Origin of the sequence: Methanobrevibacter sp., assembly GCA_022775905.1 — an archaeon.
Lineage (GTDB): Archaea > Methanobacteriota > Methanobacteria > Methanobacteriales > Methanobacteriaceae > Methanocatella.
Map to the genome: position 1 here is coordinate 1 of JALFJX010000004.1, position 57,671 is coordinate 57,671.

Here is a 57,671-nt window from a genome sequence, read left to right on the forward strand (position 1 = left end):
GTGTAATCAAAAGAATATTCAATGGAACCAATAGAAGCAGAAGTCTACAACTATCCAATAAAGAAACAAAACTCAAAAACACAATTTACAACATTTACAGAACAACACAAATTCAAGAAAAATAAGGATTTCTACAAAGCCTTTAATTTTAAAAAAAGAAATTAAAGATGAGTTAAAAACCCATCTACATTTTTTCAGGTGCAACAACACCTAAAATATCTAAAGCATTTTTAATAGTAGTTTTAGCCCTATCGACTAAAATTAATCTAGTATCTTCTACATCAGAACCAATAACTTGTTGTGATTTGTAGAATTTATTAAATGAACCAGCTAAATCTTGACAGTATTGAGTAATATTGTGAACTCTTTGTTTGTTCGCACAATCTTCAACAACTTGTGGGAATTTAGCTATTTGTCTTACTAATTCTTGTTCATCTTCATTAGGAACCCAGTTATCACTAACTTCTAATGCGCTGATATCTTTACCTGATTTTGCAAGTAATTTGCATGCTCTTGCATGAGCATATTGGATAGATGCACAACCTCTTTCAAAGCTTAAAGCTTCATCCCATTTGAAAGTTAAGTGTTTTTCAGGGGATAATTTAGCAATGAAGAATCTGATAGCTCCAACACCAATATCTTCAGCCATTGGTGCAATTTCTTCTTCAGACAAATCAGGGTTTCTGGATTTGATTTCATCATGAGCACGAGATACTGCTTCATCAATCAATTCATCAACAGATACAAATTTACCTCTTCTGGTAGACATTGAACCTTCTGGAAGAGTAATAAACTCGTAAAAGATTACTTCAGGTGCTTCTAATCTTAAGATTTCTTCAAAAATAACTTTGATTTGTTTAGCTGCTAATTTGTGGTCTGAACCTAAGATATCAAGTACAGTATCACCTAAAGTAGCTTTGTATTTGTGATATGCTAAATCTCTTGTGGAATAAAGAGAAGTTCCGTTTGATCTTCTAAGTACAAACTCTTTTTCAATATTGAAATCAGTCAAATCAATGAACATTACTTCTTCTTGTCTTGCAAATCCTTCTTTTTGGATGTAATTTACAAGGTCATTGACTTCTCCGCTTCTTACGAATTGACCTTCCCATACGAAGTCATCGTGGACAATGTTCATTCTTAAAAGAGATTCTTTCATTCCGGAAATACATTTGGAAACTACATCTTCAAAGACTTTGTTCAATTCTTCGTCAGCACCTTCTTCGTATTTTTGGATTAATTCATCAACTTTAGCATTTAAAGCAGGATCTTCTTCAACAGTTTTGTTTGCATCGAAGTATAATTTTCCAATTTTGTGGTCTATTTTATCTCCTTCATAGTCTTCGATTTTTAAACCACATTCAGTAATACCACATACGATAATAGCAATTTGTCTTCCCATATCATTTACATAATATTGTGTTATGACATCTCTTCCTGCTAATTTTAATAATCTTGATAAAGAATCTCCAAAAATGGAGTTTCTGATGTGACCAATGTGTAATGGTCCATTTGGATTAGCTGAAGTGTGTTCTAAGACAATTTTTTCACCATATGCTGGAAGTTGTCCGTAGTTTTCATCAACTTTTTCCAATAACAATTTTGAGAATTTAGAATAGTCAATGAAGAAATTTACATAAGGTCCAAAGTTTTGTACTTTGGAGAATATTTCAGGTACTTCAATTTTTTCAACTAAACCTTTTGCAACTTCAGGAGGAGAAGTTTTTAATTTTTTAGTAAGTGCAAATGCAATTGTACTTGCTAAATCACCTAAATTTGGGTTAGGTGGAAATTCTAATTTAAAATCTCTATCAACATCTACGTCATATTGATCTAATGCTTTGTTAATAGCATCAATAGCTTGCTTTTCAATTTCGAAATACATTAACTCACCTTAATAATAATTATAACCCTCTTAACCAAAGGGAAAGATAACCAATTTTTGGAATTACGACTAAATTATCGTCTACTGTTACAACTTTTTCTTTAATTTGGCTTGAAGTAACATAATACGGATCAGGAGAATCATTATTGTCCCCTTTAATTACATACATCGTAGTTCCGTTAATATCTGTAATATTAATAATTCTATGGATAACTGGTTGGTCATACCAAGCTGCATCATAAACAACTACATCACCAACTTTAACATCACTTGCATTGAACTCATTAATGCCTAAAAAATCTGCCTTTTCAACAAGAACAATGTCCCCTCTGTAAAATGCAGGTTCCATACTTCCAGATACTACCACATTCAAGTGTTGGGCAGCGATTAGAACTATAATAAGAATAACTACATATGATGCAATTTCTTTAAAATCAATTTCCATTTTAAATTACCTTCTTCTTTTTCTAAATGCCTCTTTTAAAGCAATTTCAATAGCATCGGAGGTTGTTTGTATATCTTCCATACTATGAGCATTTGAAATAAAGTTACATTCAAATTGAGATGGTGGAATAAATACACCTTGTTTTAACAAGGATTTGAAATATCTTAAGAATTGTTTTCTGTCAGATTCTTGAGCATCAGCATAATTGTAAACTGGTGCAGGATTGAAATAAATTTGGAACATTGATGCAAGTCCAACCGGTTGGATGTTGTATTCTTCATCATCGATTATGGATTGTATATTTCCTCTAAGGAACTTACCTTTTCTGTCTAACTCTTTGTAAAATACTTCGTCCAATTGAGTTAAAGTAGAAATACCTGCTTGAACAGATATAGGATTTCCTGCAAAAGTACCTGCCTGATAAACAGGACCATTAGGAGCAATCAATTCCATGATTTCCTTTTTACCACAGAAAGCACCCATAGGAAGTCCACCACCAACAATTTTACCAAGAGTGGTTAAATCAGGAGTAACACCATAATATTCTTGAGCTCCACCTCTTGAAGCTCTAAAACCAGTGATAACTTCATCAAAAATTAAAACTATGTCATTTTCTTCTGTAATTTTTCTAATAAATTCTAAAAATCCTGGTTTTGGTTCAATACAACCAACATTACCCATAACAACTTCCATGATGATACAAGCAATATTTTCTCCTTCTTTTTCAATTAACTCTGTCAAAGCTTCTTCATCATTGAATGGAACAGATAAAGTATTTTTAGTGGTATCGACTGGAATACCTGCACTATCAGGTAAAGTTGCAGCACCAGATCCACCTTTAACTAATACATAATCATGTGCTCCATGATATGCTCCTTCAAATTTAACAATTTTGTCACGACCAGTAAAACCACGTGCTAATCTTATTGCACTCATAGTAGCTTCAGTACCACTATTACAGAATCTTACCATTTCAGCTGATGGAACCCTATCAATAACTTCTTTTGCAAGAGTAATTTCATTTTCAGTTGGAGCACCATATGCACTACCAATAGTTAATTGATTAGATACTTCTCTTACAACTTTAGGGTTAGCGTGTCCTAATATTAATGGACCATATGCTAAACAGTGATCAATGTAAGTTTTTCCATCTTCATCAGTAAGTTTTGAACCTCCAGCACTTTTAACAAAAAATGGATAAGGTTTAAAAGCACGTACAGGAGAATTTACTCCTCCAGGGAAATAATTTTTAGATTCATTGAATAATTCTTCAGAATTCATTTTATCACACTATAAATGTTGTATTAATGAATTTACACAAGCAACTGCAATTGGTGTTCCACCTTTAGGTCCTTCAACAATAACATTAGGAATATTGGAATTATGTAGAGCTTCTTTTGAATCAGCAGCACCGACAAAACCAACAGGAACTCCTACAATAGCTTTAAGATTCATTTCACCTTTTTCGTATAAGTCCATAGCTTCAAAAACAGCAGTTGGAGCATTTCCAGAAACTACAATACCTTCAAAATCATTTGATGCAGCATAACGCATTGCAGCAGCTGCCCTTGTAATCTGATTTTCTTTAGCTATTTTAATTACTTCTTCATTTCTGATATAACACTCAACTTCCCCATCATATCTTGTAATACCATATTTAACCATATTAATATCAGTTAAAATAGTTTCATTATTTTTTAGGGACGTCATAGCCACATCTACAAAATCAGGACTAATTTTTACTAGTTTTGCATATTCGGGATCTGCTGTTGAATGAACAATCCTTTCAACAATATCCCTTTCAGCAGGATTTAAATCTTTGACATCATCTCCAATAAGACCACGGATAATTTCTCTACTTTTATTAGCAATATCCAAACCTTGTTTAGTTGATGCACCCATGAACATTTTGTCTGTCATAGATTAATTTTTGGATTAAATATATGTTAAATATTTTGATTATTTATAAAAAAAGATGAAAAATTAAGTAAAAATTATTTATCACTTGCAGATAAACCTGCTAGATATCCAGTTGAAAAGGCAATTTTTAAATTATATCCTCCTGTTGGACCATGAACATCCAAAACTTCACCTGCAAAGTATAAATTAGGAACAACAGTTGATTCCATAGTTTTTGAATTTATATTAGTTAAATCAATACCTCCAACAGTCACTTTAGCCAAATCCCCATTAAAACCAGTTATTTCAAATGAAAACCTTTTTAAATTTTCGATTAATCTGTTTTTACTTTTTTTATTGACTCTGGACAATTGAGTTTCACCATCAATACCCGTTTCATTTAAAAAGAAGTCTATGAATCTATTTGTTAAGAATTGCTTCAAATAGTTTTTAATCATTGCTTTTCCTTTAAAATCTTGATTAAATTTTTCATTTAACTCCTCACGTGTGAAATCAGGACATAAATCTATAGCAATATTAAAATTAATATCAGGATTTTCCTTTTCTAATAAGTTATAACTTATAACTTCTGAGATTTCATTACTCAAATCAATTATTCCGGGACCTGTCATCCCAACATGTGAAATTAAAACATTACCTCGAACCTTAGTTTTCTTATAACTTATAACAACATCATACAACGTTACACCAGCAATACTTGACAAATCTTTCGCTGTAATTAAAGGAGATAGGCCATATTTGATGTCTGTCAATGGCTGTTCAGTAAGAGAATAATTCCCAATATTGCAACCTGTTTGCGGGTAAGTCATACCCCCTGTTGCAATAATAATCTTGTCTGCTTTTAACTTATCATTAATAACAAAATCTTCACTTATACTTTTAACTTCAAAGTTATAACTTATAACTACATCTTTCAGGTAATCTATTAGAATATTAAGAACATCCTTAGATTTCTCACTTTCAGGAAATATTCTATTATTATCTTCTTCAATGAAATTTAATCCTTTATTTTCAAAAAATGAGAGTAATTTTTCATTAGTAAGTGTATAAAAAGAGTGCTTTAAAAAATTTTTTTGAGGATAGAATTTTAATAGCTTTTTTATCGGTTTTGCATTGGTAATATTACACCTACCACCACCACTCATTAAGAGTTTACGACCTAGTTTAGAGTTTTTTTCAAGCAATATAACGCTTGAGGAATTCTGACTTGCAGCAATTGCCGCCATGATTCCCGCTGGTCCGCCGCCAATAACAGCTATTTCATATTCATCCATAATATCTAAAAAAAGAAAAGAAATTAAGGGGTTAATCTGTGTCTGTCTCTAGGGAAGAGTACACATTCACGGATGTTTTCAGATCCAGTAAGTACCATAGTTAATCTATCAGCACCTACACCCCAACCTGCGTGAGGAGGCATACCGTATTCAAATGCTTTAAGATAGCTTCCAAATCCAGCAGGGTTTAATCCTCTTTCTTCGATTTGTTTTACGAGTAAATCGTATTGGTGTACACGAGTAGCACCGGAAGATAACTCTAAGTTGTTGTACATTAAATCGAAAGCATGGGAGTATTTTTCGTCTCCTTCTTGAGGCATTACATAGAATGGTTTAATTGCAGATGGCCATTCGGTTAAGAAGTAGAATCCACCCATAGTGTCTCCTAATGCTTTTTCAGCTTCACGAGATAAGTCTTCTCCCCATTCCATTTCTACTCCACGAGAGTTAACAATATCAACTGCTTCGTCGTAGGTTACAACTGGGAAGTTTCCTTTAGGTACTTCTAATTCACGTCCTAAAACAGCTAATTCATCAGCACATTTATCATTGATATCAGTTAAGACGTTAATGAGCATATCATTTAATACTTTCATTACATCAACATCGTCCATGAAGGAAGCTTCTGCATCGATGGAAACCGCTTCATTTAAGTGTCTTAAAGTATCATGTTCTTCTGCTCTGAAAATTTGACCAATTTCGAATACTTTGTCCATTCCAGCACCCATCATCATTTGTTTGTATAATTGAGGGGATTGTCCTAAGAATGCTTCTTTTTCAAAGTAAGTAATTGGGAATAATTCTGTTCCTCCTTCAGTAGCGGAAGCTACAAGTTTAGGAGTGTTAATTTCATAAAATCCATTATCATAGAAGTAATCTCTGATGGTATGGAACATTTGACCTTTGATTTTGAAAATTGCTGAAACATTTTCTTTTCTTAAATCAATGAATCTTGAATCTAATCTGGTATCGATTCCAGCTTGAACTTTTTCAGTAGGATCCATTGGTAAAGGTTGATTGGATAAGTTTAATACTTTAATTTCTTTAGGAATAATTTCCACACCATTTGGTGCTTTTGGAGCTTCTTGAACTAATCCTTTAATAGCAACAACGGATTCTTTTCTGAATTTTCTAATATCTTCTAATATTTCTGCTTCTACTTTTTTACTTGGAGCGGTTAATTGAACTCTACCAGTAACATCTCTGATAATTACAAAGATAATTCCACCTAAGTCACGGATTTCATGTACCCACCCCATGATGGTAACGTCACTACCTGCAATTTCTGGGGTAGTTTCTTTAGCGTAATGAGTTCTTCTCCAGTCATTTAATAAACCTTGCAAATTATTCACCTCGGTTATAAAAATAAAAATAATGATAAAACTTTCATTATAAATGTAATTTATGTTTTAATGTTTAATAAATATATGTAAAAAAAGAAAGAATTTAAAAAATAAAATTTATTCTTTAAATTTAGTTTTGTCTAATGTTTTAACAACCTTTGCTGGAACACCAACAGCAACTTCACAGTCCCCAACATCTTTTGTAACAACTGCACTGGCTCCAACAATAGCATTTTCACCAATTGTTACTCCTGGAAGAATAGATGCACCAGCACCAATCCAAGCTCCTTTTTTAATATGAATTGGTTTGCATGTTAAAATATTACGTTCATACTCATCATGATTATTTGATAACAATTGAACATTTGCGGCGATTAACACATCATCTTCAATTGTTATTCCACCACGAGCCATCAAAAGACTATTAGAGTTAATATAAACATTTTTACCAATTTTAACCTTATTTAATGCAGCACCTGCAATAGGTGCCATTACAAATGAATTTTCATCCAAATCCAGTAATTCATTCATAATTTCAATATACTCATCAGATCTTGGTAAAGTATGATTTAATTTAAAAATTAACTCTGTTTCGTGAGCATAGTAAATTAAATCTTCTTCCGTTTGTTCATCCATATTAACTTTTTCATAATCCATTTATTCATCTCTTAATCTAGTTTTAAATGAATTTGCATGTGCAAAGAATCCTTCATATTCCGCAATTGGTACTGAAGTTTTAGATAAGTCTTTAAGACCATCTTTTGTAATCCTTTGAACAGTCGGTTTTTTAATGAATGCTTCAGTAGATAAACCTGAATACATTTTAGCTCCCCCACCTGTTGGAAGAACGTGGTTAGTTCCAGACCCATAGTCTCCCGCTGCTACTGGAGAATAGGAACCTAAAAATATTGAACCTGCATTGTTGACTTGTGACAATGTTTCATCATCATCTTTAGTGGTAATGATTAAATGTTCCGGAGCATACTCATTTGTAACATGAATAGCTTCTTCAAAAGTGTTAGTGATAATAATTTTTCCACTTTTAGATAATGATTCTTCAATGATTTCACGTCTAGGAGCAATTTCAGTTAATTGTTTTACGAATTCATCAGTTTTAAGAGCTAAATCTTCAGAGTCAGTGACTAAGAAACATGATGCATTAGGGTCATGTTCTGCTTGTGCCAAAATATCAGTTGCTAAAAATTCTGGATTTGCAGTATCATCAGCAAGGATTAAAACTTCAGATGGACCTGCAGGGAATTCAATGTCAACTTGACCATAAACTAATTTCTTAGCTGCAGTAACGAATATATTTCCCGGACCTACAATTTTTTCTACACGAGGAATGGATTCAGTTCCATAAGCGAGTCCTGCAATAGCCTGTGCTCCTCCAACTTTATAGATTTCATCAGCACCAGCAATATCCGCTGCAACAAGAATTGCATCTAAAATTTTACCGTCTTTTTGTGGAGGTGTAACACATACAACCTTTTTAACACCTGCAATTTTAGCAGGAATAACAGTCATTAAAATTGATGAAGGATAAGCTGCTCTTCCTCCAGGAATGTAACATCCAGCAGAATTTATTGGTCTTACGATTTGACCTGCAACAATTCCAGGATTTACTTCAATTTCCCATTCACCAGGAATTTGTTTTTTATGGAATTTTTCAATATTTGCAGCTGCTTGTTTTAAAGCGACAAGTAACTCGTCATCTAAAGTATCATAAGCCTCTTTAATTTCATCTTCAGATACTTTCAAATCTTCTATTGTAACTCCATCAAATTTTTCAGTATACTCACGAATAGCTTTATCCTGATTGTTTTTAACATTGTCCAAAATATCTGAAACAATGTCTAAAACCTTATTTACGTCTTCTTCTGATCTTTTGATAGTTTCCACTAAATCAATGTCAGCATATCTTAATATTTCCATTTTAAAACTACCTTAAAATAGCACCTGTATCAGCAGAGTGAACTAATTTTTGATATAATCTTAACCAGCCATCTAAATCTCTTTCAGGATGTTTGACTGATTTTAATCTTTCTTCAATTTCTTCATCTGAAAGTTCTACATTAATAGACCTGTTAGCAATGTCAATTTCTATGATATCTCCATTTTGTACAGCTGCAATTGGACCATCTTCCATTGCTTCAGGAGATACGTGACCTATACAAGGTCCTCTTGTTCCTCCAGAGAATCTACCGTCAGTAATTAAACCTACATCTTTGATGTTCATACCAGCGAGAGCTGAAGTTGGGTTTAACATTTCTCTCATACCTGGACCTCCTTTTGGTCCTTCGTATCTGATTACAACAATGTCCCCTTCTTCGATTTCATGGTTAAATATTGCTTTTGTGACATCTTCTTCACAGTTGTATACTTTTGCAGGTCCTTTAAGATGTAACAAGTGGTCTGCAACAGCGCCTTTTTTGACTACACTTCCATTTGGTGCAAGATTACCTTTTAAGATTGCAATTCCACCATCTTCATGGACAGGATTATCCAAAGTATGGATAACATCAGTATTTTTATTTTCAACAGTCTCCAAGTTTTCTTTAATTGTTTTACCGGTTACTGTTAACTGATTAGTATCAATTTTATCGCCTAATGTTTTTAATACAGCTTGAATACCACCAGCTAAGTGTAAATCCATCATTGAATCTTCACCAGCAGGAGAAATAAGAGCAATATGAGGCACATTTCTTGAAATTTTATCGAATAATTCTAAATCAACAGACAAACCTTTAACTTCACTTGCAAGAGCAGGGATGTGAAGAGCAGTATTGGAAGATCCACCTAATGCCATATCAACTGCAATAGCATTGTTAAATGATTCTTGAGTTAAGATATCAGATGGTTTAATGTCTTCTTCAACGAGTTTAACAATTTGTTTACCTGATTTTAATGCAATTTGATTGTTTTCTTCAGTTCTTGCATGAGTGGTTGCACAAGTTGGAAGGGATAAACCTAATGTTTCAGTAATACAAGCCATTGTATTTGCGGTAAATAAACCTGAACAGCTTCCAGCACCAGGACAAGCACATTTTTCAAGTTCAGTTACTTCCTCTTCAGACATTTTACCAGCAGAACAAGCACCAACTGCTTCAAATACAGTAATTAAATCAGCAGGTTTACCTTTATATTCACCAGAAACCATTGGTCCACCAGTAACAACAATTGATGGAACATCTACTCTGGTTGCACCCATAATCATTCCAGGAACCACTTTATCACAGCTTGGAATCAATACAAGTCCATCAAAAGCATGTCCTTTAGTCATACTTTCAACAGTAGCTGCAATGATTTCTCTAGAAGGCAAGGAATATTTCATACCCTCATGGTTCATACTGATTCCATCACAGATTGCCATTGTGTCAAATTCAAATGGAATACCACCAGCAGAAATAATACCTTCTTTAACGAATTCAACAAGTTCTTTTAAATGGATATGACCAGGTACGATGTCTGTAAAACTATTTGCAATACCAATAAATGGTTTTTTAAAATCATCATCATCGAGACCACAAGCTCTTAAAAGAGATCTGTGTGGAGCTCTTTGAATTCCTTTTTTTACACTATCACTTTTCATTTAATCACACAATTAAATTAATCATTAATATATATTTAATTTATAACTATTATAATATTATGTAAAATAAACATTCCTTTAAATAAAAAGTTTATATTGCAAATAAAATAAAATATATTGATTACTATGAGTACATTAGAAAAGATGAAAATTCTTACAGATTCAGCCCAATATGACTTATGTGACTACGTTAGTCATCATAAGAGTTCTCAGATAAATTTACCAGGAATTTATGAAGCAATAGGCCATAATGGATGTAAAATTCCCCTTTTCAAAACACTCATGAGCAATAAATGTAAAAATGACTGTAAATACTGCATTAACCAAGCAAAAAGAAACTTTACAAGACTAGAATTATCACCTGAAGAACTTGCAAAAGCATTTCTTGGATATTATAATAGAGGATTAGTAAACGGTTTATTTTTAAGTTCAGGTATTTCAGATGATATAGACTCAACTATGGAAAAACAAATAGAAACCGTGAGTCTACTTAGAATAAAATACGGTTATGATGATTATATTCATCTTAAAGTCATACCTGGAGCAAGTAGAGATGCAATTAAAAGAGCAATGGCCCTTGCTAATCGGGTCAGTATCAATATTGAAGCAGCAACACCTTCAGGACTTGCCGAATTGTCATCCACAAAAGATTACAATAAAGATATTTTGAAAAGATTATCCTGGATAAATTCTCTACAAAACAAAAGTACAACATACCCAAATTCTACTCATACAACACAATTGATAGTTGGTGCAAACAACGAAACCGACAAGGAAATATTGAGTAGAATGGAAAAGATATACAAAAAGTCCGATTTAAAAAGAACCTATTTTTCAGCGTTTACTCCAATTGAGGAAACAGAATTTAAAGATAAGGAAGCATGTTCAACTGATAGAACATCAAAGCTATATAATGCAGATAGCTTGATTAATTCATATAATTACAATGTCAAAGAATTAATTTTTGATGAAAATGACAAACTATCTCTTACACAAGATCCAAAGATATTGGCTGCAAAGAATATGAATATATTCCCAGTAGAGATAAATAGTGCACCTTTTAGAGAACTAATTAGAGTTCCAGGAATAGGTACAAAATCCGCTCGTGAGATAGTATCTATTCGAAAGAAAAAACCATTCTCCAATAAAGAACAACTTCACAGATTAGGAGTTATAATTGATAGGGCAGACCCATACATAAAAATTAATGGAGAATATCAAACTACTTTTGATTTTTAAACTTTTTTCAATATAATTTTACTATTTAAAGTAATAAATATGAGAATAAATTAGTCAAAAATTAAGTATAATGATAGAAAAAATTTGTATACAATATAGTTATAATAAAATATATTAAGTATAATTTCAAGTGTAAATAGAATAAAAAAATATAATATAGAATAAAAATAAAAAGAATGAAAATTAGTATTCATCAAATAAAGCCCATATTTCAGGGTATTTTTTAGCAACAGCTTCTTCAATTAACTTAGAAGCCTCTTTAGAAATACTAAACTCCGGTTCAGTTTTTCTTAAGTATCTGAAAACAGCCGAAGATCTTGAAGACCATAAAGTTATTCTTGGATTTTTATCGACAATTTCTTTAACTTCAGCTACATGTTCCTTAACTTTGAGTTCTTGTGGTGTCGGTAAACCCTCTTTGCCACCTTGTATGCCAGATACCACTTCGGATTCTTCAGTATCCACCTGTATCTCTTTTTTGATGACATCTTCATCGGAATCAATAGAATTTTTTTGATCATTTTTTTCTTCCTCTATTTGTTCGAATATATTTTTTTGAGTATCATCATTGTCATTAGACACTTCAACAACAGGAGTCTCTTCTTCTATATCGCTGGAAAGTTCTTCATTAGGAGTATTTTCTTCATTAATATCTTCAGACTCTTCAATTATTGTTTCTTCTTCAGGAACTTTATCTTCAGTTTCATTCAACAAATCTTCAAGGGAAAGTGTTGAATTACTATCAAAATCTTCATTGTAAAAATCAGGAATTAATGAATCTAAACCTTTTCCAAGTCCTTTTCTAACCATTATTTTCCTCCAGCAACTTCAGAATTATTTTGAACTTTATCCATTGATTTGACCATATTCAATTGAATATTTTCATCTCTTTGAATAATTTCCTTTGCTAATTTTAAATAAGCTTTAGTACCAGTACTGTCTGGATCATAAATTAAACAAGGTTTACCATAACTAGGAGCTTCAGCTAACCTAATATTTCTTGGAATAATTGTTTTAAATAGTAAATTTGTTCCACCAAAGTATTTTTTAAGCTCTTTATGAACATCTTTACTAAGTCTAGTTCTTTTATCAAATAGAGTGAGGAGAATTCCTTTGATTGGAGTTGGACTTCTAAGTCTTTTTTCGACTAATTTAATAGTATTAATTAAATCAGCTACTCCCTCAAGTGCATAATATTCAGCTTGGATAGGTATTAAAACACTATCTGAAGCTACTAATGCATTGACTGTTATGACACCTAATGAAGGAGGTAAATCGATGAATATGTAATCAAATAATGGTGCAACATCTTTAAGAGTTTCCTGTAAAACTATATGATAGTTTTCACGTCTGGAAAGCTCCATTCCTGCTCCACTAAGAGATATATTACTTGGGATAATAAATAAATTTTTAATAAACGTAGGAATTGTTGCTTTTTTAACACTAATATCCCCTATAAGAGCATCATATATTGTATTTTCTATCTTAGTTTTATCAATCCCAAAACTAGTTGTAGCATTAGCTTGGGGATCCATATCTACAACTAACACAGATTTACCCATTACAGCTAGAGATGTTGCAGTATTTACAACAGTAGTTGTCTTACCACAACCCCCTTTTTGATTCATCACCGCGATTATTTCACTCATTTAAGAATTCTCCTATATCTGATAAGTTTTAAGTAATCAGGTATAACTTAAAACTTAAAAATTTAAAGGGTTAAAAGAATAACTTCTCAGTTATTCAGTATAAGTTAAAAGGATTAAGTTAAATCTTTTCAGGTAAAACTTAAAAGGAATGACTTATCAGTTTTAACTTCTAAGGGATAGGAATTAAGTTTTAAGTTAAAACGTACAAGTTATAAAAAATAAGTTTTAAGAAATAACTTATCATAACTAACTTTTAACAAATAAGTTATATTTTATAACTTCTTCCTTATAAAGTATTTGTTTTCACAAATAAGTTATTAGTTATTTGTTAATAGTTATAAGTTATAAGTTGAATAAAATGATAACTTATAAGTTATAACAATGAAAAATAATAAAAAAATAAAGAAAATAAAAGGGAAGTTATTTGGAGTTAGGCATTAAGCCATCGAAATAACTTGCATATCCTTTTAAATCTAACATTCCATGACCAGAGAAGTTCATAACAATAGTCTTTTCTTCTCCAGTTTGTTTACATTTCAATGCTTCATCAATAGCAACTTTAATTGCATGAGTAGTTTCAGGAGCAGGTAAGATACCTTCATTACGAGCAAAAGTAATACCAGCTTCAAATACATCTCTTTGATGAGCAGATCTAGGTTCAATGTAACCTTCTTTAGTTAAAAGAGAAACTTGTGGTGACATACCGTGATATCTTAATCCTCCAGCGTGTACAGAAGGTGCAACGAAATCGTGACCTAAAGTAAACATTTTGAGCATTGGAGTAAATCCATTTACATCACCAAAGTCATATTCATAGCTTCCTTTAGTTAAGGTAGGACAAGCACTTGGTTCAACCGCGATAAATTGAGTGTCTGATTTACCAGCAATTTTGTCTTTAATAAATGGGAATAAGGATCCTGCAAAGTTACTTCCACCACCAGCACAAGCAATCATGACATCAGGTTCTTCATCAGCAATTTCTAATTGCTTTTTCAATTCTTGACCGATGATTGTTTGGTGTAACATTACGTGGTTTAATACACTACCTAAAGTGTATTTAACTTCATCATTTTCTAAAGCTTCTTCCATAGCTTCAGAAATAGCTACACCTAATGATCCAGGGTGATCTGGGTTTTGGGCTAGAATTTCACGGCCAATTTTTGTATTTTCACTTGGAGATGCAAAAACATTACCATTGTAAATGTTCATGATATTTTTTCTGTCAGGTTTTTGATTGAAAGAAACTTTAACCATATAAACAGTGCATTCTAAATCAAGTAAGTTACATGCAAGTGATAATGCAGTACCCCATTGACCAGCACCAGTTTCAGTGGTTAATCTTTCAACACCTTCTTTTTTAGCAAAATATGCTTGAGGAATTGCGGAATTCAACTTGTGAGAACCAGTAGGTGAAGTATCTTCACGTTTATAATAGATTTTCGCAGGAGTTCCTAAATATTCTTCAAGTCTAGTAGCTCTAAATAATGGAGATGGTCTTCCCATCTGCATGTAGAGTTCTCTGACTTCTTTTGGAATTTTGATGTAACGTTCGGTTGCAAATTCTTGTTCTAAACCTGCTTTTGTAAATGCCTTTTGAAGTGAAGCAATTTGGTCTTTTCCTTCACTGTTTTGAGGCATTGGAAGCTCAACAGGCAAATCAGCATTAATATTATACCATTCCTTTGGCACTTCATTTGAGTTAAGAGTAATTTTATAATCCATGATAATATTTACTTTAATGTACTATTTAAACCTTTTTTGTACAAATATGTACACTTTAATTATTAATAATATAAAAAACAATTAAAAAATATGAGAATTTTAGCTATTGATGTTGGAACCGGAACCCAAGACATAATGATTTACAATACTGAAAAAGAACTAGAAAATTCAATTAAACTAGTTTTACCATCTCCCCACTTATTTATTTCCCAGCAAATCAGGGAACTTGAAAATGATATCTATTTTGAAGGAGAAATAATGGGAGGAGGAAAAATAAAAAAAAGTATTCTTGAACATATGGAAAAAGGATACAATGTAGTTATGGAACCAGTATGTGCTAAAACAATACGTGATGACTTAGAACAAGTAAAATCTTATGGAATAGAAATAGCTGATGAATCAAAAGACTACAGTGATTATACAAAAATCAAAATGGGTGACATTAACATAACAAAATTATCCGAATTTTTACTCGGATACGATTTAGAGTTTGATTTTGATAAAATTACAATAGCTGTACAAGACCACGGATTTAATGAAAATATGGGTGACAGAGACTTCAGATTTGAAAAAATCAGAGAAAAAATATCTGAACCAATATCTCCATTAGAATTTGGATTTACAGACAATTTACCTGAATATTACACTAGAATGAATGCAGTGAGAAGAATTGTCAAAAATGAAGGAATAGATGAAGTTCCAATGTTGATGGATACAAAATTCGCATCAATAGCAGGAATGTGCTTCGATGAAATTGTCGAAAAATTAGAGAGTTATATTGTAATTGACATAGGAAATGGTCACACCACTGCAGCATCAATTGAAAATGGAAAAATTCAAGGAGTATTTGAACATCACACCTCCAGTTTAACCGGAGAATCTCTTGAAAGATACCTCAAAAGATTAGCTGAAGGAACTATAACAAATGAAGAGGTATACAATGACCATGGACATGGTGCACATGTTTTAAACCCAATATCCAAAATTGAAAAAGTGATTGTAAGTGGACCAAAAAGAGAATTGATTGAAAAAACAAATCTTGACTGGCATCATGCGGCTCCAGGTGGAGATGTAATGATGACCGGTACAGTCGGTTTGATAAAAACAATACTTGGTTGATTCATATGCTTAAGATGGATTCACACATTCACAGTGAATACTCACCTGACTCACATTCCAAAATTGATGATATACTAAAAGTAGCTAAAAATAAGAAAATTGACATAATAGCTATAAGCGATCACAATACAATAGATGGAACCAGCGAAGTTTTAAGAAAAACAAGGAATACAGATATACTTGCAATTCCATCAATTGAAATCTCTTCAACCCAAGGCCATATTCTTGGTTTTGGGTGTGAGGAAAACATACCTAAAGGCTTATCCCCTGCAGAAACAATAGACAAAATTCATGATTTAGCAGGGCTTGCAATAATCCCTCATCCATATTGCTTTTACAGACATGGATTATTGTGTGAAAGTGAAAATGAAAATTTGAAAATTGATGCAATAGAAACAAAAAATGCAAGATTCATTATTGGGTACTGCAATAGAAAAGCAAAAAAGTTATCTATAAAAAAAAGTCTGCCAGCATTAGGTGCAAGTGATTCACATTACTGGAAATTCGTTGGTGATTGTTATAGTTTAATAAATTGTGAAAAAGATATTGACAGTGTCTTAAAAGCCATTGCGAAAGGAAATGTCGAAGCACATGGTAAAGGTACTTCAAATATTTTGCTTTCAAAATACTTATTTGAGAAAAATGTATTAATGAAATTTAAATAAAAAGAGCAATTATTCACTCTTTTCAATTAAAATTTCAATAATAGATACATTTGTTTTTTCGTTGTTATAGTTTTCAATTTCTTCAGTAGAAATTTTAATATCTGTAACATCGGAATCAGGAACAAACCTATTTCTAACTATTTCAGCAGCATCTACAGCACGACTGATAGCTTTTCCCCTAGCCCTGAGAACAACACTATTAGATCCTTCATTGAATTGGGTAACGACTGCTAAAACATAGTTCATTACAGGTTTGCTTCCAACAAAAATTGTATTATTCTCCATTTAAAGTCACCGTAATAATATTTGTTATTGATGTATATAAAATTTTACATAATCATTGATTAATAATAGAAAAATATATTGATAATTTATAAAACAACTTAGTTATAAAATGAACAAAAAAATAAACAATGAACTATTACATACTGAATTAAAAAAAATATAAAAAAATTAGAAAAAAATTAGAAAAAAATTGAAAATTTTTAAATTGACCTTTTGATTAATAATAATTTATTAATTGAATCCAAAACAGCCAAAATACTTGCCATCACAATATCCTGATTAGTGGAACGACCGGTTGATTTGTTTCCATCAGGATCAGAAGTAATAACAAACACTTCCGCCAACGCATCAGTACCACCATTAACAGCTTCCAAGTTATATTCTTCCAATTCAATATCCATTGTATCCTGAATTAACTCACGAATAGCATTCAAAGCAGCATCAACTGGTCCAACACCTGTACTTGCAGTTTCCTTTTCAACACCATCAATTTCCAATTTAACTGTAGCTGTTGGAGAAACATTAGCACCCATTGAAATACTTAAACCTTTAATGACAATTGGAGTTTCACGTGCAGAAGCAAGTTCAGTAATAGCAATAGCTATCAAATCATCATCAGTAACACATTTACCACTATCACCTAATGATTTAATATTCTTAAATACTTTATTAAACTGTTCTTCATCCAAATCAATGTGATGTTCTTTTAATTTTGCACGAACAGCATTAGCCCCAGTATGTTTACCTAAAACAATTCTACGGGAATGACCAACCATTTCAGGAGACATCGGTTCATAAGTAGATGCATTGTTTAAAATTCCATGAACATGAATTCCAGATTCATGAGCAAAAGCATTATCTCCTACAATAGGTTTATTGACAGGCATCTTAACCCCAGTTAGACGTCCAACCAAATTAGATAAACTGTATAATCTGGTAGTATCCAATCCTAAATCTACATTATATGCAGATTTAAGAGCCATTACGAATTCTTCAAGTGAACAGTTACCAGTTCTCTCACCTAACCCATTGATGGTTACATGAGCCTGATTAGCACCGCATTCAATTGCAGTTAATGTATTAGCAGTAGCAAGACCAAAATCGTTGTGGAAATGAACGCTAATAGGTGTCTTGAAATTATTTTTAATATCAGTAATTAACTCATGAGTAACAATAGGAGTCAAAACACCAACTGTATCGGGAACATCCAAAAAGTCTGCACCAGCACTTACAACTTCATTAAATATTTCAAACAGATAATCCCTTTCAGTTCTTGTTGCATCTTCTGCTGAAAATTCAACGGTAAGGCCATGATCCTTAGCATATTCAACACCTTTTACAGCAGATTCAATAATTTCCTCTTTTGATTTTTTAAGCTTATAATCGCGATGCAATGGGGAAGTACCAATGAAAGTATGAACATAATCTAAATCTGCATCAATAACTGCATCAATATCATTTTTCAAAGAACGAGCCAAACCAACAAGAGTAGAATCTAAATCTCTAGCTTTAATAGCTTTTGAAGCTTCCATTTCACCAGCAGATGATGCTGGAAAGCCAACTTCAATTTTATCTACACCCAAATTGTTTAGTTTTTGTGCAATTTGAATCTTTTCGTCAACAGTTAATGCAACTCCAGGAGTCTGCTCACCATCCCTTAAGGTGGTATCGAAAATATAAATTTTTTCAGCAAGATTCATATTTTCCTTCTTTAAAATTTCCATATCTTTAACACTCATAGTATTACTTCCCTAATACTAAATGATTTAAAACTAAATATTATATAAATTTTTCATTAAAAAAAAGAAAAGATAGAAATTATTTTCTACCTTTAACTTTACGAACAATTACAATAGCCAAAACAATGACAACAATCAATACAGCTATTGAAAGATACATTTGTGTTGAAGCTGGTACTTCATGTTTATCAATATTTAAGGAATAAACATTACCAGAATCATCACCAAACATCAAACTATTTCCATTGATTACAGGTGATGAAGTAATAGCTGAATTAAATAAAACTGTTCCTGGATTGTAGGTAAACTCTTCACTTCCAGTGTATTTATTTAAAACATACAAATTACCATTATTGGAACCAAATACAACCAGATCATTCTTGATTGCAGGAGTTGATTGAATCTTATCGCCAACAGAATGACTCCATTTAACAGTTCCATCACGGTTATCAATACAGGTCAAGTTACCTTCATCTGAACCAATGAAAATATTATTGTCATGTTTATCAACAGCAGGAGAGGAAATAACTTTATTGTTTAAATCAACTTTCCAATTTAAAGCTCCATCAGATTCATTCAAACAATAGAAAGAACCATCGTTTGAACCAAATACAATAGTATCATTTATGAAACTAGGTGAAGATAATATTGCATCTCCTGTTGTAAATTCCCAGTTTTTATCCTTGTCAGTACCTATACTGTACAATTTACCATTGGTAGATCCAATGTAAATATTCTTATCAACTACTATTGGAGATGATTTAAGTTCACCATCCAATTTTTTATTTAAGACGACTTTACCATCATCTTCATCAAGACCATATAAATGACCATCATTGCTTCCAAAGTAAACAACATCCTTATAAACCACAGGAGTGGATTCTACATCATCACAGTCATAATCCCAGATGACTTCATGAGTATTGGTATTAATAGCTTTAATACCATCTTCTGTTCCGATGAATAATTTGTTTGAGTTAATTACTGGTGATGAATTAGTTTCACCCTCCAAATCAATATCCCAATCTTCTTCGCCAGTTTCCATATCAATAGCTTTTAAAATACCTTGAGTTGAAGCTACATAAAGAAAGTCCTTGTAAATCGCAGGAGAAGAATGAATTGGAGATTCCATATTAAAAGTCCAAAGATTAGTTACAAAGTCTGAAGTGTCTTCTCTGTATGCATTATGGTCAGTTCCCCCTGCAAATGAATTCCAATTTTCAGCAGCAATTGGAGAAATTACCAAAAGACAAATTAATATTCCTATAAATAATTTTTTATACATTTTAAACCCCCTAAACATCCCTATTAAATCTTTTAACACCTAAAATAAAGAATAATGCAGTAAATCCTAAAAGTACAGCTAAATCTAGCCACACATCACCTAAAGTTTGACCCTTAAGCATTACTCCTCTCATTGCATCATTCAAATAAGTGAGAGGGAAGATGTATGCGATTTTCTGTAAAATCCATGGCATTGTTTCGATTGGATAGAATACTCCAGAAATAAACATCATAGGCATTGAAAATGGCATTACCAGCTGCACATAATCCTCTTGAGTGGATGTCCTTGCAGACAGCATCATTCCAAACCCAACAAAACACAATCCTCCAACAACTAAGACAAGGAATGTTTGAAGTACACCTCCTTTGATGCTAACATGGAACAACAATATAGCCATTAAGATTAATATTATAGCTCTTACGAGTTCAATTAATAATTTGGCTACAATCTTACCACCTATTACAGTTGAAACAGATGTCGGAGTCATGAATAATCTTGCAAGCTCTCCGGTTTCACGTTCACCTGCAATGGTTGCTCCCATACCCATCATACAACTCATCATCAAGGTCATTCCTAAAACAGCAGGAACTAAAAAGTCAATATACTTAATATTTCCATAGATTCTGTTGATATGTAAGCTTATATCATCTTTAAAGTTGTTAAATGAATGAGATAATGATTGGTCAACATCCGCACTTTGATTAGTAACACTGGTTTGTGAAGCTACTATATTTGATAATCTAGAGAAAATTGCCTGTGTGGAAGAATCCAATATTTGAGCAGCCATTTGATCGGAAGAATCCAAATACAGAGTAACGGCTTTCTGTTGAGACGAATTATCATCATAATCAGATGGCAGTATAATAGCTGCTTTTACTTCACCTGAATCTACCAGCTCTTTACCCTCATCCAAATCGTCAATAACCTCAACTACCTTATAAGTCTCAGTTGTTTTTATTGTATCTAATGTTAAATCAGTTAAATCACCATGACTTTGAGAAACAACAACTATCGGCAAGTCTGTCATTTCTCCACCCATCCCATAACCAAAAAGTAAAATCATGATTATAGGAAATGCAATAATTGAAATTAATCTACCAGGATGTCTTTTAAGGCTAAGTAATTCCTTTTTAATCATCCACCAGAATTTTTTAAACTCTAGCATTTTCATCCACCTCAGCAGTTGATTTAATGAAGACGTCTTCAAGTGAAGGCTCTTCAGTGTAAATTGACTTGATTATCCCACCATAAGCATTAATATCATTTAAGACATTTTGAACAGCCATATCATCATAGCTATCAATTCTTAAGTTGATACGTCCATTATGAGCAATTTCAATACTATTTACATTAGTAGATTTTTTGATTGCTTCAATAATCGCTTCATTTTGATTCTTCAAAAGTATGGACATTTTTCTTAAACTAAGATTTTCCATATCTTCTTTAGTTGAAGTAGAAACTTTATTTTCAGCAGAAATCTTACCTAATGCTTCAGTCATTTCTTTCCTATTGCTTTCCAAAAGAGAATCTTTAAGACCTTGTGGTGTATCATATGCCACTAAATTACCAGTATTTATAATTCCAACATTATCACAAAGCATATCAACTTCATGCATGTCATGTGAACATAAAATAATAGTATGGCCTTCATCGTTTAAATCACGAATCAAATCCCATAATGTACGTTTAGTAGTAGGATCAAGACCAATAGTAGGTTCATCCAAAAACAAGATATCCGGCCTATGGACCAAACTAGCTACAAGAGAAGCTTTTTGTTTTTGACCTCCAGATAACTGACCAACACATTTATCCTTAGCATACTTAATGTCCACTAATTCCATTAAATCTTCAATACGAGAATCTCTTTCATCAGAAGGAATTCCATAATAATCTGCACACATCTGTGAATTTTCCATTACTGTCAAATCCTTATACAAACTGACTTGCTGAGGAACCATACCCAAAAGATTTCTAACCTCATCAGGGTTCTTTTTAACATCATAGCCCCCAACAGTAGCTTGACCTGATGTTGGCTGTATCAAACAAGTAAGCATTTTAATGGTAGTTGTTTTACCAGCACCATTTGGACCCAACATTCCAAAAATACTCTTATTAGGAATCTCTAAATTAAGAGAATTAACCGCAGTGAAGTTACCATAAACTTTGGTAAGATCTTTAGTTTCAATCGCGTTTTTCATTGAGTTCAACTCCCATATCACCATAAAAAGCAATCCAAGCAGGATTTTTTGAAATAAAATTAAGAGAAAAACTAATTTTGTCAAGAATATTTAATCCCTTCTCAGTAATAGAATAGTATTTTACTCTCTTGTTATTTTCATTAATATCCCATTCTCCAATGATCAATCCTTCTTCTTCCATCATTCTCAAAATTGGATATACTTTACTTGAAGTAATTTTAATATAATGATTAATATTTTCAAAGTCAAAAAACTCTTCTAACTTCTTCATAATTCCATAACCATGAATTTTCTCTTTTGAAATAATCCATAGTATTATATTACGAGTTAATCCATTAGCAAAATGTTTTAAAAACTTTGCTTGATATTTATCATGACATTTTTCTTCTGTCATATTTCACCATATGTAAAAATTTGATATATGTTAATATTTATTATATGAATTGAAGTAATATATAAACATGAAGTTAGGTTTTACAACACTTGCACTATTCATGGAAGACAATAACAAAATAATCAATCTAGCAAAACAACATGGATTTGAAATGATTGAAATTCTTGGAGAGAGTCCATTCTATGAAAAAGATAAAGGAGAATTCAAGGACTGCGGAATAGATATGAGAATTCATGCAGCAACAGTAGACATCAATATTGCAAGTCTAAATACTGGAATAAGAGCAGAAAGTGTAAGGCAAATGATTGAATGTGGCCATTATGCAGAAAAAATAAATGCAAATACAATTACAGTTCATCCAGGAATAATTGGACGTAACGAACCGCATCTCAGAAAATGGGCTCTTGAAATTGCAGTCGAAAGCATTGGAGAAATCATCGACAATACAAATGTTGAAGTATCAGTTGAAAACATGCCAGTTCGTGGTAAATTTCTTGGAAACATGGTTGAAGAAATTGAAATGATCCAGGAAGAAACAGGTTGCAGCCTTACAATTGATACCGGGCATGGAAACACATGTGGAAACTTAGAAGAAATGTTAAGTTTAAAAAACATTAGCTATTGCCATTTAAATGATAATGATGGTGTAAAAGACCAGCATATTGCAATTGGTAATGGTACACTTGATTTAAACTTACTTAAAAAGATTGATACCGCAATAATTGAGTTAAATGACTTTAATAACATTTTAAAGAGTAAAAAAGTTATTGAAAACTTATAAATTATTATTTTTTTAAAGGTTATTAGTTATAACTTATAACTTATAATATATAAATCAAATAAAAAATATAAATTACCAGTTATAACTTTTAAGTTAAAATAGTAAAAAATAAAAGTTAAAAGTCAATCATTGTAACTTCAAAAATATCATCAATAACATGGTCAGTTTTACCCATAATCTTAGGAGATACCTCTTCCTGCTGTTCTATAGTTAATACACTAACATCAGCATTTTTAAAAGCAAGCAAGTCATTAATACCATCTCCAACCATCATGACTTTATAGCCAGCATCCTTTAATATAGAGACGACTTCACATTTTCCCCTTGTTGAAACAGTCCCAAATGCATTATCCTCAGGAATATCAATCAGATTAGCAAGTCTGTTAATAGCTCCTTTCCTATCACCTGAAGCAATGAATATTTCAACTCCACGTGATTTTAAAGTTTCGACAGTTTCAAAAACTTTTGGAAACAACATCCCCGCTGATGTGATAGTATAAGCAATAACTCCCAAATCCATATCAACAATCAATGCAGATCCATTACATAGTTCCATTCTCGGAACTTTTTCCCTCAATATATCAAAACCATCAGTGATATCTGATACTGTAGATGATTTCTCATTATCAATTACATCTTTAACTTCCGCCTTTGAAACAGGATTTGTTGAAAAGCTAATATCAAAATCAATATCATATTCACGAATAACATCTGAAATTAAAGTATTTTGATCTAAATCCAATAATTTATTTGTATTATATTGAAGTACAACTAAAGCTAATGCATCTGCAGCATCAATTAACTCCAATGAATTAACATCCGTGAATAAATCACCATTTAAAACATCTTTAATAACCCTATACCTCTCAATCAATGTTCCTGAGTTATCAAATACGACAGCTTTTTTCATGATTAAATATAGTAAAAAAATAATATTTAAAATTATTTAAAAAAAACAAGTATATAAACCTTAAAAAATAAAATAATAATATTATAAATTACGATTATTCAGGTGTTTTAATGAACGTTATTGAAAAGTTAAACTCCATAAAAAGTGGAGAAATAACAGCTAAAGAAAATGTAGAAAACTTCATTAAAGTTATTGATGAAAATAACGAAAGCATTAATGCATTTATTGAATTGAATTATGAAAATGCATTAAAACAGGCAGAAGCTATTGATGAAAAAATTGCTAACTGTGAAGATGTTGGTGCTTTAGCTGGATTAGTATTTGGTATTAAAGCAAACATTAATGTTGAAGATTTAGTTATTTCCGCAGCTTCAAAAACTTTAGAAAATTATCTCGGAAGTTACAATGCAACTGTTGTCAAAGAAATTTTAGCAGAAGACGGAATTATCATCGGTATTTTAAATATGGATGAATTTGCAGCAGGAAGTTCAACTGAAACTTCATACTACGGACCTACACAAAACCCAGCAGCTATGGGAAGAATTCCTGGAGGTTCCTCTGGAGGATGTGCAGCAGCAATTGCAGGCAAAATGTGTGATATTTCAATTGGATCCGATACTGGTGGTTCCATCAGAAACCCAGCATCCCATTGTGGTGTAGTAGGATTTAAACCAACATACGGTGCAGTTTCAAGACAAGGATTACTTGACTTATCCATGAGTTTAGACCAAATCGGACCTCTTGCAAATGATGTAAGTGGTATTGCCCTTGCATTGAATACTATTGCTAAATACGATGAAACCGAATGTACCACTTTAAATTGGGATAAACCTGACTTTACTAGTGTATTGGATGATACTAGCTTAGAAGGAATGAAAATTGCAGTATGTAAAGAATTCATTGACGTAACCGATGATGAAATTAACAAAACTGTAAACCAAGCAATCAATAAATTAGTTGAAGCTGGTGCTGAACTTGTTGAAGTAAGCTTTGACTACATTGACTTATGTTTACCAACCTATTACTTAATTAACTATGTAGAATTCTTCTCTGCAACCAGAAAATACGATGGAAGAGAATACGGTTCAAGAATCGAAGAAGTATGTGGAGATGAAGTACTCAGAAGAATTAAAATAGGTTCCCACATTGCAGAAGCTGAATTTAGTGGTAAATACTACAAACAAGCATTAAAAGCTAGATCAGTAATCAGATCTGAAATCACTTCAATGCTTGAAAATGTGGATTTAATTGTAGGACCAACCGTACCTAAACTTCCTCACGAAATTGGTGCTGAATTAGAACCAATGGAAATGTATGCTTACGATATTTTAACAGTAATTGCTAACTTAGCAGGTATTCCTGCAGCAAGCATAAAAGCTGGTGAAGTAGACGGTATTCCAGTAGGATTACAATTACAAGCAAAACCATTAGATGACTTAAAAATTATTAAAGCTATGAGTGTTTTCGAAAACACTCAATAAACTCTTTTTTTCTTAATCTATTTTACAAATAGTATATTTTACACTTGAAATTCACCTCTATAATTTTATATCTATAAAGATACAATAGATTATCAAGAGGTTATTTTATGACAAGAATTGGACTTGTTTATGTTAGTGGAGCTGTTCCAGGATTTGAAGATTTTGGAAACTTGCCAACTGATATCGTTAAAGAGAATGGACTTGTTGATGGACTTAAAGCTAGTGATGAACTAGATGCATTGATTATTCCTGGAGGAACATTAATTGAATCCAATGACATCAATATGGACTTAAATAATGAAATTAAAAAGATAGCTCGTGACGGAAAACCTATTGTTGGAATATGTGCAGGTTTTCAGTTATTGTCAAATCAAATTGATATTGGTAGAAAATCACCAGTACCAATAATTAAGGAAGGTCTTGGATTAATTGACGTTAATTTTTCACCATTAATTACAAGTGACCGTGTAAAAGCAAAAGTATTTGACAACTCTTTTTTAGTAAAAGACCAGACAGAAGATGTTACCGGTTTCCACACACATACATACGGTAAGGTTGAAGGAAATGCAAAACCATTATTCTATTCACAAGTCCAAAGAATGAATTACGGCGATACTAACAAAGGTGGAGAATATAATATCTTCTCAGGTGCATGCAATGATGACGGCAATGTAATCGGTACCATGATTCACGGAATATTAGACGAAAATCCAGTTCTTGTAAAAAATCTGTTGGAACAAATAGATGCAAAAAATATTGATGACATATACAGTAGAAACAATAATGTAAAAAAAATATTACAAAGTGAAGTTGGGATTAACACAAACATTAAAGTTCCAAAACTTGAAAATAAACCTAAAAAACCTAAATATATAATGATCGGAAGTAACGGTTCAGATTCAGGTAAAACATTCATTGTAACAGGACTTGCAGGTGCTTTAAGAAGAAAAGGATATAAAGTTGCACTCCTTAAAGTGGGTCCAGATGTACGTGACATCATCCCAGGATTATATTTGACAAAAGGAAAAATGGAAGAATATTCATCAATAAAAATTGGACATCTAGGATGGAGTGATATCAAGTCTACAATATCAAAACTCAACACTTCAGACTATGATATTGTTTTAATTGAAGGTGTAATGAGCGTATTTACCGGTCTTTTAAATGAAAAAGTACCATTCTCAGCTGCGGAAATTGCAATGTCTTCAAAAATACCAATGATATTAGCTTCAGGAGTTAACAAAGGAGGAATAGAATCTGCTGCAGTTGATTTAGTTTCTCATGCCAACATGCTTGAAAAATTCGGAATTCCAGTAGAAGCAATATTGCTCAATAAAGTATACAATGATGATATTTTCAACGAAGTGGTTCCTTACATCAAAAACAATACAAATGTTGATACCGTGTTGAAATTGCCTAAACTAAGATCAGGAGACATGAGAGGATTTATCCCAGAAGTTGAAATAAGATACGAATTATTTGCAACACATTCAATGGAACTTATTGAAAATAATTTAGATATTGATAAAATAATTAACATGGCGCGTGAAGTTGAATTCGAAAAAATATACTCATTCGATGAAATTAAAAGCAAAATGATATAATGGCTCTTAATCTAAGTCCTGAAACCGGAGTAAAACTCACAAAAAAAGATAAATCCCATGTATTAAAAAAAATGAAACAGGGATGGAAAGCAACCTGCCTTATTCCGGATTACATTTTTGATAGTGAAGGCAATATCCAAATAGGATTAGATAAAAATCGAAGGAATATAAAAACAGTGAAAATCCTAAATGATGGAATTCATATTGAAAACGCATTGAAAAGTAAAACATTGCGAGTAAAATGGGAAAAAATAACTTCAATTACAAAATCAAAAGAAATTAAAGATGCTTTAGAAATTAGAATGAAAGATGGGAGATATATTGCTTTTGGAATTTACAATTCATATAAACTCCAGCAAATAACCCAATTCATTGCAAATTATATTGCAGAAAAAGCTAATGAAAGAAATTAGCTTATTCTTCTAAATATTTATTAATGATGTCTTCACCTTTAAGTAAGACCAATCCGTTTTCTTCTGCGAATTTACGAGCATCAGCAACGGAAGTAGCTTGTCCAGTTTCACTGTCCATCATTTCACAAACTACACATACAGGAGTAACACCAGCCATTTCACATAAAGCGAGACCTATTTCTGTGTGTCCTCTTCTATTTTTAACAAGTCCGTCTGCTCCTCTTAAAAGACATACGTGACCAGGTGATCTGAAAGTAGATCCGAATTCATCAAATCTTCCTTCTTTCATCATTATTGCACATTCTCTGATAGTCATTGCCCTATCATGATCAGTTACACCAGTGAATGATTTTCTGTGGTTTACCCAAATTGAAAATGAGGATCTTTCATCGTATGGAATGTCATTTGGTGCAAGTTCTGCTAATTCAGGATATTTTTCACTTGCAGCGTCCATAATGTCTACCATGAAAGGTAATTTGATTTCATCACAGAAATCAGAGTGTATACAATTACAGATTAATCCACCTGCATTGTCTCTCATTGTAGCAATGGATTTAGGGGTTACAAATTCGGAAGCGATAATCATATCAACTTCTCCTTCCCTATCATCATCATCAAAAACTAGTACGAATTCTCCATTTCTAATAGCTTCTAAAGCTTTATCTAAGTTTGTTTCTTGATTCATAGTAATATCTCCTTTATAATACTAGAACCAGGGCTAAAAATAACTAATTATTTATTTCTTCTCTTTCATCCGGACTGTAACCGTCGGTTTTGGAATCTCACCAAATCAACACAAAATTGTGCTCATGGACTTATTTTATCATAAAACTCACCACCGGTGGAGAATTTCACTCCGCCCTGAGAACGTACTTGATAGATATATTGATTATATATAAAAAATTTTACTATTTAATTTTGAAATTCAAGAGATACAATATCCCCATCATTTAAAACTAATTCATCTCTTAACTTGTTTTTTGAAATAAATTCCAAATAGTTCTCTTCATGAGTGGTTTTTGCTGGAAATACAATAGCACCATCAACTGTATCATTTAATTTAGCTCTAATATATTTTACAGCACCAAATCCTTCATCAGGTTTAATCAAATTCTGACAATTATTTTTCAATTCATTAATCTTATCCAAATAATCATCACTAACAACAACATTCAATGTTCCAGGGAAAGGAACAAAACCTAAATTTTTCTTAAATTCATTAGTGTAAAATTCCTGTGATAAGAAATATGCTGCTTTTCCCAAACCAGTTGTAACTTCACCATCGATTTTCATGAAATAGCCTCTAATTAAATAAATATATAACATAAATACTGCTTAAATTTTAATCATTTTTTCAATTTAAACAATATCTAAAATAAAATAATCTAATTTCAACAAAGAAATGTAGATTCAATACTATAACTTAATACATTTTACTTAATAAATATTTTTGAAGTAATTTATTTAACAATTAAAAAATAAAGTATTACTATAATAATAAATTTTACAAGGTAATATAAATGGAAATAAAAACTATCTCAACAGATGTATTAATTATAGGATCTGGCGGAGCAGGTTCAAGAGCAGCTATTGAAGTTGATAATACCGGATTAAAAGCAACTATCGTATCAAAAGGTCTTTCATTTAGGTCAGGTTGTACAGGAATGGCAGAAGGCGGATACAATGCTGTATTTAAAACCGTAGATAAGGACGATTCAAAAGAAGCTCACATTCATGACACATTAAAAGGTGGAAGTTACCTTAACGATAAGGAACTTGTAGAAATTCTCGTCAATGAATCCCCACAAAGATTAATTGATTTGGAAAATTACGGTGCTTTATTCGACCGTCAGGAATCAGGTGAAATTGACCAAAGACCTTTTGGTGGACAAATATACAGAAGAACCTGTTACCAAGGAGATAGAACAGGTGCTGAATTATTAAATGCACTTAAAGAAGAAATCATCAAAAGAGATATCGAATGCATCGAAGAAGTAATGATTACTTCACTTGTAACCGACGAAAATCAAGTTATTGGTGCAACTGGTCTTGATTTAAAGGATTCAAGTTTAATTTACTTTAAAGCAAAAGCTACAATCCTTGCTAGTGGAGGTGCTGGACAATTATACCCTGTAACATCAAACACCTTCCAAAAAAATGGAGATGGATATGCAATAGCTTACAAAGCCGGAGCTAAATTAATTGATATGGAACAAGTTCAATTCCACCCAACTGGAATGGTAGCCCCTGAATCCAAAAAAGGAGTGCTTGTAACAGAAGCTGTAAGAGCAGAAGGTGGAAAGCTATTAAACAAAGATGGCGAAAGATTCATGAACAAATATGCACCTGAAAAAATGGAATTAGCCACTCGTGATGTAGTTGCCCGTTCAATTTACCAGGAAATCATTGAAGGTAGAGGAAGTGAAAATGGAGGAGTATACCTTGATATTTCCCACCTAGATGATGATTACATTGAAGAAAAACTCGAAACAATGGTTTTACAATTTAATAATGTTGGTATAGACATCAAACATGAACCAATTGAAGTGGCACCTACCGCACATCACTTTATGGGCGGTTTAAAAATAAATACAGATGCATCCACATCATTGATGAATTTATATGGTGCGGGTGAAGTTTGTGGAGGAGTTCACGGTGCAAACCGTTTAGGTGGAAATGCATTAGCTGATACCCAAGTATTTGGAAAAATCGCCGGTGAAAGCGCAAGTAAAGCATGCGCTAACATTGAACTTAAAACAAATGATGAACAAGTCCAAGCAGAAGCTTCCAGAATTGAAAGTTTAATTAAAAAAGGAAGTATCAAACCACAAAAATTCAAAGAAAACATTAAAAACTTAATGTGGGAAAAAGTAGCTATCGTAAGAGACGAAGAAACATTGAATAAAGGTTTAAAAGATCTCGAAGATATGAAAAAAGAGTTAGATAACTTGGATGTTAGTGATAAAAAACAATACAACACTGAATTAGTGACTGCTCTTGAAGTAATCAATATGGTTGAAATTTGTACTTTAGTTATAAAATCAGCAATATTACGTAAGGAAAGTAGAGGAGCTCACTATAGATCTGACTATCCTGAAACTAATAATGAATGGAAAAAGAGTATTGTATTCAATAAAAATAAAATAGAATTTGAAGCTAGATAACTTCTTTTAATTCTTTTATTGCTTGTCTAGCTTTTTTATAAATTTCTTCTTCATTTAAAACAACTAATTTTTTATTTTCCATTAATATTTTACCATCACAAATAGTAGTATCAACATTTGAACCATTTGCAGAGTAAATAATGTTTGAACTTAAAGAAGAACTGTCCGGAACCATATTAGCTGAGTTAGTATCAATCAAAATAATATCTGCTTTTTTACCAACTTCAATAGAACCAATTTCAGATTCAAGACCTAAAGTCTCTGCACCTTTGATAGTTCCCATAGCTACTGCTTCATCTGAAGTTAAAACTTTAGGATCTAATGTAGAAACTTTTTGAAGTAATGAAGCGGTTTTCAATTCTTCAATCAAATCTAAATTATTATTTGAAGAAGCACCATCAGTTCCAATGGAAACACAAATATCATTTTCAATTAATTTAGAAACAGGAGCAATTCCTGAAGCCAATTTCATGTTACTGCATGGATTATGTGAAATCTTTACATTGTTTTTCTTAATGATTTCAATCTCATTATCACTTAGCCATACACTATGTGCTGCAACAACATCAGGACCTAAAAATCCAATTTTATCTAAATACTCGAAAGGTCTTAAACCTTTTTCAGCTGATACGTCTTCAATTTCCTTTTGAGTCTCAGAAACATGTATATGAATACCCATATTATATTCATCAGCAAGTTCACGTACTTTGATTAATAACTCTTCTGAAGCAGTGTAGGGTGAATGAGGTCCAAAAAAGACTTTGATTCTTCCATCAGCCATTCCGTCACAAGCTTTGAATAAGGTTAAGTTTTCATTGATTTCGTTTTTTCTTTTCTCTTCATCGCCAAAATCAATCATACCATATGATAAAACAGCCCTAATTCCAGCTTCATCAACAGCACGAGCAACATCTTCCATATAGAAATACATATCAGAAAATGTAGTGGTTCCTGATTTTATAAGTTCAACAGCTCCCAAAAGAGCACCAATATAACAGTAATCTCCATTAAGATTAGCTTCCATTGGCCAGATATGATCATTTAACCAACTATCCAAACTTAAATCATCAGCTAATCCTCTAAATAAAGTCATGGATAAATGAGTATGAGTATTAATTAATCCTGGAAGTACAATCTTACCAGTTGCATCTATAGTTTTACTAACATCACTCTCATCAATTTCCGGAGAAATTTCAGCAATTAAATTATCTTTGATTAAAATTGATTGTTTATTTTCAAAATTTGTATTTGGACTTAAAATTAATGCATTTTTAATTAAAATAGTATTATCACTCATAATAACACCTAAAAAATAAAAAAAGAAAGCTAAAAAACTTATAAGTTTTTGATAGCTAATTTGATATCTTCTGCTTTAACAGTTTTACGTTTTGCGATTTTAGCTACAGCGTTTGCTTCTTTAGCTACTTCACGAGCAACTTCTTCTAAGTATGCTGCTAATTCAGCTTTTGCATCTTCGCTAACTCTTTCAGCACCAGATTCTTTAATGATTCTTGCTACAGGAGCTTTTGGTATTTCAGACATGTTTTTCACCTCACAAGTGTTTATATAAACTTATGATTATACAGCCAAAATCATAAGTTAAATAACAATATAAGATAACTTAATATTTAAATATTTGGTATAATTAAAGGTGTTATCAAAAAATAAGAAATAATCATTTAAATAATTGGAAAAATAATAATAAAAAAATACTTATTTATAAAATAAATTTATAAAATAATATTAAGATAAAAAATTTGAGAAGATATGATGAAAATTAAAATTGCTATACCTTCTAAAGGAAGAATAAGTGAACCTTCTATAAATATATTGGAAAAAGCAGGATTAGGACTAATCGACAAAAATAACAGAAAACTAATTTCAAAAACATTTAATGAAGATATAGAAGTTATGTTTGCAAGAGCATCAGATATTCCAGAATTTGTCAACGATGGAGTTGCAGATATGGGAGTGACTGGTGTAGATTTAATTAATGAAAATGAAGCTGACGTTTGTGAATTACTCGATTTAAGATTTGGACAAACAAAATTAGTTTTAGCAGCTCCAGAAGAATCAAATATAAACTCTGTTGATGATATTACAGAAGATATGAAAGTGGCTACTGAATTTCCTGTATTAACCAGAAAATATTTAGATGAAAAAGGCTTAAACAACATTAAAATTGTTAAATTAAGTGGATCAACAGAAGCTGCACCATTTATTGGAATTGCTGATTTAATCACAGACTTAACCAGTACTGGAACAACTTTAAAAATGAATCATTTACAAATCATTGATAAAATTTTAGACAGTACAATCAAACTCATTGCTAATAAAGATAGTTTAGAAAATAAAAAAGAATTAATTGAAGCTGTCAGCACAAGTATCAAAGGGGTTCTTGATGCTGATCGTAAAAAATTAATCATGATGAATGTAAAAACTGCTGATTTAGAAAAGGTTAAAGATGTAATGCCTTCAATGGGTGGTTTAACAATATCTGAAGTATTATCAGATGAAGAAACTGTTGCTGTCCAGGCAGTAATTGATGAAAAAGAAGTATTTGAACTTGTAAACTGTTTAAGAAATGCAGGTGCTAAAGATATTCTTGTAGTACCGATTGAAAGAATAATATGAATATTGGAATAATTTACTCAACATCAAAAAAATCTACAAAAAAAGCTTGTAAAATATTATCTAGCAAACTTAATGCAGATGTAAAGATGATACCAATTGACAAAGCAAAAACCAATTGTATCTTAAAATATAATTTCATTATATTCGTTGCTTCTGCATATAACGGCAAATTCCAAAGTAGTTTGAAAAGATATATTATCAGAAATATTAAAACTATAAAAGGAAAACCAATAGCATTAGCTATCAGCTGTGAAGAAAATATTGATACAGAAAAGATATTCAACAAAATATTTACAGAAGAAATAGTAAATTCATCACGTATTAACTCAAATTTTGGATATGAACTGAACAGCAACGAAGGAAATTTTATTGAAAAAATGAAAACAAAAAGCAAGCTTAAAAATGATGAAGATATTCCAAGATTAAATATTGACGAAATTGATAAATTTAGCGATTATATAAACAATTTGATTAAACAAAGGGTTGATTAAAATATTTAGATTAAAGAACATAATTTCCGTGAAAGATTTTGAAAGAGAAGATATTGAATATATTCTAAATGAAGCATCAAAATTAGAAAATATTGCCAAATCTAGAGAAATATCTGAAGAACTTAAAGGAAAAATTCTTGGGTTAATGTTTTTTGAACCTTCAACAAGGACTAAAATGTCATTTGAAACATCCATGAAACGTTTAAGTGGAGAATGCATTGGATTTGAAAATAGTGGATCTAGTTCAGTTTCTAAAGGTGAAAGTATTGCAGATACTGCAAAAATGTTTGAAGGATACTGTGATGCATTAGTTATAAGACATGAACTTGAAGGAGTATCAAAGTTTATTTCAGATGTAGTGGACGTGCCTGTAATCAATGCAGGTGATGGTGCTGGTCAACATCCTACCCAAACATTACTCGATTTATATACTATTAAAAATGAAATTGGAGAAATTGACAATTTAAAAATAGCTTTAATCGGTGATTTAAAATTTGGACGTACAGTTCACTCATTATCACATGCTTTAGGATTATTCAAAAACATTAAAATATATTTAATTTCACCACCTGAACTTAAAATGCCACAGGAAGTTCTTCATGATTTGAATAAAACAAATGTTGAATATGAAGAAGTAGGTTCAATTGAAGAAATAATCGATGATGTAAACGTTTTATATGTAACTAGAATACAAAAAGAACGTTTTGCTGACGTTAATGATTATTTAAAAATAAAAGGTGCATATGTCATCAATAAAAAATTAGTTGAAGGAAAAGATTTAATCATAATGCATCCATTACCAAGAATTGATGAAATAGACACTGATGTTGATAATACAAAATATAATAAGTATTTCACACAGGCAGCAAATGCTGTTCCTGTGAGAATGGCTATTTTAAAAACATTGATAAAAAACAACCCTAAATAGAGAATAGGGTTGTTTCAAGTAATGTTTCATCGCATTGAAGCTTGATAATATTAGTTCTTCCTTTTCCACGACCACGTGAAATTGTGTTAGTAGATATTATTCCTAACATTTCAAGCTCGTTAATAAAGTCAAATATTCTTCTGTAAGTAACTGCATCTTTTTTATATAAATCTGTATAAGCTTCATATAATTTTCCAGATGTAATTTCTTCTTTTTGTTTAGTTAAATTTAAAATAGACTCTAAAACTCTTTGTTGTTGAAGAGGTAAAGTGGATATGATTTCAATGACTTTATTATGTTCAATTTTATCTTTTGCTCTTTTTACATGATCATTTGTAACTTTTGGAGAATCTTCATCAAAAGCTAATTCACCAGCATTTTTAAGTAAATCAAGAGCATACCTTGCATCACCCTCTTCTTTAGCAGCCATTGCTGAACATAAAGGAATAACATCACTTTCAAGTACATTTTCATTGAAAGATATTTCTGCCCTTTCATTTAAAATATCAGACAATTGACCTGCTCCATAAGGTGGGAAAACAATTTCTTTATCATTTAAACTACTTGTAACTCTAGATTTAATTAAATTTTTGAAATCTAAATAGTTACTAATACATAAAATAGAAACATTGTCTGTTCTGGTAAGAGTATATAAGATTCCATCTCCATCTTTATCAAGTAAAATATCAATTTCATCTAAAATAACAATTAAATGTAATTTTTTACCAAAAGCATTAGTTGACTTGAAAATATCCCTAAATGTATTTACAACTTCACCTTTAGTCCAACCACGATTTGGAACATCACGTCCAAGTTTATTACATAATTCTGCAATTACTTGATATTCAGTTGTGTAATCAGTACATCTAACATATTCCACTTTTACAAAAATACTTTTTTTACGAGCAATATCCATTAATTGCTCACGAGCAAATTTAGATGCAGCTGTTTTACCAGTTCCAGTTTTACCATACAAAGTTACATTTGAAGGAGTTACATCACTTAATACATCAACCCAATATTTTGCAATTTGTTTTATTTGCTCTTCCCTGTGAACTAACTTATCAGGTAACCACCTATGATCCAATGGACGTTTATCCTTAAATATACTGGGTCCCTTTTCATCATTTTCCAATTGTTCAAAAATATTTGTCATATATCCACCTTAAATTTATAAAAAAAATTAGAGTATAATTTCCAGTGTTAATAGTATAAAATGTATCATAAATAAACATTTGTATTACAATTTTATAAAAAATTAATAAAATTAAGAAAAATCTAAAAAATTAAATTAATTAAAATGGATTAAATTAACAAAAACAAATTAAAATAAAGTAAATAAATCATTTAAATAATTAAATTGAATTATATTCAAAAATAATTATTTAAATTAAATTAAATTTTGAATATGGAATGATACTATTTCAAATATAAGATAACAATTTCAAGTGTAAAATTATAGGATAAAAAGCAAAAATTAATCCTTAATTAGAATATAAACATTACTTTTAAAAAATTTATCATGATTTTAAACTAAGAGAGGGACATGTGTTTCAAGTGTAAGAAAATTTAGCAAAAAACAAAAATCAAGACATACATTTCAAGTGTAAAAAAATTTCAAATTTTAAAAAAATATTTAAATTTAAAAACAAAGAAAAATTAGAACTTTAAATAGAAAATTAAGTGGTGAAAAAATAGAGATAAATTTCAAATGTTTACACTTGAAATAGACCCCTTCATTCTGAATATACCTTCGGAAATGTTATACTTGAAATGCACCTCCCTCTCTCTTAAATGAACATATCATTTTCATTGTTTGGAAAAGAAACATTGCCAAATTTTTTGTCAATTAACCAGATACAATGTAATTTAGATTTAAAAACTCTTTTCAATGTTTTAATGAATGCATCTTTTGTCAATCCATCTTCAAATATTTGATCGGTTATAATAAATTGTTGTAACATTTCATTATTAACTTGGAGCTCATAATCAACCAAAAAATTATTCAATCCAAAATTCAAATCTAAAATAAAATCTTTTTTTGTTTGTTGATCTGCTGGAATCATCAAGTTAATATGTTCAGGTGAAACTTGAGTTGCACATGCAATTACAATACAATCTTTTTGTTTTGGTTTTACAATATCCATTATATTTTCTTTTGGAAATTCAACAATAAAATGAAAATCAGCATTTTCATCATATTTCATTTCTCTTAACATATCTTCGTCAAGTAACCATTTTTTAATTGTTTTTTCATCAATCATAGTATCATCATTAAATATAATATAATAATAAATTATTTATTTTTTTATAAATATATAATAAAATATGATAGAATATAATGAATTAATAAATAATGTAATGTTAACAAATATTAATAATATTGTTTCATTTAGGTTATTTTTGTTTATTATATGTACATTTATTTTTTCACTTGCAATTGATGTCCTGTTCGGTGAACTTCCAGGAAAAATTCATCCTGTAGTCATAATGGGTTCAATTATTAATTATTTTAAAAGAAAATTTATTAATATAAAAAATAGATTATCTGGATTAATGCTTGTTTTTTGTACCAGTATAACTTCAAGTGTATTGTTATTGATAATTTATTTAATAATAAAAAATAATATTATTTTATTTATTTTATTATTTTCAATTATTTTATCTTCAACATTTTCAATAAAAATGTTATTACAAACTGCAATTGATGTCAAAAATGATTTAAGTACAGATATTGAAAAAGCAAGAAGATCTGTTTCTTATCTTGTTAGCAGAAATACTGATGAATTGACAGAAAGTTTCATCGTCTCAGCTGTTGTTGAAAGTTTGACTGAAAACATAACTGATTCTTATGTTGCTCCAATTTTTTATTATTTCATATTTGGAATTATTATTTTATTGTATCCAGTACCATTTCAATTGTATTTCTTATTGTTAGTTCCTGTGTTGTATAGATTATCAAATACACAAGATGCAATGCTTGGATATACTACTGATGAATTGATTCACATTGGTTTTGTTGTTGCAAAAATAGATGATATTCTAAATTATATACCTTCAAGAATTGCCGGATTATTTGTTGTAATTTCTGCATATCTACTTAATTTAGATGGAAAAAACAGTTTTAGAATTATGATGAGGGATGCTAGAAATTGTCCATCTCCAAATTCAGGTTATACAATGGCATCAACAGCAGGAGCATTGAATATTCAACTGATAAAAAAAGATACATATATTTTAGGTGATAATAATAAAAAAATCACATCAGATGATATTTCAAAGGCTGTTAATTTATCTAAATTATCAATTATTTTATTTACAATAACAATTATTATTTTATTTACATTAATTTATGTGATATTATGAAAATAGCAATTATCTCTGTTTCAGATAAAGGACAAAAATTAGCTTTAAACTTAAAAGAACAATTAGATGATGATTCAACTGTATTAAAAACAGACATATATCATAAAAATGTCAAAAAACATTTTCCATATCTGTTCTATGAATATGATGCAATAATTGCAATAATGGCTTCTGGAATTTTAATCAGAACAATTGCTCCATTAATTGAATCAAAAGTTACAGATCCTGCTATTTTAAATATTGATGATAATGGTAACTTTGTCATTTCAACTTTATCAGGTCATCTAGGAGGTGCTAATAAATTAACAAAAAAAATTGCTAATTTAATTGATGCTATACCTGTTATTACAACTTCTACTGATGTCAATAAAAAGTTGGGAATTGATGTTTTAGCTAAAGATCTTTATTTATCAATTGATAATACAAAAGAAATATTATTCTTCAACAAAGCTATTTTAGATGGGAAAAAACTTGAATTTACTATTAATCCAGAAAAAAATTTCAAATATTTATTTGAGTATATTGAAAAAGTTACACTTGAAATGGATGTCTCATTTTCTCATTCAAATGATGTTAATACAAATGAAATACATGTTGCATGTGATAATCACAAAATAATATTAAAAGAGAAGAGTATTGTTGTTGGTATTGGTTGTAGACGTGGAAAAGAATGTTTTAAAATTTATGAAGGGCTTTCTGATTCAATTGATAAATTAGGTATTCATATATCAAGAATTAACATGTTGTCTTCTGCTGAGATAAAAAAAGATGAACAAGGAATTTTGGAACTTTCAGATAAGTTAAATATACCTGTTAATTTTGTAGGTTTGGATAAACTAAAACTTTTTGAATCAAATGATATTCAAAAATCAGAGTTTGTATATTCAAAATTTGGTATCTATGGTGTATGTGAACCTTCTGCATTGATTACAGCAGGATTTGATTCAAAATTAATATATAAAAAGACATCTTATGATGGTGTTACAATATCTGTTGCAATTTCAAAATGAAAATAATAAAAAAAAGAAAAATGGAATTAGATTGATTCTAATTTAGATAAAACTTCCCAAATTAAAGTTCTTGCATGAACAGGGATGTTTGGATCATTACTAATTTCATCTAATTTTCCTAAAACAGTACTTATTCTTACAGATTGATCTTGTTCTTCATCTTTTAATAAGGTACTGGATTTTCCTGCAGCCTCTCTAATGTTACGAGGTACAGTGTTGTTATCTGCGATATATTCAAGTATTTCACAAACTTCGTCGATTTGACTACTCATAATACTCCTCCAAAATTATTAAAAATAGTTAATAAAATTATTAATATTATAATATATATTTGTTTGCAATCTCTTTAAATATTTTGTGGTAAATACCTGTTTTTTTTAGTAGAAAAATATATATTATTATTTAAAAAAATTATATATCATGTCAGATGTAAGTAGAACAACTATAAATATTCCTGTTGAATTGAAAAAAGAATTAAAAAAAATTGCTATTGATGAAGATACTTCTTTATCAGGATTAATCCTTAAAATGATTGATGAAGGAATGAAAAGTAGAAAAAATAGCAGTAATGTTGTTTCAGATGAAGATACAATTTAATCTTCAACTGAATCTAACATATAAGTAACAAATTGAGTTTTAGCAGTTTCTTCAACAAAAACTGCAAGTAATTTTGCTTCTTGTAAATTTTCATTAACGCAGATTACTCCATGATTTTTTAATATTAGTACATCTTCGTTTTTTATACCTTCACTAGCTCTTTCAGCTAATTCAATGGTACCTGGTTTTTCATATTCTATAGAAGCTAAATATGGATTTTTTATTTCTCCAAAACCTTCTAATCTTTTGAGTTTTTTATTTGAAAAAGCAAATCCTGTTGCATATGGTGAATGAGTGTGAACAATACCATTAACATCATGTCTTTTTTTATAGATTCCTAAATGCATGCCAACTTCAGAAGATGGTTTTCCATTAGTTAATAAATTTCCATCAAGATCGACTAATATAATGTCTTCTTCTTTCAAACCTGACAATGATTTTAATGTTGGAGTAATAGCAACAACATCACCAGTACTTCCTTTTATTCTTTTACTGATATTTCCGGATTTCCCGGAAACTAATCCTTTGTCATAAATTTCATTTCCAACATTGATAATTTCATTAATATGTTTTTTCATTAAAATAACCTCATTCAATAAATTTTAAATGTTTATATATTCCTTTATGAATTACTGGAACTTCTGCAGGTGTAGGTTCAATATTATAAATTTTCTGGAACTCTGTCTGAGTCTGGAAAGTACCGGAATTAATTAAGTGAATTCCTTTGAATTTTCTATATGTATTAATGTGAACGTGACCTGTATGGAAAATGTCTGGTAATTCATCAATTACTAAATAATCTTCAAGTTCTGATGCAAGTGGAGTTCTTTCTCCATAAATTGGAGCTAAATGTCTTTTCTTCAATAATTCTTCCATTAATAAATCATTTCTTTCGTGAGTAAATTGTTTAACTGCCATTACTAAATCATCGAAACTACGTCCGTGGTAAATTAGAACATTGATTCCATCAAGTGATACAACACCTGGATTTGATATGAACTCTACATTGTCAAGTTCATAGAGTGCTTTTGCATACTCTTCAGGTACAGCCGGTTGTGGTTCTGCCACTCTTGATGCATCGTGGTTTCCAGGAGCGATAATGATTTTAATATCACTTCTGATATTTCCTAAAAATCTTGCAGCTTCATTATATTGTTCAGTAATGTCTTTGATTGCCAATTCCTTGTCTTGGTTTGGATATACACCAATACCATCCACGATATCTCCACCAATAACAAGATATTTTACATCTTCAGCAATCCTTCTTTGCTCTTCTGAACCATATTCACAGTTAATCCAATCAATAAATCTTTGGAATGCATCTTCAAGGAATGTTAAGCTTCCGATATGGACATCAGATAAAAATACTATTCCAAAGTCCATTTCTTTATTTGGAATTCTTAAAACTCCCGGATCAATAATTTGCTGACCGAATGCAAAGCCTTCATCATCACTTTTATTTGCAATAACCCCAATAACTTCATCTTTTACGAGTTTTTCTGCTTCTGCAAACAATTCTTCATTATTTTTAGAGAATAAAATTGAAATTGTACCAGTATCATCTTCAAATTCAACAATTTTATGACCATTTTTACTGGTTCTTATCTCACGAATCATTAATATTAAGCTTAATGTATCCTGTGAATCATCGATATCAGCGATTTTTGTGTAGTTTCTGAGTTCTGGTCTTTTTGATAATATTTTAGCTAATTTTTCATATCTGCTTTTAAAGTAAGAAATCAAGTTTTCAAGTTCACCGCTTGTGTATGATTTTTTAGAGGTGTCCTGTATGATTTTAAAGTCATAAGTAACATTGGATTTTTTTTCATTTCTTTTAAACTTGATTTTTTCATCTTTAATTGTTTCAGATGCTTCTAAAATCTCTTTGTTTATGTATTTTTCTGGTGTATCAGTATCTTTTTTCAGATTATCAATTGTATCTTTTTTATCAACAGCTGGTACATCAGGTTTTATTTCAGGTTTTTTGTCAACAGGAGCTTTAGGTTTAATCTCTTTTTTAGGTGGTGTTTGAGATTTTATTTCAGGTTTTTTGTCAACCGGTACGTTAGGTATTGTTTCTTTTTTGATTTCTTGATTTTCTGTTTTTTTAGGTTTAATTTCCTCTTTTATTTCAGGAGTTATTTCATCTGTTAATGTTTTTTGAGTGTTTGGCTCTTCTTTTTTAACTCCATTAATTTCATCAACAATTTCACCACTAACTGATACTAAATCTTTTGATGAATATTTATCGCTTTTTAATTTAACAATTAATGAAGAAGCATAATTTACAGGGTCTTCAGCACTCATAACCTTATTAAATGCTTCAGGTGATAGGTTGATTCCTTTTTTTGCGAATTTTAATAAAATTTTATTAGTTGACATATTAGTTAAAATTTTTATTTTTTATATTAATAAACTTTGAGAATTTTATTTTTAAATTTTTATTTTTAATTATAAAATTTTCTAAATGAGTTATATTTATTATATATTAAAAATAAAAACTATTTCATTATAAAGTTAAAATAATGATTGTGATAAAATGGCGAATAAATTTGTTAGAATTATTTTAATAGTTGTTTTATTTGTTATATTTTTTGAAATAGGTCTCTTTAGTTCATATACTATTGTTACAGCTGAAGCACCTAATATTCAAGGATTAATTGATATGCAAATACAAAAGATTGCATCTATCTTAAATCCTGAAAATGTTAATGAAGCTTTAATTAAAGACCCGACTCCAATTAATATTACTAATAAAAAAGATGTTGCACTGAAAATGCAAGACCTGTCAAAGGTTGATGGAGTTAATATTGATTCAATGAACATATCCACTCGTGATGATCCAAGTGATGACAAAAATTTCACTGTAATCATTGAAGCTTTAGGTTATGCTTCTCCAAATTCAACTTCAGGACAAATTGTCATTAGTCAGGACCCATCCTATAAGATCATAGCTTCTGCTCCTGCATCTTATAAAGGAGATGGAATAATGGCTGATACAAATTCCATGACCATAACTTCAGTTTTAAAATTATATTAGGGAAATAAAAAAATGATTAATGTAATAGGCATAGGCCAAAATAGAGAAAACATGACTTTAGGAGCTTTAAAAGCTATTGAAGAGTCTGATGTTATTATTGGATATAAAAAATATATTAACCAGATTGAAGATTTAATTCAAGGTAAAGAAATAGTTAAAAAAGGTATGGGTGATGAAATAGCAAGAGCTGAATTTGCTATTCAAAAAAGCCTAGAAGGTAAAACTGTTTCATTAGTTAGTTCTGGAGATCCTGGTGTTTTTGGAATGGCCAATGTATTATATCAAATTGTAAGCAAATATGAAGATATTGAAATAAAAGTTTATCCAGGTGTTTCTGCACTTAATTATGCTTCTAGTCACTTAGGAGCACCTTTAAACGATTTTGCTGCAATAAGTTTAAGTAATATTTTAACTCCTTTATCTGAAATTGAAAAAAAATTAAGATATGCTCTTGAGGCTGATTTGATTGTTGCTATATATAATCCTTTAAGTAAAACTCGTAAGGAACCATTTAAAAGGTTCAAACAATGTGTTTTAGATATTAGAGGAGAAAATGCGTTAATAGGTATTATTGATAGTACTTATGAACCTCCAAAGGCAACAGTTGTTGAAATTAAGGACTTAACTGAAGATATAGTTAATATGTCTTGTACTTTAATCGTTGGAAATGATTTAACTTATGTTCAAGATGGAAAGATTGTAACACCTAGAGGATATGTGATTAGGTCAGGAATTCATGAATTATCACAGAATCATTATGAAAAATTCTTGAATGGTGAAGTTGCACACGGTCCTAATAGGGAATGTGAATATTATCCATGTCACTATGAGGGTCAGTATTGTGATTTCTGTTATTGTCCATTTTATCCATGTGGTGACTCTTCAACTGGTGGGGAATGGATTAAAGGTAAGAATGTTTGGAATTGTAAAAATTGTAACTGGTTACATGATAAAAATAGTGTTGAATGTTTACGTCCACCTTTAGAAAACATTTTAGAAGATGTTGAAGATTTAAAATCAAAGAAAAAATCATTATTGAAACTTAGAAGAGCTTGTTTATTGAAAAATAATCCAAATGATCTTTAGGGGTATTATAATTGTCAATTAAAAATCTTTTAATCGAAATGAAAAATATGTCGGAATTGATGGTAGATTTAGCTTATTCTGCTGTATTGTTTAATAGTAAAGCAGCTGCAGAAGAAGTAATTACCTTAGAAAATGAAGTTAATTCAATGAATTATGAAATTAAAAAAGAATCATTGGTTGCAGCACGTTCTTATGAAGATGCTGAAAAATTAACTGCATTACTTGAGATTGCAGAAGCTGCTGAGACCATGGCAAATGCTGCAAAAGATTTAGCTGACTTAGTTATCACTGGTTTTAAACCACATCCAGTATTTAAAATGGTAATGGAAGAATCAGATAAAAGTATTGCAAGAGTTACAATTGATGAATCATCTGAATTAGCTAATAATACATTAGGTGATTTACTTTTAGTTAATCGTACTGGTATGAGAGTAATCGCTATTAGAAGAGGTGTATCTTGGATTTATGGTCCAGATAAAAATACCATGCTTTTAGCTCATGACGTATTAATTTTAAAAGGTACTGATGAAGGTGCCGATTTATTAGAAAAACTTGCTTCCGGAGCTTGTTCATTAGAAGACATTCCAGAAGAATTAGAAGATGAATTAGAGTGATTAAAATGATTATAGGTAGTGATATGTGTGAAAGAAAAACAGAAGAAGATACGCAGTTCACTATCTACTCGAGCATTAACTGAATTTTTCAGTGAACATAATCAGGTTATAAAAGAAGGTTTAATTGCTCTTTTAATTTGTGCTGTTGGAGATTTAATAGCAGGTATTGTCTTAGGTAAGATGACCTTTTTCCTTGAAGCATTTCCAGGTTTATTAGTTGTTATTCCTGGTGCTATTGGAATGAGGGGAAATATCTTTGGATCTTTTGCTTCAAGATTATCTACTAGCTTACACATTGGTTTAATTGCTCCACATTTTGAATTTTCAGAGGATTTAGACAATAATATCTTCGCATCATTTGTTTTAACATTGGTTTTATCAATATTTTTAGGTATTGTAGCTAAGCTATTCTGCATTTTATTACATTATGAATCAATTGCATTAATGGATTTCATATTAATTTGTACAATTGCGGGCTTAATTTCTAATTTAATCATGCTTCCAATTACAATGCTTATTTCATTTAAAAGTTTTGAAAATGGATGGGATCCTGACAATATCACAAGTCCAATCATTGCGGGATTCGGTGATTTATTCACTCTTCCAGCTATTATAGCTTCAATTTTTCTTCTTCAAGCATTGAATGTTAATTTAATGATTAAAAATATTGTTTTTGTAATTCTTGTAATTGTTATTTTAGTAGGATTTATCCATTGTTACAGATTATCTGATGAAACTAAAACAATTTTAAAACAATCTACTCCGACATTGATTTTATGTTCCTTTTTAGGAGGTTCTGCAGGCGGAATTTTAAACAGTTCAGTTGAAACATTACTTACTAATCCTAGTCTGCTTACATTGATACCATTATTCTCCGGTGAGTGTGGAAGTTTAATCAGTATTTTAGGTGCTAGATTATCATCAGGTCTTCACTCCGGTTTGGTTGAACCTTTATCAAGACCTACAGGTATTGCTCTTCATAACTTTGGAATTTGTTATATCTTGGCAATAATTGTTTTCCCATTGATTGGAATACTTGCTGAAGCATCAACAATTTCTGTTGGAACAATTGGTGTTGGATTTGATAAAATCATTCCAATCAGTACATTATCTGGTCTTATTTTAGTTTCAATTATGATATTTGTTGTTTATTACATTTCAATAACCTCTTATAACAATAATTTGGATCCGGATAATATTGTAATTCCAATTTCAACCAGTGTTACTGATTCAATATCTAGTTTGATTTTAATTTCAATATCTTTGTTGATATTAGGTGCTTTAATTTAATACCAAGCCTTTAAGACAAATTGACATTCATTTATCCTAAAATAATCATAACTTAATTTATTTTTATCAAAATTTTTAGGAACACTAACTAAAACGGCCTTGGCTTTGGGTTTGTCAATGTGAATAAATACAATTGCATCTGTATCATCATAAAAATCAATCTTATCATTTAAATAGATTTGATTGGACATTGTATTTTCCCAATATTTTTCTTTAACAACTCTTGTCGTATCAATAATGAATTTTAAGTTATATTTTTCATTATCATCAATCAACAAATAGTAATCTGACTTTTTTAGATTGCTCTTAAAGACTTTAAAATAGTTGCAGCTATGGGATTTTTGGTCGTGGTCGTGGTTGCATTTTCCATCATTTTGAAAGTCTTTTATGACATATTTTTTGTAAAAATCGCATTTGACTAATCTGTTAACTGAAAAGATGTTACTTGGTTCATTTTCTTCACCAATTTTTACACTTGAAATAGACCTCTCGAGAGGTATTAATTCCATTGAAGAATGAATCTTCGAGTCGAATAACTTTTCATATCCTAACTGTTTGTAATTTTTTCCAAGGGCAATCAGTTTTACATATGAAACGCTATTGGGAATAGATTCCCCTCCTTCATTTACAATTGAAAGACCTGGTGTTCCTTTTTCATATTCAAACCATTTTTCAGGTATTCCAGGATTGTTAATTAAATTGTCAATAACTTCGGATGTTAAAATTTCCATATGTTCCTGTTCTTGTGTTTTAATAATTTTGTTAGTGGTATTTTCATAGGATGTTAAAAAAACACCAAAAATCAATAAGATAATTACTAAAACAACTGTAATTTCTATTGTTATGCTTCCTTTACTGTCCATCATCTTCAACCAATCCATATTTTTTTCTGTGAGAATCATCTAAAATCAAGCTATTCCAGTCATCGGGATCTATTTTTTCTCCGTTATAGTGGTCTGCAAAAACAACATGGTCCGAACAGGATAGTGACTCGTTTGTTAGTGGAGTATGAGTTTGAATAAACACTTCAAATCCATAATGGGGACACTTCCCTTTTCCCTCTAGTCTGCATAGATAACAGCTTCCATCAGCACTTTCATGAAAATATCCCTGTTTAAGGCAATCATCAAGAACTCCTGGATCTCCATGATGAATGTAAGGGTCATAAGGGCATTTTTTAATGTATAATGGTGCTGTTGCTTCAATGTATGATTCGGGTGATTTGAAATTGTGCAAAAGCATATATGCAGATAATCCGGTTTTATAATGAATTTGATTGTCATATGTTAGAATTCCAGATGCTATTGTCAGTTTAGCTATCGGGAGTGGATCTCTTAATCCTTCAACAGATGCATTCTTCTCAACAATCTTTGAATATCTTTCATTTCCTTTCTGTATGTTCAGTTTAATTTTAAAAAGTATTTGCCATGGTGAGTCTGTTGGTTCTACAGAAATGGTTTCAGAAGTAATTTTAATACCATATTTCTCTTTATATTCCTTATTTTTTTCATCAAGAATATTATTTAAGTTTTTCTTGATTTGATTTGGACTATTTGTCACTGGAAGGCCATTAAAAACTTTTTGTGTAGCTTCAGCTATTGCATTCCTTCCGTCAATCTTTAGGTTTTGAGTGTAATCATCGATTATATATTTGAAATTATCATTTTGCTGAGAGTCAATATTTTCATTTTGAATGTAATTTATGGATGTTACAACAAAAATACAAATTAATAATAATGCTACAATTAAAATAGCAGTTGTTCCTACAATTAAATTTCCTTTAGAGCCGATTTTCATTTTTAAAAATTTATACTGAAATTTATAAATTTATTTTGAAAGTGTGCCTGGATGATTTTACACATAAACGTATTACTTTTTTTTAAAAAAGTTCAAAATTTGTAATAAAAAAAATAGTTATTTATATTATTTAATATAAATTATACTTATTAGAAAATATATGGAGGATTAACATGTCAGATACTGTAAGAACTTGGCGTCATATTCAACAAAGATATAATCTCATTGGTACTAAATGTAACACTTGTGGTGAATTATTTTTCCCATCTCGTGTAGTTTGTCCTAATTGTAGAAGAAAAGGAGACCTTGAACCTTTCCAATTTTCAGGAAAAGGAAAAATTTACACTTATTCAGTAATTAGATCAGCGTCTGATGATTTCAAAAAATCAGCACCATATGCTGTAGCTGTTATTGAACTTGAAGAAGGTGCAAAATTAACTTCACAACTTGTAGACTGTGATGTTGATGACCTTGAAATCGGCGATGATGTCGAAATGGTATTTAGAAAAATAAGAGAAGATGGAAAAGACGGAGTTATCTCTTATGGATACAAATTCAAAGTTATCAAATAATACTGGTGTAATTTTAGTAAGTCATGGTAGTACATTACCTTTTGCTGAAGAAGTCTTCACAGAAATCAAAGAAAAATTTATCAAAAAAAGTGGTTTGGCTGCTGAAATTGGATATATGAAAGTATCCGAACCAACTATTGCTGGTGCAGTTGAAATATTAAAAGAAGAAGTTGATGATTTAGATAATATTATTGCTCTTCCAGTATTTTTAGCTCCAGGAATTCATACTAATATTGATATTCCGCAATTATTAGGTCTTGAACCTTTAGAAGAAGATCCGAGATGTCCAGATGGAAACTATCCTGCTGAACATTACTTATCAATCGCAGACGATGTTGATTTTGATGGTGAGATTAAGTTATTGAGTTCCATTGGGCCTCGTGATGAACTTTTAGATATTATTGATAAAAGAATCAATGAAGCATTATCAGAATCTAAATTGGATGATGATGCAAAAACTGGTATTTTGCTTGTAACTCATGGTTCCAGATTAAACTATAATAAAGAATTCGCTACTGCATTATATAATAAATTCGAAAAAACTTGTGAATTACCTTCCAGTTTTGGATTTATGGAATTATGTGGTCCTAGTATTCCTGAATCTATTAATAAATTGGTAGATGAAAATGGATTGGAAAGATTAGTTGTTGTTCCTGTATTTATTGCTCCGGGAATGCACACAACTCATGATATTCCACATATTTTAGGATTTTTGGATGACCATGTACATGAACACAAACATGAACATGAACACGAGCATGGTCACGGTCATGGACATGATCATACACATGATTTGACTCCAGTTGACTTTGATGGGGAAATTCTCTATCCAGAACCTATTAAAGCGGATGATATTTTAATTGATATGTTGATTACAATGATTAATGAAGCTTTATAGCTTCAATATTTTTTTTGAAAAATTATTTTTTCAAGATAACTTAATAAAATTTAATTTTAAATTAATAAGAAGGAGATTATATTATGGCAGATAAAAAAACAGGAATTTTACTTTTAAGTCACGGTTCTAGATTACCGGATGGTAAAGAGGTAATTGAAGCTTATAAAAATATGTATTTAGAAGAATTTCCGGATGCAATTGTAGATTATGCGTTTATGGAAATCAGAAAACCGGGTATTCCAGAAACAATCAAAAAATTAGCTACTGAAAATGATTTAGAAAAAATAATTGTTGTACCGGTATTTGTTGCTCATGGATTACATACCAAAAGAGATATTCCAGGATTGCTTGGTATTGAAAGTGATTTTGAAGAAGATGACCACGGTCACCACCATCATGACCATGACCATGGACACGATCACGGACATCACCATCACCATCATGACCACAATCATGATGAAGAGGAATTTGAATTTGATGGTGAAATCATTTTGACTGATCCTCTTGGAATCGACAAACGTATGTATGAAATCATTAAAGACAGAGTTTCAGAACACTTATAATTCTGAAACCATTTTTTTTACTTTTTTTACTAAAATTTATTTATTTTAAAAATTATACTAATATTTATGACTCTAAAAGTCTCTGATATTGGTGAAAAGGAATTAGTTAAGTATATTATTGCTAATTCAAGAGAAATTACTCCGGATGATACTGCAATCACTCCTTTTAATGGTTCTAATTTAATTTCCACTTGCGACATGCTTATTCAATCTAGACATTTTCCAGAAAACATGTCTTATTTTGATATGGGATTTAAATCTGTAACTGTTAATGTAAGTGATTTGGCTGCTATGGGTGCTAAACCTTTAGGATTTTTATTATCAATGGCAATACCTAAGGATTTGGAACTTGATGATTTTAAGGAGATTATTGATGGGGTTTTACAGGCCTGTGACTATTATTCAATTCCACTAATTGGTGGGGATACTAATGAGGCTTCTGAAATAATAATTTCAGGTACTGCATTAGGATTGTGCGATGCACCATTAATGAAAAATAATTATAAAAAAGATGATTTGATAGCTATTACTGGGGATATTGGACTTGCAGCATTAGGATTTGAGTTGAATACATTAGATAATGTTTATGTCAAACATGCTCTTAAACCAAAAGCCAGAATCAGCGAAGGCCAAATTTTAAAAGAACATGGTGCAACTTCTGCTACTGACATTACTGATGGACTTGCAAGTGAATTATATGAAATCAAAAAAGATGGCTTTGGATTTATGATTCATGAAGAGCTATTGGGAATTACAGATGAATATAAGGATTTGGCCGGCAGTCTTAAGTTGGATTATCTGGACTTGGTTCTTCATGTTGGTGAAGATTTTGAGTTGCTTTTTACAATATCAAAAGATGATTTGGAGAAATTACCTATTGATTACAAGGTCATTGGTAGTGTAACAGATTCTGATGTTATCGAGCTTACATTAGAAAATGGATTTGTTGAAAAAATTGAAAATAGGGGCTATGAACATTATGTTAGTGAGTAATGAATTATATAAGAAAAGTTCCAAAACACAAAAGATTCGTTGTGAAATTTGTGCTAACTATTGTAAAATAGCTGACGGCAAAGAAGGGATTTGCAGACAGCATAAAAATGTTAATGGTGAACTATTTGATGAATCATATGGTATTGTTTCATCATTAAGTCCGGATCCAGTTGAAAAAAAGCCATTAAAAAAATTTTTACCGGGTACATTAACATATTCAATTGGTGGTTTTGGGTGTAATATGGGTTGTTTACACTGTCAGAACTATATGATATCCCAAGAATATGGTAATTATTCAAGAGGTATTCAAATAACACCAGAAGCAATAGTGGAAAATGCACTTAATTACAATTGTAAGTCAATTGCTTGGACATATAATGAACCTACTATACACTTACCGTTCAACAAAAAAACTTCTCTACTTGCAAAGCAAAAAAACTTGAAAGTAATCTATGTAAGCAATGGATATTTTTCAGATAAATCCTTACAAGAAGTTTTAGGTTTTGTTGATGCATTCAATATTGACGTGAAATCCATGGCTAGTGATTTTTATAAAAAAATATGCGGTGCAGATTTGGATGTTGTTTTGGATAACATAAGAATGATCTATTTGGAGGGCAAACATTTGGAAATTACCAATCTTATAATTAATGACTATAATGATTCAATTGAAGAGATTGTTGAATTATGTGATTTTATTGTTGAAGAATTGGGTCCTGAAGTTCCTATACATTTTTCAAGGGCATTTCCTTATTATAAAATGGATTGCATCTCACCAACCAATCCTGAAACTTTGTTTAAAGCAAGAGAAATAGCTTTAGATAAAGGAATTGAGAATGTATATTTGGGAAATATTTAATAAAAAAAGTAAATTAAAAGTTAGTTTTATTCTGAAAAACTAACTCTTTCGAATTTTTCAAGTGTTTTAAGTGATTTGGTAGCGTCTACTCCAATTTTAGTAGTTGTTCCATCACTTTCAGCTACAGGATCAAGGGATGAACCACGTACATTAGGAACAATCATTATGTCTCTATCACCTTTCACACGTGTAGCTATTGCATATTCAACATCTTCAGCATCAAAGACGTCAACGTCAGTGTCAACTACAACACAGTGTTTAAGTGAAGGGTGTGCAGATAACGCTGCCATAATAGCGTTTTTACCGTCACCTTCAGTCTGTTTATTGATTGAAACAACAGAATGTAACCAGCAGCAACCGCCTTCGGTTAAAACAACATTTTCAATTGTAGGAACTGCATTTTTAACAGCTTTGAATATTCTAGGTTCTTGTGGAAGACCTTGCAATAATTTGTGTTCGAATCCTGCTGGTAAAATTGCATGATATGCTGCATTTTCCTTTTTAATATGCATTTTTTCCAAGTTAATTATTGGCTGGTCACGAATAATGTCATAGGTATCAGTTAAATCCACAAATGGACCTTCTGCTACAGTTTCAGTTACAGAAATTTTACCTTCTAAAATAATGTCTGCTTGTGGAACTTCTAATTCTCCACATTTGATTAATTCGAGTTCACCATTTTTAAATGCATTAGCAACATCCATTTCATTGTAATCGATTGGAATTGAAGTAGTACTTGCAAGTAAAATTGCGGGATCCATTCCAATAGCTATTGCAATTTGTAAGTCTTCGCCTGCTTTTTGAGCATTCTGGAAATAAGTATAGAGGTTTCTTGGAACAATTCTGATAACTAATCTTTTATTGTCAAGAACCATCATTCTGTGGATTGATGCATTTTGAATTCCGGTTACAGGGTCACGTGCAAACACAACACCTGCAGTTATGTATGCTCCGCCGTCTCTTGTATAATGGGTTAAAATAGGTATTTTATCTAAATCAATATCTAAAGTATCATATTCTGAAAAATCAGTGTATTTATCTACTTTAATTGGTTTTTCCATAGCTTCGATAATTTTTTCAGTAATTTCAGATACTTCACAATTAATTGATTTTGCGATTTTATCTCTAGTATTACAGATTCCTGAAATAACTGGAATGTCAAAACCTTTCACATTTTTAATAAGAACGGTGTCTTTTGGGTATTTTCTCAAAACTTTTGCTACTTCGAATTCACTTGAAAGTTCTTCAGTGATTTCTATAATGTTTTCGTCTTTTGGTATCATACTATCCCCTATAAATTGATTTTTTTATTTTTTATTTTTCCAAGAAGTTCTGTAATAGAAGGATCATTAATTGATAAGATTTCTCCTGCAAGGACTGCTGCATTTTTACCGTTGTTTATTCCCACTGTTGCAACAGGAACTCCAGGGGGCATACTTACGGTTGTGAGCATATAATCATATCCATTTTCATTAGTACAAGGAACACCGATTACAGGTCTGTCGGTTAATCCCACGATTCCTCCAGTTACTTGGGAAGAATTAGAACTGATTCCAATGAAAATTTTTGCATTTGACATGGATTTAACATAATTTGTGAATTTTTTAGTGGATCTGATAGGGCAGACAACTTTAGTGTCATGTGTAATTTTAAGTCTATCTAAGATTACTGCTACTTTTTTAGCTGTTACAACATCAGTCTGTCTTCCAACAATAATTACAACTTCAGCATCTCTATTTTTGCAGCAACATTTGTTTTCATCATATTCAACTTCATTGATGACAAGATCTTTTACCCTTAAAAAGTCGTTTTGGAGGAATTTTTTATCTTCAATATTTTGTACAATTTCCTCATTGCTGTTTTTAACTTTTAAAGCATAATCTTTTCTTAAATTAATTACTTTTTGACGTACTTCTTCATCGTGAAGTCCAATAAACTGTGCAGCAAGTATTGCAGCATTATCTCCTCTATCGATTCCTACAGTAGCAATTGGAGATGGATAAGGCATTTGAACTATTGATTCTAATGCATCAATACCTCCTGTTTTAACGTCTACTGGCACACCAATAACTGGTCTTGGTGTATATGCTGCAATTGCTCCAGGTAGATGTGCAGCAAGTCCTGCAATACCAATAAATACTTCAATTCCAGCATCAGTACCTTGAATGACAATTTCACGAACTAAATCAGGTGTTCTATGTGCTGATGCTATTTTTAAACTGTATGGAATTTCTAGTTTTTCTAGAATGTTCATACTTTTTTCAGCAATAGTGATATCTGATCCGCTTCCAAGAATAATCATTATCTTTGGTGTCATTTAAATCCTCCTTTTATCAATTAATTTATTCACTATTAACTATTGATTTTAAAATATATAATATTAAAGTATCATTGAAAGATTAATTCTATTTCTGTTCAAATCAACATCTAAAACTTTAACATCAACAATATCTCCAACACTTACAATATCCAGTGGATGTTTTACAAATTTATCTGCAACTAATTGTGATATGTGGACTAATCCATCCTGATGAACCCCAATATCTACAAATGCTCCAAAATCAACGATATTTCTTACAGTTCCTTGCATTATCATGCCTATTTCTAAATCTTCAATTGACAACACATTTTTTCTAAGCATTGGTTTTGGCATATCATCACGAGGGTCACGACCAGGTTTTTTAAGTTCTTTAATAATGTCCTTAAGTGTTTCTTGACCGATATCCAATTCTTCTGAAATTTCTTCAAGGTTAATATTATCCAGTTTTAAATTGGAACTTCCAATATCCTCTACACTGTAATTAAGTTTTTTGAGCAATTTGTAGGTAGCATCATATGATTCTGGATGTATTGTAGTATTATCAAGGGGATATTCTGGATTATTGACTTTAATAAATCCTGCACATTGTTCATATGTTTTTTTACCGAGTTTTTTAACTTTTAACAATTCTTTTCTAGAGTTAAAACTTCCATTTTCCTCTCTGTAGTTTATGATATTTTTTGCAGTAGTATTTCCAATTCCAGAAACGTAATTGAGTAAGCTTACAGAGGCAGTGTTCAGGTCAACTCCCACTTCGTTTACTACCTTTTCAACAACTCCTGTTAATGATTCTGTCAGTTGTTTTTGGTTCATGTCATGCTGGTACTGGCCGACACCAATTGATTTAGGGTCAATTTTTACAAGTTCCGCCAATGGGTCTTGAAGTCTTCTTGCAATTGAAACAGCACTTCTTTCACCTTCTGTAAAGTCAGGGAATTCTTCATCAGCATATTTTGAAGCTGAATAAACAGATGCACCTGCTTCATTTACGATAATGTATTCCACATTAGTGTTTTTGATTATTTTTGCAACAATTTCTTCAGATTCTCTTGATGCAGTTCCATTTCCAATAGCTATCACGTTAATGTTGTATTTTTCAATTAATTCACGCACGGTTTTAATTGATTCTGCAACTTTATTTTGTGGCTGTGTTGGATAGATTAATGCAGTATCAAGAACTTTACCTGTTTCATCGATAATTGCTAACTTACAGCCTGTTCTAAAAGCAGGGTCCCAGCCTAAAATGGTTTTTCCAACAAGTGGGCTTTCCATCAATAGCTGATTTAAGTTTTTTGCAAATACTTCAATTGATTTTTCTTCAGCTTTTTCAGTAAGGTAATTTCTAATCTCACGTTCAATTGCAGGGGATATTAGTCTTTTATAAGCATCTACAACAGATTCTTTTATAATTGGTGTTGTATTAGGGTTATATTCAATTTTATGAGGATTATTGGATACATTTTTTAGGATGTGTCTGTTTAGATATTCAATTATCTCGTCACTATCACAGGTTATTTTTCCTTTAATGACTCCTTCTTTTTCAGCTCTGTTTATTGCTAAAATCCTGTGCGGAGGTATCTTTTTGATGTTTTCTGAATAATTGTAGTAAAGATCATATTCAGTGGATTCTTCTTTATTTTTTGCTTTTGTTTCAATCTGACCTGTATAGAAAGTGTTTTGTCTGATTTTCTTTCTGAATTCAGAATTATCTGAAATTTCTTCAGCTATAATGTCTTGTGCACCCTGAATAGCATCTTCTGCAGTTTTCACTTCTTCTGTTATGTAGTTTTCAGCAAGGTTTTTAATATTTTCATTAGTTTCCTGTTTTAATATTACTAAAGCCAAAGGTTCAAGACCTTTTTCACGTGCTTTTGTTGCTCTTGTCTGTTTTTTACTTTTATAAGGGCGGTATAAATCTTCAAGTTCAACTAAAGTGCTGGCATTTTGGATTTTGGTTTTTAGGCTGTCGTCTAATTTTCCAAGTTCATTTATTCTTTTTATGATTTTTTCTTTCTTATCTTCTAAATTTCTAAGGTATTTTAACCTTTCATCAAATTTTCTTAATGTTGTATCATTTAAAGAACCAGTAACATCTTTTCTATATCTTGCAATAAATGGGATGGTATTTCCTTCATCAATTAAGTTGATTACTTTTTTAACTTGCCAATTAGATAGGTTCAATTCTTTTTCTAGTGTTTTAGCTATCATTTTTTCACTTAAATTAATTAAATATATTTAATGTTATTTTTGAGTTTTATTTAATCTTTCTATTATCAATTTATATGTTATAAAAAATAAAATTAATAATAATAGTAATTTGTTGATGGAGAATTTTAATGTATTGGTTTTTTGTAATTCTTTCTTTTTTGCTTGCGAGTATAAAAACTCAAAAACCTAAGTATCAAAAAGTTTCAGTTATCATTCCCGCATATAATGAAGAAGAAACTGTTGCTAATGTTGTAGGGGTAGTCAAGAAAGTATCTTTTGTTGATGAGATTATCGTTGTTAATGATGGGTCATCTGATAATACCGAAGCAGAAGCTCTAAAAGCCGGAGCTATTGTAATCAACCATGAAGTCAACAAGGGAAAAGGTGAAGCTTTACAAACCGGATACAAGGAATCTGAATGTGATATTATTGCATTTATTGATGCAGATATTCATAATTTGACTTCCAATAAAGTTGAAGCTATGATTAAACCTATTTTAGATGGAAAAACTGATATTACTAAAACTAAATTCTCTCGTGCAAGTGGCCGTGTCACTGAACTCACTGCTAAACCGTTACTTAACTTTTTCTTCCCGGAAATTTCATTTGAGCAGCCATTAAGCGGTCAGTTTGCAGCACGTAAGGATGTATTAAGGAAAATTAATTTTGAAAGTGATTATGGTGTGGATGTTGGTATTGTTATTGATGCTGATGTTCAGGGAATTTCAATCATGGAGGTTGACATTGGTGCTATTGAGCATGACATGTCTCCGCTTTCTGATTTGAATTTAATGGCTAATGAGGTTGTAAGAACTATTATCGGTCGTGCTAATAAGTACGGAAGAGTAACAATGATTGATGATATCGGGTATTATATCAGAATGTCCATTGTTGGTTTATCTTTAGTTATTCTCGGTTTATTTACAATATTCTTCGTAAGATTTGTACCATTAGCTATCGGGGTTATAATCTCTATCCTTGGTCTTTTAATTGCAATATTCTATATTTTCAAAGTTATTATTCAATCAATTGTAATGTTTAAAAAGACACCTGGCCGTAGTTTAATAAAATCTTTTGTTAAAATTCATTTTCCAATGATTATCTCTATTATTATTTTGCTTTTAATGATTTCAACATTTATTGGTGCGGCTCACTTTGACCATGGTGTTTTATCAATTGAACCTAATTCAAGAAATTTAATTATTTATGCGGATAATTCACCAAGATATGATGCCATTTCTGTTAGGGGACCATATACAGTTGATGCAGCTATTGAAAATGAATCAGATCAAATACGT

Annotated in this window: 56 protein-coding genes, 2 pseudogenes and 1 riboswitch (1 of these 59 running past the window's edge); of the genes and pseudogenes, 24 read left to right on the forward strand and 34 right to left on the reverse strand. The window is 30.8% G+C overall.

All coding sequences use genetic code 11. The features are described from left to right. Nucleotides 1-184 precede the first annotated feature (184 nt). The 10 genes and pseudogenes from argS to ilvD all read right to left on the reverse strand — a co-directional run bounded on the left by argS (nucleotide 185) and on the right by ilvD (nucleotide 10,459). Entirely contained in the window at nucleotides 185-1,885 is a 1,701-nt protein-coding gene (gene argS / locus MR875_00785; protein ID MCI6993390.1) for an arginine--tRNA ligase, read from the reverse strand. 19 nt (nucleotides 1,886-1,904) lie between these two features. Continuing rightward, nucleotides 1,905-2,330: a signal peptidase I gene (locus MR875_00790; GenBank protein MCI6993391.1), complete on the reverse strand. Its 426-nt coding sequence runs from the start codon at nucleotides 2,328-2,330 to the stop codon at nucleotides 1,905-1,907. A gap of 6 nt (nucleotides 2,331-2,336) precedes the next feature. Next, a complete protein-coding gene (gene hemL / locus MR875_00795) occupies nucleotides 2,337-3,611 on the reverse strand; it encodes a glutamate-1-semialdehyde 2,1-aminomutase (GenBank protein ID MCI6993392.1) in 1,275 nt (424 codons plus the stop codon). A 9-nt stretch (nucleotides 3,612-3,620) separates the two neighbouring features. Further along, a complete protein-coding gene (locus tag MR875_00800) occupies nucleotides 3,621-4,250 on the reverse strand; it encodes a cobalt-precorrin-8 methylmutase (protein ID MCI6993393.1) in 630 nt (209 codons plus the stop codon). Nucleotides 4,251-4,324: 74 nt separating this feature from the next. After that, a complete protein-coding gene (locus tag MR875_00805) occupies nucleotides 4,325-5,524 on the reverse strand; it encodes an aminoacetone oxidase family FAD-binding enzyme (protein ID MCI6993394.1) in 1,200 nt (399 codons plus the stop codon). 23 nt (nucleotides 5,525-5,547) lie between these two features. Continuing rightward, on the reverse strand, nucleotides 5,548-6,867 hold the full coding sequence (gene aspS / locus MR875_00810) for an aspartate--tRNA(Asn) ligase (protein ID MCI6993395.1): 1,320 nt from the start codon (nucleotides 6,865-6,867) through the stop codon (nucleotides 5,548-5,550). Nucleotides 6,868-7,059: 192 nt separating this feature from the next. Next, nucleotides 7,060-7,149, reverse strand: a pseudogene (locus MR875_00815) (sugar O-acetyltransferase). Nucleotides 7,150-7,266: 117 nt separating this feature from the next. Continuing rightward, a pseudogene (locus tag MR875_00820) lies at nucleotides 7,267-7,359 on the reverse strand (hypothetical protein). A 165-nt stretch (nucleotides 7,360-7,524) separates the two neighbouring features. Continuing rightward, a complete protein-coding gene (hisD, locus tag MR875_00825) occupies nucleotides 7,525-8,802 on the reverse strand; it encodes a histidinol dehydrogenase (protein MCI6993396.1) in 1,278 nt (425 codons plus the stop codon). Nucleotides 8,803-8,809: 7 nt separating this feature from the next. Continuing rightward, nucleotides 8,810-10,459, reverse strand: a complete 1,650-nt coding sequence (ilvD, locus tag MR875_00830) for a dihydroxy-acid dehydratase (protein ID MCI6993397.1) — start codon at nucleotides 10,457-10,459, stop codon at nucleotides 8,810-8,812. A 126-nt stretch (nucleotides 10,460-10,585) separates the two neighbouring features. Between ilvD and MR875_00835 the strand changes: the two genes are divergently transcribed. Continuing rightward, nucleotides 10,586-11,698, forward strand: a complete 1,113-nt coding sequence (locus tag MR875_00835; protein ID MCI6993398.1) for a radical SAM protein — start codon at nucleotides 10,586-10,588, stop codon at nucleotides 11,696-11,698. Between the two features lie 183 nt (nucleotides 11,699-11,881). Here the strand turns inward: MR875_00835 and MR875_00840 are convergent, their stop codons facing one another. The 3 genes from MR875_00840 to MR875_00850 all read right to left on the reverse strand — a co-directional run bounded on the left by MR875_00840 (nucleotide 11,882) and on the right by MR875_00850 (nucleotide 15,069). Next, a complete protein-coding gene (locus MR875_00840) occupies nucleotides 11,882-12,508 on the reverse strand; it encodes an AAA family ATPase (protein MCI6993399.1) in 627 nt (208 codons plus the stop codon). Next, complete coding sequence (locus tag MR875_00845; GenBank protein ID MCI6993400.1) at nucleotides 12,508-13,347, reverse strand: ParA family protein; 840 nt, start codon at nucleotides 13,345-13,347, stop codon at nucleotides 12,508-12,510. Before MR875_00845 ends, MR875_00840 begins: the two co-directional genes overlap by 1 nt. 420 nt (nucleotides 13,348-13,767) lie before the next feature. After that, nucleotides 13,768-15,069 carry a TrpB-like pyridoxal phosphate-dependent enzyme gene (locus MR875_00850; GenBank protein ID MCI6993401.1) on the reverse strand — a complete coding sequence of 434 codons (1,302 nt, stop codon included), beginning with the start codon at nucleotides 15,067-15,069 and terminating at the stop codon, nucleotides 13,768-13,770. A gap of 90 nt (nucleotides 15,070-15,159) precedes the next feature. On the opposite strand from MR875_00850, the gene MR875_00855 reads away from it, so the two are divergent. Together MR875_00855 and MR875_00860 are read left to right on the forward strand one after the other, a co-directional pair. Continuing rightward, a complete protein-coding gene (locus MR875_00855; GenBank protein MCI6993402.1) occupies nucleotides 15,160-16,188 on the forward strand; it encodes a DUF1786 domain-containing protein in 1,029 nt (342 codons plus the stop codon). 5 nt (nucleotides 16,189-16,193) lie between these two features. Next, on the forward strand, nucleotides 16,194-16,853 hold the full coding sequence (locus MR875_00860) for a PHP domain-containing protein (protein MCI6993403.1): 660 nt from the start codon (nucleotides 16,194-16,196) through the stop codon (nucleotides 16,851-16,853). Between the two features lie 9 nt (nucleotides 16,854-16,862). Here the strand turns inward: MR875_00860 and albA are convergent, their stop codons facing one another. The 6 genes from albA to MR875_00890 form a co-directional block, all read right to left on the reverse strand. Further along, complete coding sequence (gene albA, locus MR875_00865; GenBank protein ID MCI6993404.1) at nucleotides 16,863-17,138, reverse strand: DNA-binding protein Alba; 276 nt, start codon at nucleotides 17,136-17,138, stop codon at nucleotides 16,863-16,865. A gap of 200 nt (nucleotides 17,139-17,338) precedes the next feature. Then, nucleotides 17,339-18,877, reverse strand: coding sequence for a 2-isopropylmalate synthase (locus MR875_00870; GenBank protein ID MCI6993405.1), 1,539 nt, complete (start codon nucleotides 18,875-18,877; stop codon nucleotides 17,339-17,341). Nucleotides 18,878-18,956: 79 nt separating this feature from the next. Beyond that, nucleotides 18,957-20,162: a PQQ-binding-like beta-propeller repeat protein gene (locus MR875_00875; GenBank protein ID MCI6993406.1), complete on the reverse strand. Its 1,206-nt coding sequence runs from the start codon at nucleotides 20,160-20,162 to the stop codon at nucleotides 18,957-18,959. Nucleotides 20,163-20,172: 10 nt separating this feature from the next. Further along, nucleotides 20,173-21,327, reverse strand: a complete 1,155-nt coding sequence (locus MR875_00880; GenBank protein MCI6993407.1) for an ABC transporter permease — start codon at nucleotides 21,325-21,327, stop codon at nucleotides 20,173-20,175. Then, on the reverse strand, nucleotides 21,314-22,360 hold the full coding sequence (locus tag MR875_00885) for an ATP-binding cassette domain-containing protein (GenBank protein MCI6993408.1): 1,047 nt from the start codon (nucleotides 22,358-22,360) through the stop codon (nucleotides 21,314-21,316). The genes MR875_00880 and MR875_00885 overlap by 14 nt, the downstream gene beginning before the upstream one ends. Continuing rightward, nucleotides 22,344-22,754, reverse strand: a complete 411-nt coding sequence (locus MR875_00890) for a PadR family transcriptional regulator (GenBank protein ID MCI6993409.1) — start codon at nucleotides 22,752-22,754, stop codon at nucleotides 22,344-22,346. Before MR875_00890 ends, MR875_00885 begins: the two co-directional genes overlap by 17 nt. A 67-nt stretch (nucleotides 22,755-22,821) precedes the next feature. Between MR875_00890 and MR875_00895 the strand changes: the two genes are divergently transcribed. Next, nucleotides 22,822-23,535 carry a sugar phosphate isomerase/epimerase gene (locus tag MR875_00895; protein MCI6993410.1) on the forward strand — a complete coding sequence of 238 codons (714 nt, stop codon included), beginning with the start codon at nucleotides 22,822-22,824 and terminating at the stop codon, nucleotides 23,533-23,535. Between the two features lie 115 nt (nucleotides 23,536-23,650). Here the strand turns inward: MR875_00895 and MR875_00900 are convergent, their stop codons facing one another. Continuing rightward, nucleotides 23,651-24,445 carry an HAD family hydrolase gene (locus tag MR875_00900; protein MCI6993411.1) on the reverse strand — a complete coding sequence of 265 codons (795 nt, stop codon included), beginning with the start codon at nucleotides 24,443-24,445 and terminating at the stop codon, nucleotides 23,651-23,653. A gap of 110 nt (nucleotides 24,446-24,555) precedes the next feature. Here MR875_00900 and gatA point away from each other — a divergent pair, with 110 nt between their 5' ends. The 3 genes from gatA to MR875_00915 all read left to right on the forward strand — a co-directional run bounded on the left by gatA (nucleotide 24,556) and on the right by MR875_00915 (nucleotide 27,943). After that, complete coding sequence (gene gatA, locus MR875_00905; GenBank protein MCI6993412.1) at nucleotides 24,556-25,926, forward strand: Asp-tRNA(Asn)/Glu-tRNA(Gln) amidotransferase subunit GatA; 1,371 nt, start codon at nucleotides 24,556-24,558, stop codon at nucleotides 25,924-25,926. Nucleotides 25,927-26,033: 107 nt separating this feature from the next. Then, the gene (locus tag MR875_00910) at nucleotides 26,034-27,530 is read left to right on the forward strand and encodes a DJ-1/PfpI family protein (GenBank protein ID MCI6993413.1); all 1,497 of its coding nucleotides are present in this window, start codon (nucleotides 26,034-26,036) and stop codon (nucleotides 27,528-27,530) included. Next, nucleotides 27,530-27,943 (forward strand): hypothetical protein, encoded by a 414-nt coding sequence (locus tag MR875_00915; protein ID MCI6993414.1) that lies wholly within the window; start codon nucleotides 27,530-27,532, stop codon nucleotides 27,941-27,943. The genes MR875_00910 and MR875_00915 overlap by 1 nt, the downstream gene beginning before the upstream one ends. Before the next feature lies 1 nt (nucleotide 27,944). Here MR875_00915 and ribB read toward each other — a convergent pair whose 3' ends face one another. Then, on the reverse strand, nucleotides 27,945-28,628 hold the full coding sequence (gene ribB, locus MR875_00920; protein ID MCI6993415.1) for a 3,4-dihydroxy-2-butanone-4-phosphate synthase: 684 nt from the start codon (nucleotides 28,626-28,628) through the stop codon (nucleotides 27,945-27,947). Nucleotides 28,629-28,681: 53 nt separating this feature from the next. Beyond that, a riboswitch (FMN riboswitch) is annotated at nucleotides 28,682-28,816 on the reverse strand. 39 nt (nucleotides 28,817-28,855) lie between these two features. Then, entirely contained in the window at nucleotides 28,856-29,236 is a 381-nt protein-coding gene (locus MR875_00925) for a DUF120 domain-containing protein (protein ID MCI6993416.1), read from the reverse strand. A 227-nt stretch (nucleotides 29,237-29,463) separates the two neighbouring features. Here MR875_00925 and MR875_00930 point away from each other — a divergent pair, with 227 nt between their 5' ends. Continuing rightward, nucleotides 29,464-31,107: a fumarate reductase subunit A gene (locus MR875_00930; protein MCI6993417.1), complete on the forward strand. Its 1,644-nt coding sequence runs from the start codon at nucleotides 29,464-29,466 to the stop codon at nucleotides 31,105-31,107. Here the strand turns inward: MR875_00930 and MR875_00935 are convergent. Both MR875_00935 and MR875_00940 read right to left on the reverse strand, forming a co-directional pair. Next, the gene (locus MR875_00935) at nucleotides 31,100-32,404 is read right to left on the reverse strand and encodes an amidohydrolase family protein (protein ID MCI6993418.1); all 1,305 of its coding nucleotides are present in this window, start codon (nucleotides 32,402-32,404) and stop codon (nucleotides 31,100-31,102) included. The genes MR875_00930 and MR875_00935 overlap by 8 nt on opposite strands. Nucleotides 32,405-32,442: 38 nt before the next feature. After that, the gene (locus MR875_00940) at nucleotides 32,443-32,649 is read right to left on the reverse strand and encodes a histone family protein (protein ID MCI6993419.1); all 207 of its coding nucleotides are present in this window, start codon (nucleotides 32,647-32,649) and stop codon (nucleotides 32,443-32,445) included. A gap of 228 nt (nucleotides 32,650-32,877) precedes the next feature. Between MR875_00940 and hisG the strand changes: the two genes are divergently transcribed. Genes hisG through pyrB form a run of 3 tightly spaced genes read left to right on the forward strand, consistent with a single transcriptional unit; the run spans nucleotide 32,878 to nucleotide 35,160 of the window. Continuing rightward, nucleotides 32,878-33,741: an ATP phosphoribosyltransferase gene (hisG, locus tag MR875_00945; GenBank protein ID MCI6993420.1), complete on the forward strand. Its 864-nt coding sequence runs from the start codon at nucleotides 32,878-32,880 to the stop codon at nucleotides 33,739-33,741. Next, the gene (locus MR875_00950) at nucleotides 33,738-34,232 is read left to right on the forward strand and encodes a flavodoxin domain-containing protein (protein MCI6993421.1); all 495 of its coding nucleotides are present in this window, start codon (nucleotides 33,738-33,740) and stop codon (nucleotides 34,230-34,232) included. Before hisG ends, MR875_00950 begins: the two co-directional genes overlap by 4 nt. Further along, nucleotides 34,225-35,160 carry an aspartate carbamoyltransferase gene (gene pyrB, locus MR875_00955; GenBank protein MCI6993422.1) on the forward strand — a complete coding sequence of 312 codons (936 nt, stop codon included), beginning with the start codon at nucleotides 34,225-34,227 and terminating at the stop codon, nucleotides 35,158-35,160. The genes MR875_00950 and pyrB overlap by 8 nt, the downstream gene beginning before the upstream one ends. Here the strand turns inward: pyrB and MR875_00960 are convergent. Together MR875_00960 and MR875_00965 are read right to left on the reverse strand one after the other, a co-directional pair. Beyond that, on the reverse strand, nucleotides 35,153-36,316 hold the full coding sequence (locus MR875_00960; protein MCI6993423.1) for an orc1/cdc6 family replication initiation protein: 1,164 nt from the start codon (nucleotides 36,314-36,316) through the stop codon (nucleotides 35,153-35,155). The genes pyrB and MR875_00960 overlap by 8 nt on opposite strands. 634 nt (nucleotides 36,317-36,950) lie before the next feature. Beyond that, a complete protein-coding gene (locus MR875_00965; protein ID MCI6993424.1) occupies nucleotides 36,951-37,424 on the reverse strand; it encodes a DUF2299 domain-containing protein in 474 nt (157 codons plus the stop codon). Between the two features lie 97 nt (nucleotides 37,425-37,521). Here MR875_00965 and MR875_00970 point away from each other — a divergent pair, with 97 nt between their 5' ends. Next, nucleotides 37,522-38,526, forward strand: coding sequence for a cobalamin biosynthesis protein (locus MR875_00970; protein MCI6993425.1), 1,005 nt, complete (start codon nucleotides 37,522-37,524; stop codon nucleotides 38,524-38,526). Next, complete coding sequence (locus MR875_00975; GenBank protein ID MCI6993426.1) at nucleotides 38,523-39,536, forward strand: cobalamin biosynthesis protein; 1,014 nt, start codon at nucleotides 38,523-38,525, stop codon at nucleotides 39,534-39,536. Before MR875_00970 ends, MR875_00975 begins: the two co-directional genes overlap by 4 nt. Before the next feature lie 26 nt (nucleotides 39,537-39,562). Here the strand turns inward: MR875_00975 and MR875_00980 are convergent, their stop codons facing one another. Continuing rightward, the gene (locus MR875_00980; GenBank protein ID MCI6993427.1) at nucleotides 39,563-39,808 is read right to left on the reverse strand and encodes a UPF0147 family protein; all 246 of its coding nucleotides are present in this window, start codon (nucleotides 39,806-39,808) and stop codon (nucleotides 39,563-39,565) included. A 148-nt stretch (nucleotides 39,809-39,956) separates the two neighbouring features. On the opposite strand from MR875_00980, the gene MR875_00985 reads away from it, so the two are divergent. After that, complete coding sequence (locus MR875_00985; protein MCI6993428.1) at nucleotides 39,957-40,133, forward strand: Met repressor; 177 nt, start codon at nucleotides 39,957-39,959, stop codon at nucleotides 40,131-40,133. On the opposite strand, the gene MR875_00990 is transcribed toward MR875_00985, so the two are convergent. Together MR875_00990 and MR875_00995 are read right to left on the reverse strand one after the other, a co-directional pair. After that, the gene (locus MR875_00990; protein ID MCI6993429.1) at nucleotides 40,130-40,711 is read right to left on the reverse strand and encodes a class II aldolase/adducin family protein; all 582 of its coding nucleotides are present in this window, start codon (nucleotides 40,709-40,711) and stop codon (nucleotides 40,130-40,132) included. The two genes, MR875_00985 and MR875_00990, sit on opposite strands and share 4 nt — an antisense overlap. A 10-nt stretch (nucleotides 40,712-40,721) precedes the next feature. After that, entirely contained in the window at nucleotides 40,722-42,515 is a 1,794-nt protein-coding gene (locus MR875_00995; GenBank protein ID MCI6993430.1) for a DNA-directed DNA polymerase II small subunit, read from the reverse strand. Nucleotides 42,516-42,672: 157 nt separating this feature from the next. On the opposite strand from MR875_00995, the gene MR875_01000 reads away from it, so the two are divergent. The 4 genes from MR875_01000 to MR875_01015 are packed head-to-tail and all read left to right on the forward strand — an operon-like array spanning nucleotide 42,673 to nucleotide 46,163. Beyond that, complete coding sequence (locus MR875_01000; protein MCI6993431.1) at nucleotides 42,673-43,173, forward strand: hypothetical protein; 501 nt, start codon at nucleotides 42,673-42,675, stop codon at nucleotides 43,171-43,173. A 12-nt stretch (nucleotides 43,174-43,185) separates the two neighbouring features. Continuing rightward, nucleotides 43,186-44,259: a precorrin-3B C(17)-methyltransferase gene (gene cobJ / locus MR875_01005; GenBank protein ID MCI6993432.1), complete on the forward strand. Its 1,074-nt coding sequence runs from the start codon at nucleotides 43,186-43,188 to the stop codon at nucleotides 44,257-44,259. 11 nt (nucleotides 44,260-44,270) lie between these two features. Further along, complete coding sequence (locus MR875_01010; protein MCI6993433.1) at nucleotides 44,271-44,873, forward strand: potassium channel family protein; 603 nt, start codon at nucleotides 44,271-44,273, stop codon at nucleotides 44,871-44,873. A 27-nt stretch (nucleotides 44,874-44,900) separates the two neighbouring features. Continuing rightward, nucleotides 44,901-46,163, forward strand: coding sequence for a magnesium transporter (locus tag MR875_01015; protein ID MCI6993434.1), 1,263 nt, complete (start codon nucleotides 44,901-44,903; stop codon nucleotides 46,161-46,163). On the opposite strand, the gene MR875_01020 is transcribed toward MR875_01015, so the two are convergent. Continuing rightward, a complete protein-coding gene (locus MR875_01020; GenBank protein ID MCI6993435.1) occupies nucleotides 46,160-47,044 on the reverse strand; it encodes a hypothetical protein in 885 nt (294 codons plus the stop codon). The two genes, MR875_01015 and MR875_01020, sit on opposite strands and share 4 nt — an antisense overlap. Continuing rightward, a complete protein-coding gene (locus MR875_01025; protein MCI6993436.1) occupies nucleotides 47,016-47,960 on the reverse strand; it encodes a hypothetical protein in 945 nt (314 codons plus the stop codon). Before MR875_01025 ends, MR875_01020 begins: the two co-directional genes overlap by 29 nt. Before the next feature lie 173 nt (nucleotides 47,961-48,133). On the opposite strand from MR875_01025, the gene MR875_01030 reads away from it, so the two are divergent. The 5 genes from MR875_01030 to amrS all read left to right on the forward strand — a co-directional run bounded on the left by MR875_01030 (nucleotide 48,134) and on the right by amrS (nucleotide 51,845). After that, entirely contained in the window at nucleotides 48,134-48,532 is a 399-nt protein-coding gene (locus tag MR875_01030; protein MCI6993437.1) for a Zn-ribbon domain-containing OB-fold protein, read from the forward strand. After that, on the forward strand, nucleotides 48,504-49,430 hold the full coding sequence (cfbA, locus tag MR875_01035) for a sirohydrochlorin nickelochelatase (GenBank protein ID MCI6993438.1): 927 nt from the start codon (nucleotides 48,504-48,506) through the stop codon (nucleotides 49,428-49,430). The genes MR875_01030 and cfbA (MR875_01035) overlap by 29 nt, the downstream gene beginning before the upstream one ends. Before the next feature lie 80 nt (nucleotides 49,431-49,510). Continuing rightward, the gene (gene cfbA / locus MR875_01040) at nucleotides 49,511-49,993 is read left to right on the forward strand and encodes a sirohydrochlorin nickelochelatase (GenBank protein ID MCI6993439.1); all 483 of its coding nucleotides are present in this window, start codon (nucleotides 49,511-49,513) and stop codon (nucleotides 49,991-49,993) included. A 66-nt stretch (nucleotides 49,994-50,059) separates the two neighbouring features. Beyond that, entirely contained in the window at nucleotides 50,060-50,986 is a 927-nt protein-coding gene (gene thiL, locus MR875_01045; GenBank protein MCI6993440.1) for a thiamine-phosphate kinase, read from the forward strand. Continuing rightward, complete coding sequence (gene amrS / locus MR875_01050; GenBank protein MCI6993441.1) at nucleotides 50,973-51,845, forward strand: AmmeMemoRadiSam system radical SAM enzyme; 873 nt, start codon at nucleotides 50,973-50,975, stop codon at nucleotides 51,843-51,845. The genes thiL and amrS overlap by 14 nt, the downstream gene beginning before the upstream one ends. A 26-nt stretch (nucleotides 51,846-51,871) precedes the next feature. On the opposite strand, the gene MR875_01055 is transcribed toward amrS, so the two are convergent. From MR875_01055 to MR875_01065, 3 genes are all read right to left on the reverse strand, one after another. Next, nucleotides 51,872-53,128 carry a UbiD family decarboxylase gene (locus MR875_01055; GenBank protein ID MCI6993442.1) on the reverse strand — a complete coding sequence of 419 codons (1,257 nt, stop codon included), beginning with the start codon at nucleotides 53,126-53,128 and terminating at the stop codon, nucleotides 51,872-51,874. Between the two features lie 8 nt (nucleotides 53,129-53,136). After that, nucleotides 53,137-54,162, reverse strand: coding sequence for a 5-(carboxyamino)imidazole ribonucleotide mutase (gene purE, locus MR875_01060; GenBank protein MCI6993443.1), 1,026 nt, complete (start codon nucleotides 54,160-54,162; stop codon nucleotides 53,137-53,139). A 63-nt stretch (nucleotides 54,163-54,225) separates the two neighbouring features. Further along, complete coding sequence (locus MR875_01065; GenBank protein ID MCI6993444.1) at nucleotides 54,226-56,373, reverse strand: RNA-binding transcriptional accessory protein; 2,148 nt, start codon at nucleotides 56,371-56,373, stop codon at nucleotides 54,226-54,228. A 128-nt stretch (nucleotides 56,374-56,501) separates the two neighbouring features. Between MR875_01065 and MR875_01070 the strand changes: the two genes are divergently transcribed. Continuing rightward, nucleotides 56,502-57,671 carry the 5' portion of a glycosyltransferase gene (locus tag MR875_01070; GenBank protein ID MCI6993445.1) on the forward strand. Its footprint extends 531 nt past the window's final position, so the window shows 1,170 of its 1,701 coding nt (coding positions 1-1,170); the start codon lies at nucleotides 56,502-56,504; the stop codon falls past the right edge of the window.

Excerpts from the sequence above, each read along its gene's own strand:
- MR875_00790 (MCI6993391.1), bottom strand. The coding sequence starts at position 2,330 with ATGGAAATTGATTTTAAAGAAATTGCATCATATGTAGTTATTCTTATT.
- albA (MCI6993404.1), bottom strand. The coding sequence starts at position 17,138 with ATGGAGAATAATACAATTTTTGTTGGAAGCAAACCTGTAATGAACTAT.
- MR875_00925 (MCI6993416.1), bottom strand. The coding sequence starts at position 29,236 with ATGAAAATCGATGGTGAAGTTACAACTGGTTTGGGAAAAGCAGCATAT.
- MR875_00915 (MCI6993414.1), top strand. The coding sequence starts at position 27,530 with ATGGCTCTTAATCTAAGTCCTGAAACCGGAGTAAAACTCACAAAAAAA.
- thiL (MCI6993440.1), top strand. The coding sequence starts at position 50,060 with ATGACTCTAAAAGTCTCTGATATTGGTGAAAAGGAATTAGTTAAGTAT.
- MR875_00875 (MCI6993406.1), bottom strand. The coding sequence starts at position 20,162 with ATGTATAAAAAATTATTTATAGGAATATTAATTTGTCTTTTGGTAATT.
- MR875_00890 (MCI6993409.1), bottom strand. The coding sequence starts at position 22,754 with ATGACAGAAGAAAAATGTCATGATAAATATCAAGCAAAGTTTTTAAAA.
- MR875_00930 (MCI6993417.1), top strand. The coding sequence starts at position 29,464 with ATGGAAATAAAAACTATCTCAACAGATGTATTAATTATAGGATCTGGC.
- MR875_00995 (MCI6993430.1), bottom strand. The coding sequence starts at position 42,515 with ATGTCAACTAATAAAATTTTATTAAAATTCGCAAAAAAAGGAATCAAC.
- MR875_00800 (MCI6993393.1), bottom strand. The coding sequence starts at position 4,250 with ATGACAGACAAAATGTTCATGGGTGCATCAACTAAACAAGGTTTGGAT.
- MR875_00835 (MCI6993398.1), top strand. The coding sequence starts at position 10,586 with ATGAGTACATTAGAAAAGATGAAAATTCTTACAGATTCAGCCCAATAT.
- MR875_00845 (MCI6993400.1), bottom strand. The coding sequence starts at position 13,347 with ATGAGTGAAATAATCGCGGTGATGAATCAAAAAGGGGGTTGTGGTAAG.
- MR875_00885 (MCI6993408.1), bottom strand. The coding sequence starts at position 22,360 with ATGAAAAACGCGATTGAAACTAAAGATCTTACCAAAGTTTATGGTAAC.
- MR875_00900 (MCI6993411.1), bottom strand. The coding sequence starts at position 24,445 with ATGAAAAAAGCTGTCGTATTTGATAACTCAGGAACATTGATTGAGAGG.
- MR875_00910 (MCI6993413.1), top strand. The coding sequence starts at position 26,034 with ATGACAAGAATTGGACTTGTTTATGTTAGTGGAGCTGTTCCAGGATTT.
- MR875_00850 (MCI6993401.1), bottom strand. The coding sequence starts at position 15,069 with ATGGATTATAAAATTACTCTTAACTCAAATGAAGTGCCAAAGGAATGG.
- hisG (MCI6993420.1), top strand. The coding sequence starts at position 32,878 with ATGAAAATTAAAATTGCTATACCTTCTAAAGGAAGAATAAGTGAACCT.
- hemL (MCI6993392.1), bottom strand. The coding sequence starts at position 3,611 with ATGAATTCTGAAGAATTATTCAATGAATCTAAAAATTATTTCCCTGGA.
- MR875_00980 (MCI6993427.1), bottom strand. The coding sequence starts at position 39,808 with ATGAGTAGTCAAATCGACGAAGTTTGTGAAATACTTGAATATATCGCA.
- MR875_00895 (MCI6993410.1), top strand. The coding sequence starts at position 22,822 with ATGAAGTTAGGTTTTACAACACTTGCACTATTCATGGAAGACAATAAC.
- MR875_01055 (MCI6993442.1), bottom strand. The coding sequence starts at position 53,128 with ATGATACCAAAAGACGAAAACATTATAGAAATCACTGAAGAACTTTCA.
- MR875_01065 (MCI6993444.1), bottom strand. The coding sequence starts at position 56,373 with ATGATAGCTAAAACACTAGAAAAAGAATTGAACCTATCTAATTGGCAA.
- ribB (MCI6993415.1), bottom strand. The coding sequence starts at position 28,628 with ATGAATCAAGAAACAAACTTAGATAAAGCTTTAGAAGCTATTAGAAAT.
- amrS (MCI6993441.1), top strand. The coding sequence starts at position 50,973 with ATGTTAGTGAGTAATGAATTATATAAGAAAAGTTCCAAAACACAAAAG.
- hisD (MCI6993396.1), bottom strand. The coding sequence starts at position 8,802 with ATGGAAATATTAAGATATGCTGACATTGATTTAGTGGAAACTATCAAA.
- MR875_00870 (MCI6993405.1), bottom strand. The coding sequence starts at position 18,877 with ATGAGTGTTAAAGATATGGAAATTTTAAAGAAGGAAAATATGAATCTT.
- cfbA (MCI6993438.1), top strand. The coding sequence starts at position 48,504 with ATGGATACAAATTCAAAGTTATCAAATAATACTGGTGTAATTTTAGTA.
- MR875_00970 (MCI6993425.1), top strand. The coding sequence starts at position 37,522 with ATGTTAACAAATATTAATAATATTGTTTCATTTAGGTTATTTTTGTTT.
- MR875_00880 (MCI6993407.1), bottom strand. The coding sequence starts at position 21,327 with ATGCTAGAGTTTAAAAAATTCTGGTGGATGATTAAAAAGGAATTACTT.
- MR875_00805 (MCI6993394.1), bottom strand. The coding sequence starts at position 5,524 with ATGGATGAATATGAAATAGCTGTTATTGGCGGCGGACCAGCGGGAATC.
- MR875_00935 (MCI6993418.1), bottom strand. The coding sequence starts at position 32,404 with ATGAGTGATAATACTATTTTAATTAAAAATGCATTAATTTTAAGTCCA.
- MR875_01030 (MCI6993437.1), top strand. The coding sequence starts at position 48,134 with ATGTCAGATACTGTAAGAACTTGGCGTCATATTCAACAAAGATATAAT.
- purE (MCI6993443.1), bottom strand. The coding sequence starts at position 54,162 with ATGACACCAAAGATAATGATTATTCTTGGAAGCGGATCAGATATCACT.
- MR875_00860 (MCI6993403.1), top strand. The coding sequence starts at position 16,194 with ATGCTTAAGATGGATTCACACATTCACAGTGAATACTCACCTGACTCA.
- MR875_01025 (MCI6993436.1), bottom strand. The coding sequence starts at position 47,960 with ATGAAAATCGGCTCTAAAGGAAATTTAATTGTAGGAACAACTGCTATT.
- MR875_01000 (MCI6993431.1), top strand. The coding sequence starts at position 42,673 with ATGGCGAATAAATTTGTTAGAATTATTTTAATAGTTGTTTTATTTGTT.
- gatA (MCI6993412.1), top strand. The coding sequence starts at position 24,556 with ATGAACGTTATTGAAAAGTTAAACTCCATAAAAAGTGGAGAAATAACA.
- MR875_00840 (MCI6993399.1), bottom strand. The coding sequence starts at position 12,508 with ATGGTTAGAAAAGGACTTGGAAAAGGTTTAGATTCATTAATTCCTGAT.
- MR875_00960 (MCI6993423.1), bottom strand. The coding sequence starts at position 36,316 with ATGACAAATATTTTTGAACAATTGGAAAATGATGAAAAGGGACCCAGT.
- MR875_01020 (MCI6993435.1), bottom strand. The coding sequence starts at position 47,044 with ATGGATTGGTTGAAGATGATGGACAGTAAAGGAAGCATAACAATAGAA.
- MR875_00965 (MCI6993424.1), bottom strand. The coding sequence starts at position 37,424 with ATGATTGATGAAAAAACAATTAAAAAATGGTTACTTGACGAAGATATG.
- ilvD (MCI6993397.1), bottom strand. The coding sequence starts at position 10,459 with ATGAAAAGTGATAGTGTAAAAAAAGGAATTCAAAGAGCTCCACACAGA.
- cobJ (MCI6993432.1), top strand. The coding sequence starts at position 43,186 with ATGATTAATGTAATAGGCATAGGCCAAAATAGAGAAAACATGACTTTA.
- MR875_00855 (MCI6993402.1), top strand. The coding sequence starts at position 15,160 with ATGAGAATTTTAGCTATTGATGTTGGAACCGGAACCCAAGACATAATG.
- MR875_00990 (MCI6993429.1), bottom strand. The coding sequence starts at position 40,711 with ATGAAAAAACATATTAATGAAATTATCAATGTTGGAAATGAAATTTAT.
- MR875_00975 (MCI6993426.1), top strand. The coding sequence starts at position 38,523 with ATGAAAATAGCAATTATCTCTGTTTCAGATAAAGGACAAAAATTAGCT.
- MR875_00950 (MCI6993421.1), top strand. The coding sequence starts at position 33,738 with ATGAATATTGGAATAATTTACTCAACATCAAAAAAATCTACAAAAAAA.
- MR875_00940 (MCI6993419.1), bottom strand. The coding sequence starts at position 32,649 with ATGTCTGAAATACCAAAAGCTCCTGTAGCAAGAATCATTAAAGAATCT.
- argS (MCI6993390.1), bottom strand. The coding sequence starts at position 1,885 with ATGTATTTCGAAATTGAAAAGCAAGCTATTGATGCTATTAACAAAGCA.
- MR875_00985 (MCI6993428.1), top strand. The coding sequence starts at position 39,957 with ATGTCAGATGTAAGTAGAACAACTATAAATATTCCTGTTGAATTGAAA.